Origin of the sequence: Streptomyces sp. NBC_01198, from assembly GCF_036010485.1 — a bacterium.
GTDB lineage: Bacteria > Actinomycetota > Actinomycetes > Streptomycetales > Streptomycetaceae > Actinacidiphila.
The window spans coordinates 4,954,173-5,011,843 of the sequence record NZ_CP108568.1 but is presented as its reverse complement, the minus strand read 5'-3'; the positions used below and the strand labels follow the sequence as shown (position 1 = coordinate 5,011,843).

At 73.3% G+C, this 57,671-nt stretch carries 45 protein-coding genes; 23 read left to right on the top strand and 22 right to left on the bottom strand.

Translation table 11 applies throughout. From position 1 onward, the window contains the following. Nucleotides 1–183: 183 nt before the first annotated feature. A complete protein-coding gene (locus tag OG702_RS22400) occupies nt 184–939 on the bottom strand; it encodes a DUF4328 domain-containing protein (protein ID WP_327290703.1) in 756 nt (251 codons plus the stop codon). 287 nt (nt 940–1,226) lie between these two features. On the opposite strand from OG702_RS22400, the gene OG702_RS22395 reads away from it, so the two are divergent. Further along, on the top strand, nt 1,227–2,177 hold the full coding sequence (locus OG702_RS22395; RefSeq protein WP_327290702.1) for a pseudouridine synthase: 951 nt from the start codon (nt 1,227–1,229) through the stop codon (nt 2,175–2,177). 7 nt (nt 2,178–2,184) lie between these two features. On the opposite strand, the gene OG702_RS22390 is transcribed toward OG702_RS22395, so the two are convergent. Further along, nucleotides 2,185–2,994 carry a VOC family protein gene (locus OG702_RS22390; RefSeq protein WP_327290701.1) on the bottom strand — a complete coding sequence of 270 codons (810 nt, stop codon included), beginning with the start codon at nt 2,992–2,994 and terminating at the stop codon, nt 2,185–2,187. A gap of 238 nt (nt 2,995–3,232) precedes the next feature. On the opposite strand from OG702_RS22390, the gene OG702_RS22385 reads away from it, so the two are divergent. Continuing rightward, nucleotides 3,233–3,436 carry a hypothetical protein gene (locus OG702_RS22385; RefSeq protein ID WP_327290700.1) on the top strand — a complete coding sequence of 68 codons (204 nt, stop codon included), beginning with the start codon at nt 3,233–3,235 and terminating at the stop codon, nt 3,434–3,436. Between the two features lie 97 nt (nt 3,437–3,533). On the opposite strand, the gene panD is transcribed toward OG702_RS22385, so the two are convergent. Continuing rightward, nucleotides 3,534–3,962, bottom strand: a complete 429-nt coding sequence (gene panD / locus OG702_RS22380; RefSeq protein ID WP_327290699.1) for an aspartate 1-decarboxylase — start codon at nt 3,960–3,962, stop codon at nt 3,534–3,536. Nucleotides 3,963–4,148: 186 nt separating this feature from the next. Then, nucleotides 4,149–6,062 carry an FUSC family protein gene (locus OG702_RS22375; protein ID WP_327290698.1) on the bottom strand — a complete coding sequence of 638 codons (1,914 nt, stop codon included), beginning with the start codon at nt 6,060–6,062 and terminating at the stop codon, nt 4,149–4,151. 117 nt (nt 6,063–6,179) lie between these two features. On the opposite strand from OG702_RS22375, the gene OG702_RS22370 reads away from it, so the two are divergent. The 3 genes from OG702_RS22370 to OG702_RS22360 all read left to right on the top strand — a co-directional run bounded on the left by OG702_RS22370 (nt 6,180) and on the right by OG702_RS22360 (nt 9,290). Continuing rightward, on the top strand, nt 6,180–6,614 hold the full coding sequence (locus tag OG702_RS22370) for a MarR family winged helix-turn-helix transcriptional regulator (protein WP_327290697.1): 435 nt from the start codon (nt 6,180–6,182) through the stop codon (nt 6,612–6,614). 127 nt (nt 6,615–6,741) lie between these two features. After that, nucleotides 6,742–6,954, top strand: a complete 213-nt coding sequence (locus OG702_RS22365; protein WP_327290696.1) for a heavy-metal-associated domain-containing protein — start codon at nt 6,742–6,744, stop codon at nt 6,952–6,954. A gap of 44 nt (nt 6,955–6,998) precedes the next feature. After that, a complete protein-coding gene (locus OG702_RS22360) occupies nt 6,999–9,290 on the top strand; it encodes a heavy metal translocating P-type ATPase (RefSeq protein ID WP_327290695.1) in 2,292 nt (763 codons plus the stop codon). A 347-nt stretch (nt 9,291–9,637) separates the two neighbouring features. On the opposite strand, the gene OG702_RS22355 is transcribed toward OG702_RS22360, so the two are convergent. Further along, a complete protein-coding gene (locus OG702_RS22355; protein WP_327290694.1) occupies nt 9,638–11,563 on the bottom strand; it encodes a D-alanyl-D-alanine carboxypeptidase family protein in 1,926 nt (641 codons plus the stop codon). A 653-nt stretch (nt 11,564–12,216) separates the two neighbouring features. On the opposite strand from OG702_RS22355, the gene OG702_RS22350 reads away from it, so the two are divergent. The 5 genes from OG702_RS22350 (at nt 12,217) to OG702_RS22330 (ending at nt 18,085) form a co-directional block, all read left to right on the top strand. Further along, nucleotides 12,217–12,918 (top strand): GOLPH3/VPS74 family protein, encoded by a 702-nt coding sequence (locus OG702_RS22350; protein ID WP_327290693.1) that lies wholly within the window; start codon nt 12,217–12,219, stop codon nt 12,916–12,918. Nucleotides 12,919–13,404: 486 nt separating this feature from the next. Next, the gene (locus OG702_RS22345) at nt 13,405–14,259 is read left to right on the top strand and encodes a helix-turn-helix domain-containing protein (RefSeq protein WP_327290692.1); all 855 of its coding nucleotides are present in this window, start codon (nt 13,405–13,407) and stop codon (nt 14,257–14,259) included. A gap of 252 nt (nt 14,260–14,511) precedes the next feature. After that, entirely contained in the window at nt 14,512–14,721 is a 210-nt protein-coding gene (locus OG702_RS22340; protein WP_327290691.1) for a DUF397 domain-containing protein, read from the top strand. Nucleotides 14,722–14,942: 221 nt separating this feature from the next. Beyond that, nucleotides 14,943–16,139 (top strand): aminotransferase-like domain-containing protein, encoded by a 1,197-nt coding sequence (locus OG702_RS22335; RefSeq protein WP_327290690.1) that lies wholly within the window; start codon nt 14,943–14,945, stop codon nt 16,137–16,139. 371 nt (nt 16,140–16,510) lie between these two features. After that, nucleotides 16,511–18,085, top strand: a complete 1,575-nt coding sequence (locus OG702_RS22330; RefSeq protein ID WP_327290689.1) for a sodium:solute symporter family protein — start codon at nt 16,511–16,513, stop codon at nt 18,083–18,085. A 109-nt stretch (nt 18,086–18,194) separates the two neighbouring features. Here the strand turns inward: OG702_RS22330 and OG702_RS22325 are convergent, their stop codons facing one another. From OG702_RS22325 to OG702_RS22315, 3 genes are all read right to left on the bottom strand, one after another. Beyond that, nucleotides 18,195–19,298 (bottom strand): ADP-ribosylglycohydrolase family protein, encoded by a 1,104-nt coding sequence (locus OG702_RS22325; RefSeq protein WP_327290687.1) that lies wholly within the window; start codon nt 19,296–19,298, stop codon nt 18,195–18,197. Nucleotides 19,299–19,471: 173 nt separating this feature from the next. Beyond that, nucleotides 19,472–20,707: a phosphodiester glycosidase family protein gene (locus OG702_RS22320; RefSeq protein ID WP_327290686.1), complete on the bottom strand. Its 1,236-nt coding sequence runs from the start codon at nt 20,705–20,707 to the stop codon at nt 19,472–19,474. Nucleotides 20,708–20,989: 282 nt separating this feature from the next. Beyond that, nucleotides 20,990–23,566 (bottom strand): bifunctional FO biosynthesis protein CofGH, encoded by a 2,577-nt coding sequence (locus OG702_RS22315; protein ID WP_327290685.1) that lies wholly within the window; start codon nt 23,564–23,566, stop codon nt 20,990–20,992. Nucleotides 23,567–24,068: 502 nt separating this feature from the next. Here OG702_RS22315 and OG702_RS22310 point away from each other — a divergent pair. Continuing rightward, nucleotides 24,069–25,613, top strand: coding sequence for a CehA/McbA family metallohydrolase (locus OG702_RS22310; protein ID WP_327290684.1), 1,545 nt, complete (start codon nt 24,069–24,071; stop codon nt 25,611–25,613). 62 nt (nt 25,614–25,675) lie between these two features. Here the strand turns inward: OG702_RS22310 and OG702_RS22305 are convergent, their stop codons facing one another. Beyond that, nucleotides 25,676–26,218 carry a GNAT family N-acetyltransferase gene (locus tag OG702_RS22305; protein WP_327290683.1) on the bottom strand — a complete coding sequence of 181 codons (543 nt, stop codon included), beginning with the start codon at nt 26,216–26,218 and terminating at the stop codon, nt 25,676–25,678. Nucleotides 26,219–26,349: 131 nt separating this feature from the next. Next, on the bottom strand, nt 26,350–27,129 hold the full coding sequence (locus OG702_RS22300) for an AMP-binding protein (RefSeq protein ID WP_327290682.1): 780 nt from the start codon (nt 27,127–27,129) through the stop codon (nt 26,350–26,352). A 646-nt stretch (nt 27,130–27,775) separates the two neighbouring features. On the opposite strand from OG702_RS22300, the gene OG702_RS22295 reads away from it, so the two are divergent. Both OG702_RS22295 and OG702_RS22290 read left to right on the top strand, forming a co-directional pair. After that, complete coding sequence (locus OG702_RS22295; protein ID WP_327290681.1) at nt 27,776–30,724, top strand: AfsR/SARP family transcriptional regulator; 2,949 nt, start codon at nt 27,776–27,778, stop codon at nt 30,722–30,724. 165 nt (nt 30,725–30,889) lie between these two features. Then, a complete protein-coding gene (locus OG702_RS22290; RefSeq protein ID WP_327290680.1) occupies nt 30,890–31,051 on the top strand; it encodes a hypothetical protein in 162 nt (53 codons plus the stop codon). A gap of 615 nt (nt 31,052–31,666) precedes the next feature. Here the strand turns inward: OG702_RS22290 and OG702_RS22285 are convergent. Next, complete coding sequence (locus OG702_RS22285) at nt 31,667–34,045, bottom strand: serine/threonine-protein kinase (RefSeq protein WP_327293323.1); 2,379 nt, start codon at nt 34,043–34,045, stop codon at nt 31,667–31,669. Nucleotides 34,046–34,302: 257 nt separating this feature from the next. Continuing rightward, complete coding sequence (locus OG702_RS22280) at nt 34,303–35,079, bottom strand: VOC family protein (protein ID WP_327290679.1); 777 nt, start codon at nt 35,077–35,079, stop codon at nt 34,303–34,305. Nucleotides 35,080–35,385: 306 nt separating this feature from the next. Between OG702_RS22280 and OG702_RS22275 the strand changes: the two genes are divergently transcribed. Together OG702_RS22275 and OG702_RS22270 are read left to right on the top strand one after the other, a co-directional pair. Further along, nucleotides 35,386–36,033: a TetR/AcrR family transcriptional regulator gene (locus OG702_RS22275; RefSeq protein ID WP_327290678.1), complete on the top strand. Its 648-nt coding sequence runs from the start codon at nt 35,386–35,388 to the stop codon at nt 36,031–36,033. 709 nt (nt 36,034–36,742) lie between these two features. Then, entirely contained in the window at nt 36,743–37,912 is a 1,170-nt protein-coding gene (locus OG702_RS22270; protein ID WP_327290677.1) for a flavin-containing monooxygenase, read from the top strand. A gap of 78 nt (nt 37,913–37,990) precedes the next feature. Here OG702_RS22270 and OG702_RS22265 read toward each other — a convergent pair whose 3' ends face one another. After that, nucleotides 37,991–39,316, bottom strand: a complete 1,326-nt coding sequence (locus OG702_RS22265) for an MFS transporter (protein WP_442814503.1) — start codon at nt 39,314–39,316, stop codon at nt 37,991–37,993. A gap of 70 nt (nt 39,317–39,386) precedes the next feature. Between OG702_RS22265 and OG702_RS22260 the strand changes: the two genes are divergently transcribed. After that, nucleotides 39,387–40,502 (top strand): GlxA family transcriptional regulator, encoded by a 1,116-nt coding sequence (locus OG702_RS22260; RefSeq protein WP_327290675.1) that lies wholly within the window; start codon nt 39,387–39,389, stop codon nt 40,500–40,502. A 50-nt stretch (nt 40,503–40,552) separates the two neighbouring features. Here OG702_RS22260 and OG702_RS22255 read toward each other — a convergent pair whose 3' ends face one another. Both OG702_RS22255 and OG702_RS22250 read right to left on the bottom strand, forming a co-directional pair. Then, nucleotides 40,553–40,960, bottom strand: a complete 408-nt coding sequence (locus tag OG702_RS22255) for an ATP-binding protein (protein ID WP_327290674.1) — start codon at nt 40,958–40,960, stop codon at nt 40,553–40,555. Nucleotides 40,961–41,325: 365 nt separating this feature from the next. Continuing rightward, a complete protein-coding gene (locus OG702_RS22250) occupies nt 41,326–41,700 on the bottom strand; it encodes an STAS domain-containing protein (protein ID WP_442814502.1) in 375 nt (124 codons plus the stop codon). Between the two features lie 235 nt (nt 41,701–41,935). Between OG702_RS22250 and OG702_RS22245 the strand changes: the two genes are divergently transcribed. Both OG702_RS22245 and OG702_RS22240 read left to right on the top strand, forming a co-directional pair. Continuing rightward, complete coding sequence (locus OG702_RS22245; RefSeq protein WP_327290673.1) at nt 41,936–42,538, top strand: sigma factor; 603 nt, start codon at nt 41,936–41,938, stop codon at nt 42,536–42,538. Further along, nucleotides 42,535–43,842 (top strand): maleylpyruvate isomerase N-terminal domain-containing protein, encoded by a 1,308-nt coding sequence (locus OG702_RS22240; protein ID WP_442814501.1) that lies wholly within the window; start codon nt 42,535–42,537, stop codon nt 43,840–43,842. Before OG702_RS22245 ends, OG702_RS22240 begins: the two co-directional genes overlap by 4 nt. Before the next feature lie 12 nt (nt 43,843–43,854). Here the strand turns inward: OG702_RS22240 and purU are convergent, their stop codons facing one another. Together purU and OG702_RS22230 are read right to left on the bottom strand one after the other, a co-directional pair. Further along, the gene (purU, locus tag OG702_RS22235; RefSeq protein WP_327290672.1) at nt 43,855–44,733 is read right to left on the bottom strand and encodes a formyltetrahydrofolate deformylase; all 879 of its coding nucleotides are present in this window, start codon (nt 44,731–44,733) and stop codon (nt 43,855–43,857) included. 45 nt (nt 44,734–44,778) lie between these two features. Further along, on the bottom strand, nt 44,779–45,225 hold the full coding sequence (locus OG702_RS22230) for an SCO4402 family protein (RefSeq protein ID WP_327290671.1): 447 nt from the start codon (nt 45,223–45,225) through the stop codon (nt 44,779–44,781). A gap of 160 nt (nt 45,226–45,385) precedes the next feature. Here OG702_RS22230 and OG702_RS22225 point away from each other — a divergent pair, with 160 nt between their 5' ends. After that, nucleotides 45,386–46,645 carry an ABC transporter substrate-binding protein gene (locus OG702_RS22225; RefSeq protein WP_442814500.1) on the top strand — a complete coding sequence of 420 codons (1,260 nt, stop codon included), beginning with the start codon at nt 45,386–45,388 and terminating at the stop codon, nt 46,643–46,645. A gap of 151 nt (nt 46,646–46,796) precedes the next feature. Here OG702_RS22225 and OG702_RS22220 read toward each other — a convergent pair whose 3' ends face one another. After that, complete coding sequence (locus OG702_RS22220) at nt 46,797–48,257, bottom strand: hypothetical protein (RefSeq protein WP_327290669.1); 1,461 nt, start codon at nt 48,255–48,257, stop codon at nt 46,797–46,799. Nucleotides 48,258–48,484: 227 nt separating this feature from the next. Then, nucleotides 48,485–49,864, bottom strand: a complete 1,380-nt coding sequence (locus OG702_RS22215) for a transcriptional regulator (protein ID WP_327290668.1) — start codon at nt 49,862–49,864, stop codon at nt 48,485–48,487. Between the two features lie 360 nt (nt 49,865–50,224). Here OG702_RS22215 and OG702_RS22210 point away from each other — a divergent pair, with 360 nt between their 5' ends. The 3 genes from OG702_RS22210 (at nt 50,225) to OG702_RS22200 (ending at nt 53,506) form a co-directional block, all read left to right on the top strand. Further along, complete coding sequence (locus OG702_RS22210) at nt 50,225–50,881, top strand: bifunctional DNA primase/polymerase (RefSeq protein WP_327290667.1); 657 nt, start codon at nt 50,225–50,227, stop codon at nt 50,879–50,881. Between the two features lie 139 nt (nt 50,882–51,020). Beyond that, nucleotides 51,021–51,884, top strand: coding sequence for an ABC transporter ATP-binding protein (locus OG702_RS22205; protein WP_327290666.1), 864 nt, complete (start codon nt 51,021–51,023; stop codon nt 51,882–51,884). Beyond that, nucleotides 51,881–53,506: a transporter gene (locus OG702_RS22200; protein ID WP_327290665.1), complete on the top strand. Its 1,626-nt coding sequence runs from the start codon at nt 51,881–51,883 to the stop codon at nt 53,504–53,506. The genes OG702_RS22205 and OG702_RS22200 overlap by 4 nt, the downstream gene beginning before the upstream one ends. 115 nt (nt 53,507–53,621) lie before the next feature. Here OG702_RS22200 and OG702_RS22195 read toward each other — a convergent pair whose 3' ends face one another. Next, nucleotides 53,622–54,890 carry an MFS transporter gene (locus OG702_RS22195; RefSeq protein ID WP_327290664.1) on the bottom strand — a complete coding sequence of 423 codons (1,269 nt, stop codon included), beginning with the start codon at nt 54,888–54,890 and terminating at the stop codon, nt 53,622–53,624. Nucleotides 54,891–54,986: 96 nt separating this feature from the next. Between OG702_RS22195 and OG702_RS22190 the strand changes: the two genes are divergently transcribed. Further along, a complete protein-coding gene (locus tag OG702_RS22190) occupies nt 54,987–55,574 on the top strand; it encodes a CGNR zinc finger domain-containing protein (RefSeq protein WP_327290663.1) in 588 nt (195 codons plus the stop codon). 194 nt (nt 55,575–55,768) lie between these two features. Here the strand turns inward: OG702_RS22190 and OG702_RS22185 are convergent, their stop codons facing one another. Both OG702_RS22185 and OG702_RS22180 read right to left on the bottom strand, forming a co-directional pair. Further along, nucleotides 55,769–56,263, bottom strand: a complete 495-nt coding sequence (locus tag OG702_RS22185) for a hypothetical protein (protein ID WP_327290662.1) — start codon at nt 56,261–56,263, stop codon at nt 55,769–55,771. Between the two features lie 234 nt (nt 56,264–56,497). Continuing rightward, the gene (locus OG702_RS22180; RefSeq protein WP_327290661.1) at nt 56,498–57,514 is read right to left on the bottom strand and encodes an alpha/beta fold hydrolase; all 1,017 of its coding nucleotides are present in this window, start codon (nt 57,512–57,514) and stop codon (nt 56,498–56,500) included. Nucleotides 57,515–57,671: the final 157 nt, after the last annotated feature.

Below are 57,671 nucleotides of genomic sequence, written 5' to 3'. Positions count from 1 at the left end.
ACCAGCGGTTTCGTTGAGCGGTAGTGCGTAATGCGGCCCCGGACTCCTCGTCCGGGGCCTTCTGCGTGAGCGGTGCGTGAGCAGACGGGCTGCCGTCATGGGCCACACCGCGGAGCGCGGCACGAGCCGGGCCGCCGCCTCCGCGACGGCCAGGTCGGATTCCGGCAGCAGGCTCCGCTCGCGTCAAGCGCCGGCGATGTCCTGCCCGGGCGCCGGGAAGACGTGCGCCACCTGCGGCGATACGAGACCGCCCGCCGCTGCCCTCGCCCGCTGCTGCACGGTGACGGCGTGGACGACGAGGACTGCCGCGATGGCAGCGAGCAGGCCGAACACGCCGCTGACCACATCCGCGACCGCGTACGCGTGAGCGGAAACCGCTGCGACGTCAGTGTCGTAGTCCGCACGGTCCAGGAGGACGCCGTCGAGGATCGTTGGGAGTACGGCCACGCCCAGCGAGTTGCCCAGCCACAGCGCCCACCAGGAGTTCACCAGGACGGCCGTGACCAGGTTCCGGCTGTCGGGCAGGGCGCTGCCGCGGCGGATGTCGTGCGCGACCCGCAGGGGCATCCAGAGGGCAGCGACGGGTACGACCCAGCCGCCCACCGCCCACCCCTCGGCGACCTTCATCGCGCCTGGCGCGAAGGACTCGGCATTGAGCCGGCTGCGGCGGAACAACGCCACGAACGGGACGGCCACGGCCGCCAGCTGTGCGGGGGTCAACCAGGGCAGGACGTCGTGCCGGAGCCGGTCCACCCCGCGGATCTCCGCGGAGGTCACCGTCGAAGGACGGTGGATCATCGCGTCGGTCACCGACGCGATGTGCAGATTCATGACGACATTCGCGATGTCGCAGGCGAACGCGAGGCACAGCAGGGCCACGGTGACGGTGGCGAGCAGTCGGGCGTCGCGGTACGGCTTGGCAGGCAGGGTCGTTGACAAGGGATTCCTCGTCGGGCGTCACGGCGCCCGGTGCGGCCGTCGCAGCAACTTAGGGCCACGGCGGGCGCGCTGTCCAGGAGCCGGCTGTGAGCGACGCGTGAGCGGACGGACCGGCGGTGCCCGGCGCGCCGTACCCTGCATCCTGTCGCTCCGCTGAAGCCGGTGTCGCAGGTCGAAGCCTGCCTGGGGCACCCAACCTTCTTGTGTACGCCCGCCGGGCGGCGCCGAGCGCGCGCCGGCTGCGGCTCGCGGGGCGACCGTCGGACAGTGGAAGAGGTGTGGGACGCGTGGCTCGCAGGGCAGGCCGCCGGCCGCCGCCGTCACCGCTGCCGCAGCGCGCGGGGGTGGACGCCGTACGGCTGCGGCTGCCCGGGGACGGGGCGGCGCGCTGGGCGACGGTGCGGGAGCACCTGCTCGGGCGCTACGGTCCCGCTGTCGGTGCCGACCGGGTGGAGGCGATGCTCGCCGAGGGCAGGTTCGTGACGGCACACGGGCCGGTCGGGGCGGCGACGCCGTACGAGCCCGGCGGCTGGGTCTGGTTCCACCGCGACCGTGAGCCCGAGACCGAGGTGCCCTACGAGGTCCGCGTCGTGTACCGCGACGAGCGGATCGTCGTCGCCGACAAGCCGCACTTCCTCGCCACCACCCCCCGCGGCCGGCACATCGCGCAGACCGCGCTGACCCGGCTGCGGCAGGAGCTGGACCTGCCGCTGCTCTCCCCCGCCCATCGGCTGGACCGGCTCACCGCGGGCCTGGTCCTCTTCGTCGTACGCCCCGAGGACCGCGGCGCCTACCAGTCTCTCTTCCGCGACCGGCAGGTCCGCAAGGAGTACGAAGGCGTGGCCCGTCACGATCCGGCGGTGCGGCTGCCGCGGACCGTACGCAGCCGGATCGTCAAGGAGCGCGGGCGGATGGCGGCCGAGGAGCGGACCGACGGGCCGCCGAACGCCGAGAGCCGCGTCGAACTCCTCGGCCACCGCGACGGCCTCGGCCGCTACCTGCTGCTGCCCGCGACCGGGCGCACCCACCAGCTGCGGCTGCACATGAGCGGGCTGGGCCTGCCGCTGCTGCACGATCCGCTCTATCCGCGGCTGCTGCCGGAGGCCGCCGCGGAGGACTGGTCCCGGCCGCTGCAACTGCTGGCCCGGGCTCTGGAGTTCACCGACCCGCTGACCGGACGGGCGGTGCGCTTCGAGAGCCGCAGGCAGCTGGCCGAGTGGCCCGGCGGCGGCACCTGAGCCGCCGTCAGGCGGTCGGTGACACCGGATTGTCCGGCCGTGCCGCGTTCAGCACCGCGAAGAACGCACCTTCCGGGTCCCTGAGCAGCGCCAGCCTGCCGACGCCTGCCATGTCCGTGCCCGGCATCAGCACCGCACCGCCGCGCGCTGAGGCCTTGGCCACCGTCCCGTCCACGTCGGCCACCGCGAAGTACGGCTGCCAGTAGCTGGTGCCCTCGGGCAGCATGTCCGTGCCGAGCTGCATCAGCCCGGCGTGCGAGCCCTCCTGGCCGCCGCCGGCCCGGGAGGCCACCACATACGAGCCCGCGTCGCCGGGCAGCGGCATGTCCTCGTAGTCCCAGGCGAAGACGCTGCCGTAGAACTGCTTGGCCTTCGCCGAATCCGTCGTATAGAGCTCCACCCAGCACAGGGCGCCGGGGCCGACCCTGTCCAGCCCGCCGTTCGTCCCCGGCTCCCAGACCGCGAACTCGGCGCCGGCCGGGTCGGTGTAGCCGGCGAGGCGGCCCTGGTCGGCGACGGCCATCGGCGCGAAGCGGACGCTGCCGCCGGCCTGCTCGACGGCCTTGGTCGTCGTGTCGGCGTCGGGCGTGTGGAAGTAGACGGTCCAGGCGGGCTGGGCGTGCTCGTCCTGGAGCGGGCCGAGGGCGGCGACGGTCTCACCGTCCCGCTGGAACATCCCGTAGCCGCCCATCTCCGGTCCCGCCGACTGGAACTGCCAGCCGAACAGGTCGGCGTAGAAGGCGGCAGCAGCCGCGACGTCGCGGCTGCCCAGATCCACCCAGTTGGGCACGCCGGGCACATAGTCGTTGGTGAGCATGCTGGAACCTCCGTGGACCGAGTGATCGTGGGGTGATCGATCTGCCGGATTTGGACGCTGTGTCCTCCCTCACACTCAGCATGGCAGCAGGCACCGACAATCGGTGTTCCCACGCTCGGCCGGGGCGCGTTGGGCTGGTCAGAGGGGTGCACGGAGGCTGGCTGACCGTGGCGGGGCGGGTACGCGCGGTGGCCGGCCGATTCGGGGATTGTCAGTGCCCCCGTCTAGGGTGGTTCACATGTACGGGGGAAGTATCGATCAGGCGAACGCCGCTCTGCGCGCATATGTGCAGGAGCACGGCGACCGGCCGTGGACGGCCGAAGAGCTCGCGGAGCTGGCGCGGTTGCGTGCCCGCTGGACCGCTGCCGCTCGCGGCACCCGTGTCGGGATACGCCCGGTGTCCGGGCCGGTCATGGGTGCCGCGGTGGTGACGGCGGCGTAGCCTTCCGCGCGGCTGGCGCGGCCGGGTTCCGGCTGCCTTCCGGACTGCGTTCCCGCGCTGCGTTCTGGCGGTCCGTCAGCGGTCCGTCAGCGGTGTGTCAGACGGTCGCGCGGGCGGCCGCGTGCGGGGGGCGTACGGCGTCGCTGCCGGGGGCCGGTTCCGCGGTGTCGTCGCCCAGGGCGATGATCCGGTTCGCGGCGTCGACATGGACCACGGACGGCCGCAGGGCGCGGGCCTCCTTGTCATCGACCTGGGCGTAGCTGATCAGGATCACCAGATCGCCCGGGTGCACGAGGTGGGCCGCGGCGCCGTTGATCCCGATGACGCCGGAGCCGCGCTCGCCCTCGATGACGTAGGTCTCCAGGCGCGCGCCGTTGGTGATGTCGACGATGTGGACGAGCTCGCCCGGCAGCAGGTCGGCGGCGTCCATCAGGTCGGCGTCGATCGTGACGGACCCGACGTAGTGCAGATCCGCCTGGGTCACGGTGGCGCGGTGGATCTTCGACTTGAACATGGTGCGCAGCACGGTGCCGCCTCCTGGTGAATAGGTCGCGTCCCGCAGGGGGTACGCGCCGACCCGACCAGGGTAGAGGCCCGGATCCCGGTGCGGTGAGGGGTGGTGGGTGTAGTGCGCAATCTCTCAGGGCTCGCCCCCAGTGCGGGCGGTCCCGGGGATGGGCGTCGCGCGGTCCCGCTCAGCGGGGAGACGGTGTCAGGTGCGGGCCGGGAGCTGGTGGTAGAGGTCGGTCAGGGCCGCGTTCAGGCGGTGCAGGTGGGGTGGTGGTGCCGTGGTGGGCAGGCGGGGAGGCTCGGCGTCCGGGCGGTGGCCCAGACGGCGGCGGACCTGGCCGAGGTTGCCGGCGGTCAGGACGAGGTGGGCGCGGGCCGCCGCCAGGTCCGGCGGGGGTGTGGCGGCCAGCGCGCGGGCCTCGCGGACGCACTCCGCCAGCGTGTCCGCCCAGTCGGCGGCGTGCGGCGCCGCGCCCTCGGCGGCCCGGCGGCCGAGCAGGGCGCGGTGGGCCCGGGCGGAGGCCGCCGCGTCGCTGAGGTCGCGGGCCGCGCGGTCCAGGGCGCGGGCGAGCTTGCGCAGTGCGGCGGGTTCCGGGTGGGGCTGGCGCACCGCGGTGAGCAGGTCCTGCAGGATCTGCAGGGCGCGGGCCGCCCGGCCGCGCATGACCGTCTCCGTACGGAGTGGCAGCACGAAGTACGCGGCCAGGATCCCGCACGCCGAGCCGGCCAGGATGCCCTCGGGGCGTTGCAGGAGCAGGGCCGAGCCTTGCTCGCCGTTCAGCGAGTAGAGCACGGCCAGCAGGCTGGTCACGCAGAACGCCCACACCGCGTAGCTCACGTCGCGCAGCCATACGCCGACGAAGAGGTAGCAGAAGATCACCGCCACGGCCGCGGGCGGCACGCCCGCCACCAGATGGGCGAGCACCGTGCCGGTCACGGCGCCGCTGAAGGCGCCGGCCACCCGCAGTCCGCTGCGGTGGACGACGTCGCCGCGGGCGCGGGCGGCGCTGCACACGACGAAGGCCGTGATCACGGTCCACGTCCAGTGGTGGGGGAAGAGGAGGTGGCCGACGGCGAAAGCCGCGCCCATTGCGGCGGTCAACTGCACGCTGAGGCGGGTGTGCGGCTGCAGCCCCTTGCGAGCCGGGGGCCTGGCCGGTTCCGGCGCCGGGTGCTCCCGCGCTGGGACGGCCCGTACGGCGGCGGCCGCGGCCTCGACCTCGGCCAGGGCCCGGGTGAGGGCGCCGTCCGGCAGAACGGCGCCGGCAACGGGAGCGAAAGCGGGACCGGGACCAGCCCCAGGCCCCGGACCGGACGGGACGGCGTCACCCGCGGGCACGGGCCGTTGCTGCGGCACGGCGGCCGGCGTATGGGCCAGGACTTCCGCGTGGAGGACGGCCGCCGCCAGGTCCGCCAGGGCAGCGGAGGCGGCGACGGGGACGGCGGCGGCGTCGAGGCGGTCCTCGGCGGTCAGGGCCGCGCGGTGCAGGGCGAGGGCGGCGCGGGCGTGGCCCGGCGTGCCCGGCGCGAGGGCGCGCAGACGGCGGGCGGCCGGGATCAGGTCGCGGGCGGCCGCGGCGGCCTCGCGGGTGGGGCGGGCGGGCAGCACGGCCTGGGAGAGCAGGACGCAGACCACCGCGGTCGCCCCGGCCACGGCGCCCCACACCGGCCCGGTGGCCTTGGCGGCGCTCGGCGGTACGGGGACGACCATGACCGCGATGAGCGGGGTGAGGGCGAGCCGCCCCAGGCGTCGTACATGGCCGCCGAACCGCAGCAGATAGCGTGACGCGCCGACCGCGGCGACGTACATTGCCGCGCCCCACCAGGCGTGGTGCAGCATGAAACGCCCCACGTATCCGGCCAGCAGGCCGATCGCGGGGACGTACAGCAGAGCGGAGAGGCGATGCGCGAGGCTGGTCGCGTGCAGAGTGCGCGAGACCATGACGGCGACGACGGTCGCGATCACCACGATCCCGCCGGGCAGGTCCGCGGCCCTGCACATGGCCAGGGCGGCCAGCAGTGCGGCGAGCGCCGCCAGGATGGTGCGTGCGGCGGTCCGCAGCCGGACCCGCCCGGGGTCGAGCAGGCGCAGCCGGTCCGCCAAGGCCCGTCCCATCCGGTCACCATCCCCTACGCCTGGCGTACGACTGGACCGCCGGTCAGCCCGTCCCCAAGCCCGATCAGCAAGCCCCTCTGCCGAAGATAGTACGCCGAGCTTACGAAAATGGCCGCCATGTTTCCTCCCCCGCCACAAGACCCCGCAGCCGTGCTGCGCCGCGCGGTGAACCGGCTCAGCCGCCGGATGCGTGCCGAGCGGCAGCAGGACGGGCTGCCCAGCGGGCGGCTCGGCGTGCTCGCGCACCTCTACCGGTCGGGTCCGACCACGCCTGGCGCCATTGCCGCGGCCCTGCACGTGCAGCCGCAGTCGCTGACCAGGACGCTGGCCGCGCTGGCCGGGGACGGGATGGTGGGCAGGACCAGGGACGCGGCGGACGGGCGGCAGTACGTCGTCGAGCTGACCGAGCGCGGCTTCGCCGCCATGGCCCGCGACGTGCGCCACGGCGACGCCTGGCTGCGGGCGCGGATGGACGCCGAGCTGAACGAGACCGAGCGCGAGGTGCTGCGACTGGCCGCGGCCCTGCTGGACCGGCTGGCGGAGGACGAGTGACGGGTGGCGGGTCGTGAGCCGCGCCATACCCGCGGGGGGCGTTCGGGAAAATACCCCTAGGGGGTATAAGCTGAAGAGCGGAGCGACGGAACGAGCCGTCCTCGACCACCCGACGAGGAGCATGACCATGAGCGATGTCGTCTACTCGGTGTCCGGAATGAGCTGCGGCCACTGCGAGTCCGCGATCACCCGGGAGGTCACCGCGATCCCCGGCGTCACCTCGGTCAAGGCCGTCGCCTCGACCGGTCTGCTGACCATCGGCTCCGAACTGCCGGTGGACGAAGAGACGGTCAAGGCCGCGGTCGACGAGGCGGGCTACGCGCTCGTCGGGCGGGCCTGAGCGCACACGGCGAGGGGGGAGCGGCGAGGGGAGCGGAACCGGCGATGCACAGCGTGGACGTACGGCACGAGGACGGCGGCCTGCGGGCCGGCCAGTGGGTCGAACTGGAGATCGGCGGCATGACGTGCGCGTCCTGCGCTGCCAGGATCGAGAAGAAGCTCAACCGGATGGACGGCGTCACCGCCACCGTCAACTACGCGACCGAGAAGGCGAAGGTCGGCTATGACGACGGCGTCGTCGTCGGCGACCTGATCGCGACGGTCGAGGCCACCGGCTACACCGCCGCGCTCCCCCCGCCACCGATCGCCGACCGCACGTCCGGCCCTTCGGCCGTGCCCACCGCCGCCGACGCCGAACTGACGACGTTGCGGCAGCGGTTGACCACCGCGGTGGTACTGGCGGTCCCGGTGATCCTGCTGGCGATGGTGCCCGCCCTGCAGTTCGACAACTGGCAGTGGCTGTCGCTGACCCTCGCCGCGCCGGTCGTCGTCTACGCCGGCTGGCCCTTCCACCGCGCCGCCTGGACGAACCTGCGGCACGGCGCCGCGACCATGGACACCCTGGTCTCGGTGGGCACGCTGGCCGCCTTCGGCTGGTCGCTGTGGGCGCTGTTCTTCGGCGACGCCGGGACGACGGGCATGACCGACGCCTTCCGGCTGACCGTGTCCCGTGCGCAGGGCGGCAGCGAGATCTACCTGGAGGCGGCCGCCGGCGTCACCGCCTTCATCCTGGCCGGCCGCTACGTGGAGGCGCGCGCCAAGCGCCGGGCCGGCGCCGCGCTGCGGGCGCTGCTCGAACTCGGCGCCAAGGACGTGGCGGTGCTGCGGACCGGCGGTGAAGTGCGGATCCCGGTCGGCGATCTGGCGGTCGGTGACCGCTTCGTCGTCCGGCCGGGCGAGAAGGTCGCCACCGACGGGCTGGTGGTCGACGGCACGTCGGCCGTCGACGCGTCGATGCTCACCGGCGAGTCCGTACCGGTCGAGGTCGCTCCCGGCGACCGGGTCACCGGCGCCACCGTGAACGCCGGCGGGCGGCTGGTGGTGGAGGCCACCAGGGTCGGCGCCGACACCCAGCTGGCCCGCATCGCGCGGCTGGTGGCGGACGCGCAGAACGGCAAGGCGGCCGCCCAGCGGCTCGCCGACCGTATCTCCGGGGTCTTCGTGCCCGCCGTCCTCGTGCTCGCGCTGGGCACGCTGGCCGCCTGGCTGGCCCTCGGCGAGGGCGCGGAGGCGGCGTTCACCGCGGCCGTCGCCGTGCTGATCATCGCCTGCCCGTGCGCGCTCGGGCTCGCGACGCCCACCGCGCTCATGGTGGGCACCGGGCGCGGCGCCCAACTCGGCATCCTCATCAAGGGCCCCGAGGTCCTTGAATCGACCCGGGACGTCGACACCGTGGTGCTCGACAAGACCGGCACGGTCACCACCGGCGCGATGACGCTGACCTCGGTGCTGCTCGCGGACGGCGTCGAGGAGCGGGACGCGCTGCGGTTCGCGGGCGCCCTGGAGCACGCCTCGGAGCACCCGGTCGCACGGGCGGTCGCCGCCGGCGCCGCGGAACGCGTCGGGGCGCTGCCGGCCGCCGCCGACTTCACCAGCCTGCCGGGCCTCGGCGTCCAGGGTGTGGTGGACGGCCACGCGGTGCTCGTCGGGCGCGAGCGGTTGCTGCGCGAGCGCTCGCAGCCGCTGCCGCCGGAGCTGGTAGGCGCCAAGGCCGCCGCGGAGGCGGCCGGGTCCACGGTGGTGGCGGTCGGCTGGGACGGCAGCGCCAAGGCGTTGCTGGTCGTCGCCGACGCCGTCAAGCCGGACAGCGCCGAGGCCGTACGGCGGCTGCGCGCGCTCGGGTTGCGGCCGGTGCTGCTCACCGGGGACAACGCGGCCGTCGCCGCGGCGGTGGGCGCGGCGGTGGGCATCGCCGCGGAGGACGTCCACGCCGACGTCCTTCCCGAGGAGAAGGTCGCCGTCATCCGGCGGCTGCAGGCCGAGGGCCGCACGGTCGCGATGGTCGGCGACGGCGTCAACGACGCAGCCGCGCTGGCGCAGGCCGACCTCGGGCTCGCGATGGGCACGGGGACCGACGCGGCGATCGAGGCGGGTGATCTCACGCTCGTACGCGGGGATCTGCGCGTCGCGGCCGACGCGATCAGGCTGGCCAGGCGGACGCTCACGACGATCAGGTCGAATCTGTTCTGGGCCTTCGCCTACAACGTCCTGGCGCTGCCCCTGGCCGCGGCCGGGCTGCTCAATCCGATGATCGCGGGTGCCGCGATGGCTCTCTCGTCGGTCTTCGTCGTCGGCAACAGCCTGCGGCTGCGCGGGTTCGCGCCGCTCGCGGGCTGACCGGACCCCTTCCTGGACCAGCGGCCAGTTCCGCTGGGCGAACGCCGAGCCGCTGCCGGAGGTGCCCGCGGGGCCCGCGCGGGCCCCGCTCGCGGTCATCGGCGGCTGGGCCCAGCGCGCGGACGGCGCGGTGATCTGGGGGCTCCTCTCGGACCGCGGCGGAGGCGACTGGGGGTTCCCGGGGCCCCGTGCCCCTTCGAGCCGAGGCCGACCCGGGACCTTCTCCCGGTGGGTGGCTTGTCGCGCCGTTCCCCGCGCCCCTGGGGCCACTTGGCCTGGGCCCGGCACTTCGGGCTGAGCGTGCGGGGGCTGGTTGGGGGGCTCCCCGGGAGGGAGCCCCCAGGGGGTCAGAAGTGGGTGAGCTTGGAGGTGAAGGACGGGGATGCCAGGTCGGTGCTGAGGACCGCTGGGACGGAGACGCGGGCGGTGCCGCTGCCGATGGTGAGGGTGCCCACCACGGTGCCCGCCTTGGCGCTGTGGGGCAGGCCGCCGGCCCGCGGGGTGAGGGTGACGGTGGAGTGCAGGCCCGGCCAGCCCGCCGCGGTGAGGTCGGCGCCGGCGACGACCGGCGTCGAACCGCCGAGCCCGTCGTGCACCTCGCCCACGACCGCGCCCTTCGTGACGACCGTCGCGGACGTCAGTCCGCCCTGCACGGACGCGATGAGCTTCTGGCTGCGGTCGAGGGCCGTCTGCAGGCTGTCGTTGACGGTGGTGCCGCCGTGCTGCTGGAGGACGACGCCGAGGATCAACTGCTCCTTGCCGCCGGCCTTCTTGTTCGCCGCCCACATCAGGGCGCCGCCGGCCGGCGTGCTCGATCCGGTCTTGATGCCGACGACGCCGGGGTTCACCAGGTCGTTGTTGTTGTTGTAGATCTTGCCGACGCCGGGGACGGCGACGTTGGGGAGCGCGACGACCGAGCGGAAGACCTCGTTCTTCATCACCTCGCGGGCCAGCTTGAGCTGGTCGACGGCGGTGCTGACGGTGGTCTCCTCGAAGCCGCTGGCGCCGGTGTACGTGGTGTGGGTCATGCCCAGCGAGCCGGCCGCCGACGTCATCTTGGTGACGAATGCCTCCTGCGTGCCGGCGTCCCAGCGGGCGAGCAGCCGGGCGATGTTGTTGCCCGAAGGGACCAGCAGCAGTTGCAGCATCTGGCGCTCGGTGAACTTCTGGCCGGTCGTCACATGCGCGGTGGACTCCTCGGTGGACGAGGACTCGTTCGCCGCCTGCTTGTCGACGGTGATCTGCGGGCCGTTCTGCTTGCCGGTGAGCGGGTGGTCGCGCAGGACCACGTAGGCGGTCATCACCTTGGTGAGGCTGGCGATCGGCACCGGGTTCTGGGCGCCGTGCACGCCGAGCGAGCCGAGGCCCTCGACCTCGGCGACCGACTGCCCCTCGCCCGGCCACGGCATCACGCCGGGCAGCGGGGCGCCGGCGAAGGCGTACGAGGACGTGGTGGTCAGCTGGAGGCTGGTGGCGGGCAGCGGGCGTACGGCCTGGACGACGACGAAGATCACCGCGAGCAGGACGACCAGCGGGGTCCAGATCTTGAACCGCCGCGCCACGGTGCGCAGCGCGGTCTGCTTGGGGGGCGGGGTGTTGGTGAGCTGGGCGAGCAGCTTGAGCGGGGTGGCCCCGGTGCTGCCGGAGCCGGCCGGGAGCACCTGCGGCACCGGCATGGCCCGCGTGCCGTCGGGGCCGACGGCCTCGCCCCGTTCCGCGTCGGGTCCTGCGTCGGTGCCGGCCGGCGTCCCGGAGGCCGTGGAAGCCGCCCAGGCGGGCGTGGCGCCGGCCGCCGGGCGTCCGGTGCGTCCGACGGGCCGTTCGGCCGGGAGATCGGAGATCAGGGGCCGCAGCAGCGACTTGCGTACCGCCGCCCGGTGCACCCCGGTGTCCTCAAGTCCTGCGTCCGGCGCCTCCTGGGGGGTGTCCTCGGGGGCCTTCCCGGGCGCCTTCCCGGACCCGGCGGCGGATTCCGCTTCCGCTGCGGCCTCCGTAGCGGCCGGAGCCTGGGCGGGTGCGGCCTCCGTAGCGGCCGGAGCGTCCCCGGGTGCGTCCGCCGGAGCGGCCGGCGCCGCGTTCCCGGGCTCCTGCCCGGCCCCGGACGCCGGAGCGGAGACTTCACCCGCCCGGTCGCCCGCCGTACGGGCGCCCGCTTCGGCCACCGGAGTACGCCCCGGGGCGTCCTCGGGCGCGTCGGCGGCGGGGCCCTCCGGGGTGTCGTCCGGCGCGGATTCCTCCTCGGCGTCCGCCTCCTGAGTTGAGAGTTCACTCACCTCAGTCGCACCATCAGCCCCATCCACACCCTCGGCCCCAGCCACCGGATCACGATTCGGTTCCGTTTTCCGGGGCTCCGCCGCCGGGTCACCCGGGGTCGGCGGGGCGGCCGGCGTCGCCGCACCGGGGGTCCCGTCCACGACCGCGACGTCACCCGGCGTATCCTCGGCGGTACTTTCGGTGGATGCGACGGCGGTGCGCGAACGGGCGCCGGAGCCCGGCAGATCGACCGGTTCCGGGTCGTCCGGCCGGACGCCGCCCACAGGCGGGCCCTCGTGCCGGACGGGCGAGGCGTCCACCACAGCCGCCTCACGTGCCTCAACAGACGTCCGGAACACCACCAGTCTCGGATCCGCGGCCGGTGTGTCGGCCACCTCCCCCGACGTCCTGTGCTGCTGCTCCCTGCCGGGGGACTCGCCCGCCACGCAGACCTCCTCCACACATCGTTCGGGGCGCCCGATGACGCCCCTGCCCGTCCTGACCCTCATTCGCCATAGTCCCGCGACAGGACCGCAGCCCGTCAGCGACACCACCGCCGCCCCCGTAGACGAGAACGACATACCAGTCGGTTCCCGCCGATATGGAGAAGGCGCTCTCGACAGGCCGGTGTGAGAGGCGTCACCCTGTCATTCATCCACGCGGGGAGGCATGGATGGGCAAGAGCCGCAGAACAATTCCGGAAGAGCTGTTGCTGCTCGCCCTGGACCCGACGACCGGGACCACGGCGCAGCCGCAATCACTCGACCTCGGCCTCGCCGGAGCACAGCTCGTCGAGCTGGCTCTGGCCGGACGGATAGCCCCTGACGGGGATCGTATCGCCGTGGTGCATCCACGGCCGACCGGAGATCCGACTCTGGACTCCGCGCTGGAACTGCTGCGCCGTCGCGGCAGCCCGGTGCGGGCGGTCCACTGGATCGGCGGGCCCCGGCTGGGGCTGCGCCAGACGTATCTCGCGCACCTGGAGCGGTGCGGCATGGTGCATGCCGTCCCGGGTCAGATGTGCGGGGTGCTGCCGACCACTCGGTATCAGGCGACCGACAGCGCGGTCAGCCGGGAGATCAGGTCCCGGCTGGACAGTGCGATCCGCACCGGCGTACCGCCGGACCCGCGGACCGCGGCGCTCGCCGCACTCGCCCACTCCGTGGGGCTCGGCAAGCATCTGTACCCGGGCAACGAGGGCCGGTCGTCCCGATCGCGCCTGCGGGACCTGATCAGGTACGACCCGATGGGCGGGCTCGTCGCGCACGCCGTGATGGACGTGCAGAACGGCGTGGCCGCGCAGCCGAAGCGCCCACCCGCCCAGGCTCAGCGAGCGGTGGCACACGGCACGATGGTCAGGGCCGGCGCCCGCTGAGGTCCAGCGCGTCCGAGTACGTCCAGTACGTCGAGCACACGGCAGTATCCGAACAGCTGAACATCAGAACAGCATGATGCGAGCAGCACCCCCGTACGAACCGTGCCGGCGGTACCGGCACCAACGAGCAACGCGCACCACGTAACGCAACCCGCAACGACGCAGGGCGGGCTGCGGTGCCCGTCGGCAGGGACAGGGCATCGCGGAGTCAGGTCCGTCCGCAGTGAGATCCCCTCCGGGAGCCGCTGTGCCGCGCGGGGTGACGGGCGCCGGACCGATGTCCGGGGCCCGGCGCCCCGCGCGGCACGTTTTTCCGCCCCGGGCTCCGTTGCGCCGCAAACGGAGTCCCCAGCGGCGGCTCACGCGCCCCGTGCGCCCCGGCGTACGCACCGGGCAAGTTTGTTACGACCATTCGCCAGCGCGGTGATGACCGCTAGTGGCAGGCTGCTGACCATCAGTACGGATCATCGTGGAGGTGCAGTTCCTGTGGTCGCCAACGTCAACCCCACCGTCAGGCGCCGCCGTCTGGGGTCGGAGCTGCGCAAGCTCCGTGAGGAGAAGGGGATGACGGCCGAGGAGGTCGCGGCCCGGCTCCTGGTGTCCCAGTCGAAGATCAGCCGCCTGGAGAACGGGCGGCGCAGCATCAGCCAGCGCGATGTCCGTGACCTGTGCGGGGTGTACGGCGTCGAGGACGTCCGCATCGTCGAATCCCTGATGCAGATGGCCAAGGAGTCCCGCCAGCAGGGCTGGTGGCACGCCTTCGGCGACATCCCCTACAGCGTCTACATCGGTCTTGAGACCGAGGCGGCGAGCCTGCGGGTCTTCGAACCCCAGGTGGTGCCTGGCCTGTTGCAGACCCCGGGGTACGCGTCGGCGATGATCGCGGGCAATCTGCCGGAGGCGACGGCCGAGCAGGTCGACAAGCGGGTCAACGTGCGGATGCGCCGCCAGGAGCGGATCACCGATCCCGACGGGCCGCTGCGGATGTGGGCGGTGGTGGACGAGGCGGCGCTGTGCCGCAAGGTCGGCGACGCGCAGATCATGCGTGAACAGCTGGAGCACCTGGTGGAGTTGAGCCACCTGCCGCATGTCACCGTCCAGGTGCTGCCGTTCGAGGCGGGCGCGCACCCGGGCCTGAGCGGGCAGTTCGCGGTGCTGGAGTTCACCGACGCCACCGACGCGACGGTGGTCTACCTGGAGGGCGTCACCAGCGACCTGTATCTGGAGAAGGACACCGATGTGCAGGCGTACAGCGTGATGTACGAGCATCTGAGGGCGCAGGCGCTGAGCGCGGAGGCGACCCGGCAGTTCATCGGCGAGGCCGTCCAGCGCTTCGCCTGAGCCGGCCGCACCGGTTCCGGCGGGGCGGCAGACGGGGACGCCTCGGGTGAAGGCGGTCAAAATACTCTACCGCCCGGCCAACTGGCAAGCGTTGCAAGGAATATGCCACCTGGTGGGTGAAGGCCCCACCCGGTAGGTGATGTTGGCGAGTAGCGTCGAGCGCAGTCAGGCAGTGGTGTACACCACATCTCCATGCTCGATGCAATTGCGGAGTACACCCCGCCGCCGTCACCAGCACAGACCGGAGCAGAGATGGCAATCAAGCTGGGCAGCACCCCCGCGTGGCGGAAGTCCTCGCGGTCCACCGGAAACGGTGCCTGTGTAGAAGTGAAGTCCCCGGCCGTCGCAGCCGTGGTGGTCCGTGACTCCAAGGACCCGCAGGGTCCGGTCCTCACCTTTTCCCCCCAGGCGTGGTCGGCCTTCGTCACCGACGTCGACCACGGTACGTACGACCTGCGCTGATCCTCCGGCACCCGCCGGTACCGACCGCAGTACCAGCAGCACAACCGCACAGCACGACCGCAAAGGCCCTCTCGACCGGCCGCCGTCCTGGCCGAGGGGGCTCGCTGCTGTCCAGGGCCGGGGCACGTGCCCGCCCCCGTGCCCCGGCCCCGGGGCACGATCGTCGGCCGGATGCTGAAAAGTGTCTGGACAGTACATCGAATGTTCGTAGGCTGCCGCACATGACGACGACCGCCGCAGCCACGGCTCTGCCCGCACTCGCCGCCCGCGCGCGGGAGACCGGCGCCTCGCCGGTACGGGAGATCCTGGCGCTGACCGCCCGGCCCGAGGTGATCTCGTTCGCCGGCGGGCTGCCGGCCCCCGAACTCTTCGACGCCGACGGCATCGGGGCGGCGTACGACCGGGTGCTCGCCGAGCGGGCCGGCACGGTGCTGCAGTACTCGACCACCGAGGGCGATCCGGCACTGCGGGCCGCGGTGGCCGCCCGGCTGACCCGGCGGGGGCTGGCCACCGGCGCGGACGGCCTGCTGGTGACGGGCGGTTCGCAGCAGGGCCTGGCGCTGCTGGCGACCGTCCTGCTGGAGCCGGGCGATGTGGTGCTGGTGGAGAATCCGACGTATCTGGCCGCGCTTCAGTGCTTCGGCTTCGCGGGCGCCCGGGTGGTGCCGGTGCCGACCGACGACGACGGGGTGCTGCCGGACGCGCTGGAGGAACTGGTGCTGCGCGAGCGGCCGAAGCTGCTCTACCTGATCCCGGACTTCCAGAACCCGACCGGCCGCACGCTGCCCGCCGAGCGCCGCCGCGCGGTCGCCCGGGTGGCCGGGCGGCACGGGCTGTGGATCGCCGAGGACGACCCGTACGGCGAACTGCGCTTCGAGGGCGGCCAGCAGCCGTGGATCACCTCCTACGAGGACGCCGCCGACCGTACGGTGCTGCTGGGCAGTTTCTCCAAGGTGATGGCGCCCGGGATGCGGCTCGGCTGGCTGCGGGCGCCCGACGCGCTGCTGCGGCCCTGCGTGATCGCCAAGCAGGCGGCGGATCTGCACACCTCGACGGTGGATCAGGCCGCTGCCGCCCGCTACCTGGCGGACAACGACCTGGACGCGCATCTGGGCCGGGTGCGTACGGCCTATCGGGCCCGCCGCGACGCGCTGCTCGCGGGGCTGCCCACGGCGCTGCCGGCCGGCAGTACCTGGAACCGTCCGGAGGGCGGGATGTTCGTCTGGGTGCGGCTGCCGGCGGGCCAGGACGCCACCGCGCTGCTGCGTAACGCGATCGCGCATGATGTCGCCTACGTACCTGGCGCTCCCTTCTATGCCGCCGCGCCTGACCTGGCGTCGCTCCGGATGTCGTTCACGACGCACACGCCCGAGGAGATCACCGAGGGGCTGCGCCGCCTGGCACTGGCCTTCGGCTGACGGTCCGCCAGCGCCTTCTCCCGACCCCTTTCCGTGCCGTACGGGACCCGCTCCCGTACGGCGCTGCGTCGTGCCCGCCTGCGGGCAGGCGTCCTTGCGGGCAGGCGTCGTACGGTGCCGCGCCCAGCGAAGTGCCCGCTCATCGTGGGTTCGCGGTCCGGGTCATGACAATGCCAAAGGAAGTAAAGAGCGAGCAAAATCGTTCGGCTTTCTGATCTGAATTCAGACTCTTGAACGCCAGAACCCTTGACCGGCCTCCGAGCCGGCGGTTCAATCCCGGAAGTCCCCACTCCCGCACGGGGGCGACCCGCCCGGACGAACGCCACAGCGAAGTGCGTCCCGTTCACAAGGCGGATCCCCTGGAGGGGACAATGAACAGTCTCGACTGGACCGTGCTCATCGCCTACTTCGGCGTTATGGTCGCGATCGGCGTGTGGTCGCACAGACGCGTCGACACCGTCAGCGACTACTTCACCGCGGGTGGCAGGATGCCGTGGTGGCTGTCCGGCATCTCGCACCACATGTCGGGCTACAGCGCGGTGATGTTCACCGGTTACGCCGGCATCTCCTACCAGTACGGCATCACCTCGTACGTCACCTGGGCGCTGCCCATCGCCATCGGGATCGCCATCGGCGCCAAGCTCTTCGCGCCGCGGCTGAACCGGGTCCGCTCCCGGCTGCATGTCTCCTCGCCGCTCGAATACCTCAAGAACCGCTACAACCTGACCACCCAGCAGGCGCTGGCCTGGTCCGGCGTGCTGCTGAAGATCGTCGACGTCGGGGCCAAGTGGGCGGCCATCGCCACCCTGCTGTCGGTCTTCACCGGGGTGACCATCACCCAGGGCATCGTCATCACCGGCGCGATCACCGCGGTCTACTGCACGGTCGGCGGGCTGTGGGCCGACGCGCTCACCGAGTTGGGCCAGTTCGCCATCCAGCTGGTGGCCGGTCTGGCGATGCTGGTCGCCGCGCTGAACAAGATCGGCGGCGTCAGCGGCATCTGGAAGGTCTGGGACGAACCGGCCCTCCGGCACCACGGCCACCCCACCGCAGGCCCGTACACCACCGTCTTCCTGCTCGCCTACCTCTTCATCAAGACCTTCGAGTACAACGGCGGCATGTGGAACCAGGCCCAGCGGTACATGGCCACGGGTTCCGCCAAGGAGGCCACCCGCAGCGCCATGCTCTCCTCGGCGCTGTGGTTCGTCTGGCCGGTCCTGCTGTTCTTCCCGATGTGGATCTCCCCGCTGCTGGTGCACGCCAAGAAGCCCGACGGCTCGGACTCCTACGCGCTGCTCACCGAACAGCTGCTGCCGCACGGGCTGCTCGGCCTGGTCGTGGTCGGCTTCTTCTCCCACACCATGGCCATGTGCTCCTCCGACGCCAACGCCATCTCGGCCGTCGTCACCCGTGACATCGCGCCCGCCTTCTCGCGGCAGGCCCGCGAGTGGACCACCCGCGTCGGGCTCGTCGCGGCCCGCGTCACCACGCTGGCCTTCCTCGGCCTGTCCATGGCGGTGGCCACGCAGGTCAACTCGGCGACGTTCAAGGACATCATCACGGTGGTGATCAAGTGGGTCGCCGGGCTCATGGGCCCGATCGCGATCCCCTTCATGCTGGGCCTGCTGCCCCGCTTCCGCCGCTCGGGACCCACCGCGGCGCTCACCAGCTGGGCGCTGGGCCTCTTCGCCTTCTACCTGCTCAACTACCCGATCAACGACGCCGTGTCCGGCGGGGTCAACCTCGAGTACCAGATCTCGCTGCCGCTCGCGGTCTCGCTGGTGCTCTACGTCGTCGTCGGGTGGATCAAGCCGGAGGACACCCCGGAGCGGGACGCGCTGCTCGCGAAGATCAACTCCGACGACGGAGGGGCGGCGGCAGTGGCACTGCCCGAACCCTCGGAGGCCGGGGACGACGTCCTGCGGCCGACCGCGGCCACCGAGTAGTCCGGCCGGCGGGCGGCCGCCCCTGCCTGCGCGCCGTCCGCCCCGCTCGCCCAGCCCCCGCCGGGACCTTCCCCGGACCGCCCGCCGGCGGGGGCTGGGGCAACCGGGGTCACGCCGCCGGGTAGCGGTCGAGCCAGGCCGGGCTGGCGCCTGAGGGGCCGTGCAGCGCGGGCGCCTGCGTCATCTCCATGGCGAAGTCGTCCGCGAGCTGGAGAATCGTGGCCCGGCCTTCGAGCTCCGCGATCCAGGCCGGCGGCAGCGCCGTCTCCCCGTGCTGGACGCCCAGCAGATTCCCGCAGATCGACCCGGTGGAGTCGCTGTCGCCGGAGTGGTTCACGGCGAGCAGCAGCCCGTGCCGGACGTCCTCGGCGACCAGGGCGCAGTAGACGCCGATCGCCAGCGACTCCTCCGCCGTCCAGCCCTCCCCCAGCGCCTCGACGCGCTGCGGCGACGGCATCCCCTGCCGCACGGCGCCCAGCGCGCTCTGCAGCGCGTCGGTGGTCTCCTGGTGGCCGGGACGCGCGCCGAGCAGGGCCAGGGCGTGCTGGACGGAGCCGTCGAGCGCCTCGCCGCGGGCGAGCCCGTGGATGATGACGGCGAACGCGCCCGCGGCCAGCTGCCCGGTGGGGTGGCCGTGGGTCTGCGCCGCGCACTCCACCGCGAGCTGGAAGACCAGTTGCGGCTCCCAGCCGACCAGCAGACCGAACGGCGCGGAGCGCATCACCGTGCCGCACCCTTTGGAACCGGGGTTCTTCGGCTCCTCCAGCGTGCCCATCCGGTCGTCGGACAGCCCGCTCAGACAGGCGTTGCCCGGCGCCCTGCGCGCGTAGAGCCACTCCTCGCGGGCGAGCCAGCCGGCGTCCTTGCGCCGCTCGTCGGGCCCCCACTCGCTCTGGGTGGCCGCCCAGCGGCGATACGCGCGATGTATGTCGGTGGGCGGGTGCCAGGCGCCGGTGTCCCGGCGCACCTGCGCGCGTATCAGGCCCTCGACGGTGAACAGCGTCATCTGCGTGTCGTCGGTGACCGCGCCGCGCCGCCCGTAGGCGGTGACGAAGTCGGTGACCCCGTCGGGTCCGTGGTTGCCCTGGATGGCTTCGAAGGACTCGAATTCGATCCCCGCGCCGAGCGCGTCGCCGATCGCCCCGCCGAGCAGACAGCCACGGACGCGGCTGCGGAAGTCCTGCTGCTGCGCGCGTCCCCAGACAGCGGTCAAAGCGGTCCCCTTCGATCTTCCCCCGATCCGAACCCGTTCTGCGCCTGCACGATAGCCGACGTGGCCAGGAGCGGAAGGGGTGCACGGGGTAGGTGAGGGTTGTCCCGGAAGGAGCACGTCCGGGGAGATGGCGGGATATCTCCCCGGCGCGCGCTCCGGCGCTCAGCGCCGCCTCAGCGGGTGGCGAGAACGCCGATCCCGTTGGCGACCGGCCGCTCGACGCCGGCCGCCGGGTGGCTGCGCACGGTCACCGCGGCGGCGCCCGGGTCGCGGGCGACCAGCGTCGTGGAGCCGCCGCCGTCCAGGTTGACGGCGTTGTCGCAGCCCAGCTCCCGCATCACGGTGGCCAGTTCGGCGATGGTCAGGCCGGCGTTGGACTCGGCGCTGCCGTCCAGGGCCAGCAGCCGCAGCGTCCGGCCGTGGTCGCCGAAGCCGGCCGCGGTCCTGGTCGCGGCGACCTTGTCGTCGAGGCCCGCGAGCGGGGCGCCGGCCCGCAGCACAGGGAAGCCGCCGATCGCGAAGGCGTAGGGGACGCGGGTCGCCGAGGGCGCCAGGTGCTCGTCGACCCGTACGCGGTCGCCCGGCCGCAGCGTACGCAGGGTGTCGGCGCCGGCGTCCCGGCCGAGCAGGACGGTGGTGCCGCGCGGGACGTCGCCGGCACCGGGGGTGTCCGCCACCGAGACGACGCGGCCGGCACGGACGGCGACCTCGTAGGTGTCGGTGCTGCAGCCGGCCGCGCGCGAGGTGTCGCTGCCGCAGACGGCCCGGCCGCGCGAGGTCGCGCCCCAGTCCGCGGTGTACGCGCCGATGCCGCCGACCGGCAGCGCGTACTGGTTGAAGCCGCCCAGCGGGTACGTGCCCTGTGCCGTCCGCACCTGGCCGTGCAGGGTCAGCGTGTCCAGCCGCGCCCTGCGGTCGACGCCGACGCCCAGCACGTCCTGGGTCGTCTCGCCGGACGGCAGTCCGGGACCGAACCGCTGGGCGTTCGGCACGGCCGCCTTCAGCTGGCGGCCCGAGCCGATCTCCGGGCCGACGGAGGAGCCGGTGGGGGTGACGCCGGGGTGCTGGGTCTCGTCGATGTTGAAGAAGTCGCCGTTCACGGCGGCGACCGCGTGCCGGGTGTCGGCCAGTTGCGAGACCGCCGCACGGGCGGCCACCGCGCCCGGCGTCAACAGGTCGACTCGCACGTGCCGGTCACTCAGGTCCATGGTCAGCAGGTGGCCGTGGACGGTGCCTTGCACCGCCTGCACGGTGAAGTCCTGGTAGTCCACGCCGTGCGCCAGCCGCTCTTCCTGACCGTACGTCACCGGTCCCGCGGCCGCCTGCGCGCTGCCGGCGCCGCCGACCGTCCCGGCCACCACCGCCGCGAGCAGCGCTGCCGCGCACATGCCTGCCTGACGTCGCCTCATGTCCCCTCCGCCTCTCGGGTATTCATACGACCCGACTACATCACTCCCCCGGCGCCCGGACGCGAACACGGAACGACGCGGCCGTGAAGACTCGCCTGCGGCGCGCATTCATACGACCGCGCCGGCCGCTGGGCCGCGGAGACGGTGCGGGCCCCTCTTCTGGCGGCTGCCACCCGCAGTGGGCGCTTTGCTGCCGCGGTGATGCGGCTGGGCGCGCACTTCCCGCGCGCCCGTGCCCCGGGGCGCAGTTCCGCGTGGCCCGGGGTGCTCCCCGCAGAGGGGTTATTCGCCCAGCAGGGGGAGCAGTTCGGGGAGGTGGCCGTCGGAGCACAGGCCGGCGGCGACGCGCTCGGCGGGGACCTCGCCGTAGAGGGTGGTGCGCTGCCGGGAGGGGCGGCCCGCGGCATCGGCGATGGCGACCAGGTCGCGGATCGACCGGTAGGAGCCGTAGCTGGAGCCCGCCATACGGGAGATGGTCTCCTCCATCAGCGTGCCGCCGAGGTCGTTCGCCCCCGAGCGGAGCATGTCCGCCGCGCCGTCCGCGCCCAACTTCACCCAGCTGGTCTGGATGTTGGTGATGTGCGGGTGCAGCAGCAGCCGGGCCATCGCGGTCACGGCGCGGTTGTCGCGGGCGGTCGGGCCGGGGCGGGCGATGCCCGCGAGGTAGACGGGCGCGTTGGTGTGGATGAAGGGCAGCGTCACGAACTCGGTGAAACCGCCGGTGCGCTGCTGGATCTCGGCGAGCAGCCGCAGGTGGCCGAGCCAGTGGTGGGGCTGGTCCACATGGCCGTACATCATGGTGGACGAGGAGCGGATGCCCAGCTCGTGAGCGGTGCTGACCACCTCGACCCAGGTGGCGGTGGGCAGCTTGCCCTTGGTCAGGACCCAGCGCACCTCGTCGTCGAGGATCTCCGCCGCGGTGCCGGGGATCGAGTCCAGGCCCGCCTCCTTGGCGGCGATCAGCCAGTCGCGGATCGACATCCCGGTGCGGGTGGCGCCGTTGACGACCTCCATCGGCGAGAAGGCGTGCATGTGCATGCCGGGGACACGGGCCTTGACCGCCCGCGCGATGTCGAAGTACGCCGTGCCCGGCAGGTCCGGGTGGATACCCCCCTGCATGCACACCTCGGTCGCACCGACCTCCCACGCCTGCTCGACCCGGTCGGCGACCTGGTCCAGGGAGAGCGTGTACGCGTCGGCGTCGGTGCGGCGCTGCGCGAAGGCGCAGAAACGGCAGCCGGTGTAGCAGACGTTGGTGAAGTTGATGTTCCGCGTCACGATGTACGTGACCTCGTCGCCGACGACATCGCGCCGCAGGTCGTCCGCGATGCGGCACAGCGCGTCCAGCGCCGGGCCGTCGGCGTGCAGCAGCGCCAGCGCCTCGGCGTCGGTGAGCCTCGTCGGGTCGTCCGCCGCGGTGGACAGCGCCTTGCGGACGTCGGCGTCCACCCGGTCGGGCACCATGCCGGGCGCCGCCTGCTCGCGCAGCTCCTCCCAGTCGCCGTAGACGTCGTCGAAGTCGTCCCTGCGGTCGGACGTACGGCCCTCGGTGTCGATCGTGCGGTGCAGGTCCGTACGCCCGCCGGCCGCCGGGAAGGCCTCGTCGGGCTCCTGCCACGGCCGGCCCGTCACCACGGCGTCCTCGCGGGCGAGGCCCGTCTCGGGGTCGGCCAGCGCCCGGACGTGCGGGACCAGGCGCGGGTCGAGCCAGGGCTCGCCGCGCAGCACGAACTCCGGGTAGATGGTCAGCCGTTCCCGCAGCGCGAAGCCCGCGTCGGCGGTGCGGGCCGCCAGGTCGTCGATCTGCGGCCACGGGCGCTCGGGGTTGACGTGGTCCGGCGTCAGCGGCGAGACACCGCCCCAGTCGTCGATCCCGGCCTCGATGAAGCGGGCGTACTCGCCGTCCACCAGATTCGGCGGCGCCTGGATACGGGCCGAGGGGCCGAGCACCACCCTGGCCACCGCGATGGCCGCGGCCAACTCCTCCAGCTCCGCGTCGGGCATGCCGCGCATCGCGGTGTCCGGCTTGGCGCGGAAGTTCTGGACGATCACTTCCTGGACGCCGTGGTAGCGGCGGGCGGTGCGGCGGATCGCGAACAGCGCGTCGGCTCGCTCCTCGTAGGTCTCCCCGATGCCGATCAGGACGCCGGTGGTGAACGGCACGTTGGAGCGGCCGGCGTCCTCCAGGACCCGCAGCCGTACCGCGGGCTCCTTGTCCGGCGAACCGAAGTGCGGGCCGCCGCGCTCCGACCACAGCCGGGTCGCCGTCGTCTCCAGCATCATGCCCATGGACGGCGCCACCGGCTTGAGCCGCTGCAGATCCGTCCACGACAGCACCCCGGGGTTGAGGTGCGGCAGCAGCCCGGTCTCCTCCAGCACCCGGATCGACATCGCGCGCACATACGCGAGGGTGTCGTCGTAGCCGTGCGCGTCCAGCCACTCCCGCGCCTCGGGCCAGCGGTCCTCCGGGCGGTCCCCGAGCGTGAACAGCGCTTCTTTGCAGCCCATTTCGGCGCCGCGCCGGGCGATGTCCAGCACCTCGTCCGGCGAGAGGTACATGCCGTGGCCTTCCCGGCGCAATTTGCCGGGCACGGTCACGAAGGTGCAGTAGTGGCAGGTGTCCCTGCACAGCCGCGTCAGCGGTATGAAGACCTTCCGCGAATACGTGATGACGCCGGGCCGGCCGGCCGCCTCCAGCCCGGCGTCCCGCACCCGGGCCGCCGTCGCGGCCAGCCGCTCCAGGTCGCCGCCGCGCGCCTGCAACAGCACGGCGGCCTCCCCCGTGTCGAGGGCGACACCTTCCGCTGCGCGGTGCAGGGCGCGGCGCATGGCGTTCTCGGTGGGCAGCGGCGAGGTCATCCCCCGAGCATAGGTCGCCCCTGCGACATTCCACTGCCCGCGCCGCCCCGCGCCCCCTGTCACCAATCTCTCCCACCCGCGGGGAATACCCCCCGCTGCCCGTGGCCTTGCCCTTCCGACCCCACCGGCCGTCGCGCGACGACGGACCGCCACCGCCCCAGGGGCGCCCCCTGCCGCAGAGGGCAACCCACCACCGGCGCGGGGAACCGCGCGCGCAACCCACCACCGGCTGGTGGTCCGGGTTCGGCAGCAACTGCCCCTTTGGGGCGGTGACGACCCGCGCCACGGTGGTGGGCTGGTCGCGCAGTTCCCCGCGCCGGTGGTGGGCACCCCTGCGTAAGGGAGACCGACCGGGCACCGCGCCCGGCGGAAGGGCGCCCCCCGCGGAAGGGGCACCGTGAAGCCACCGCGGCCAGCGGGGTGGCTGGGGTTCGGGTGACGGTTCACCGTCGCACAGGGTGTGGTCACCCGCGCGTCACCCGCCGACGCGACCGTACGCCTTATGGACCGACGCGACGTACTCAAACTGTCCGCACTGGCAAGTGCCACCACCGTGCTTACGCTGGCCCCCGTGGACTTCGCCTCAGCCTCCGGCTCCTCGGCCGCCGGCGGCACCGGCGGCACCGGCTCCTCGTCAGGCCAGGACCTGACGAGGACTGTCACCGGCCATCTCCCCACCGGCGTCGCCGACTTCGTCTACCTGCCGGTCGAGGTGCCGCGCGGGATGCGGCAGATCGCCGTGTCGTACACCTACGACCGGCCGGCCGTGCCGGCCGGGACGCTGGGCAACGCGTGCGACATCGGCGTCTTCGACCAGCACGGCACCGGTCTCGGCGGGCGCGGCTTCCGCGGCTGGTCGGGCGGGGCGCGTACCGAGTTCGCGATCAGCGCGGAGGAGGCCACGCCGGGCTACCTGGCCGGGCCGGTCGACGCGGGCACCTGGTACGTCGTCCTCGGGCCGTACACGGTGGCGCCGCAGGGCCTGGACTACTCGGTGACGGTGACCCTCACGCCCGGCGAGCGGGGCCGCACCCCGAAGCCGGACTACCCGCCGGAGCAGATCGCCGGCCGCGGCCGCGGCTGGTACCGCGGTGACTGCCACCTGCACACCGTGCACTCCGACGGCAAGCGCACGCTGGAGCAGCTGGCCGCGCTGGCCCGGGCGGCGAAGCTGGACTTCATCAACTCCAGCGACCACAACACCAGCTCCGCGCACCCCTTCCTCGGCCCGCTGGCGGGCGACGACCTGCTGATCCTCACCGGCGAGGAGGTGACCACCCGCAACGGTCACTACCTGGCGATCGGCCTGGACGGCGGCGAGTTCGTGGACTGGCGCTACCGGGCGCGTGACGACGCCTTCGACTCCTTCGCCCGGCAGATCCGCCGGGCGGGCGGCATCGTGGTGCCGGCTCACCCGTACGGCACGAGCCTGGCCAGCCAGTGGAAGTTCGGCTACGACAACGTCGACGCCATCGAGGTCTGGAACGGTCCCTGGACCAGCGACGACGAGGCGTCCCTGCTGACCTGGGACAACCTGCTGACCGGCGCGGTCCGCCGCGGCGACGACCACTGGATCCCGGCGATGGGCAACTCCGACGCCCACCGGGACCCCGATGTCGTGGGCCTGCCGCAGACCGTCGTGCTCGCCGACGGCCTCAACCGCCGCGCCCTCCAGGCGGGTATCCGGGCCGGCCACTCCTGGATCGCCGAGAACGCCGGCGTCCAGCTCGCCTTCACCGCCTCGGGTCCGCGCGGCGAGCACGCGGGGATCGGCGACCGGCTGTCCGTCGCGTCCGACGCCGAGGTGACGGTGCGCCTGACCGTCTCCGGCGTCGCCGCCGACTCACTGCTGCGGCTGGTCTCCGACGAGGGCCAGGTCTTCGCGGCGCCGCTGCCCGCGTCGGGCACGGTCGACTGGCAGACCACGGCCTCGCTCGCCGCCTACGTCCGCGCCGAGGTCCGCCACCCGGCGCCCGCGGGCACCCCGGCCGGCGTCCCGGGCCCGGCCGCGGCGATCACCAACCCGATCTGGCTGGGCCGCAAGTAGCACCGGACGCCCGCGCCCCCCGACGGGGCGCGGGCGGCCACCGGCCTGCCATCGAAGGGCCGTCAGCCGAGACGCCCGGCGTCGGGCCAGGCCATACGGAACTTGGCCGGGGCGCCGTGCAGCCGTGCCGGGTCGCCGCCCGGGGCGCCGACGAGGGCGGTCTCCACATGGGCGGCGCCCATTGCCTGGTAGAAGGCCCGGGCGGCCGCGTTCTGTTCGAGCACCCACAGGTAAAGGGCGGGCGACGCCGCCCGGGCGGTGACCTGCTGGGCGGCGAGGGCGAGCAGCGCCCGGCCCACTCCCGTACGCTGCCGGGCCGCCGTGACGTGCAGGTTGTCCACCAGGCTGCCCCACTTCGCGTCGTCGTCCAGGACGACGTGGACGAAGCCGACCGCGCCGCCGTCGGCCTCCTCGGCGAGCAGCGTGGACGTGCCGGCGGGTGCGCCGAGGCGGCCCGACCAGACGGCCAGGCGGTCGGCGAGGACGTCGCCGTCGAGATAGGCGTCGGCGTACGCCCCGCGGTAGTGGCGCCGCCAGCTGTCCGCGTGCAGCCCGGCCACCGCCTCCGCGTCGCCGGGTCCCGCGGTACGGAACTGCGCTGTCATGCCGCTCCCTTGTGCTGTCTGTCCGACCCCGGACCGCAGTCAACAGCACTCCCGAAGCACTCGGCGAACGGATTACGCCCCTGACCGGCCACGGGTGGATAACCGAGGGGCGGAAGCCGCGGCCTGCGCCGTCAGCCCGTCACGCGCACCGGGAGCAGGATCCGCCAGACGGCCTCCGCCAGGCCGTGCACCGCCGCGATCCAGCCGACGTTCTCCTCGTCCGTGCCGAGCCTGACCGCCTGGGCGAGCTCGGTCAGGACCTCGGCGAGGTCGCCGTGGCACATCGCGGCTTCGAGCCGTCCGCCCGCCGGGCCGTCGTCGTGGTAGCAGTGGTACGCCGGGGCGCCGCGCAGGACGCCGACCGGGCGCCACTGCGTGGCCAGCCGCCACACCGGCTCGCCGCCGACACGGACGCCGTCCGCCTCGACGACCTGCGTCCGGTTGCGGTCGACGTCGAGCGCGTGCCAGCCGTCGGTGCCGGTGAGGATGAGGTCGGGGGCGCAGCGCTGCACCGCACGCGGCACGGGGTGGGTGGCGCCGGGCCCGGCCAGCACGAGCGGGACCGCGGCCATGCCGGCGTAGAGGCAGCCGAAGAAGGCGCCTGCCAGGTCGGGTCCCTCGGGGTAGACGAGCAGGACGCGGCTGCCGGGGCTCAGCAGCGTGCCGAGCCGGGCGGCGATCGCCCGGGCGCGGCGGTCCAGTTCGGCGAAGCTGCATCCGGCGGTGCCGGTTCCGGCGCCGGCCCGGCCCTCGAAGGGCAGCTCGGGCACCACGGTCGGGTGCCGTTCCGCCCGCCGGCGCAGCAGCGGTCCCGGCAGCCTGCCGCCGTCTCCCGCGACGGGCCGGGCGCCACCGCCACCACCGCCGCCCGGCCGCGATCTGCGCGGCTTGCTGTGTTTTCCGCCGCTCATGGCAGCGGTCTCCCGCGGCGCAGGGTGGTGCGCCGAATAAGCGGGACTCGGCGGCTGGGCGGCATGGAGCGGCCGTACGGACTCCCGCTGGGGCCGTCCCCACCAGCCGGACTGCCCGCCCAGGGCGCCGGTCCCGTCGAGCGCGCCGGTGCCGTCCAAGGTGTTTCGGGGGCGGGTACGGGGCTCGTACGCCCCTGCCGCATAGCCGCCGGTTCCGTCGCCGCCGGCCTCGTGGGCGCCCGGCGCACCGGGCTCATCGGGCGTACGGGGACCCCGTACCACCGTCGGATACGAACCTCCCACGCGATCCGCACATTTCGCACACATCGCGGCTCAGCTACCCGTCCTGTCGCGCAAAGCCCCACGGCACGATCCATCGCCAGACACCACAACCTCCGCGCACGCACTGACGGAACATCGAATTCGGCCCAACTTCCGCCGTTGGGCCGGTTAGGGACCCGCATGGGGTGACCCGGGGCCGCCCGACACGGCAAACTGACACGGACGGGGCCGAACCAACGGTTCCGCCGACGGGTGCCATGCGGACAACTGTTCCGTCCGGCGATGAATGATTGATATACGCGCGGAGAGCCGACCCGGCACTTGTCATGACCGGTGCGGCTTCGGTGCGGTTCAGGGGGCAGGAATGGGAAGCGGGACGGAACCGGGCGGCGGCCTGCGGTTCGCGGTCCTCGGGCCGGTGCGCGCATGGCGCGGCGACCAGCCGATCGCCACCGGCGCGCCGCAGCAGCGCGCCCTGCTGGCCGTACTGCTGCTGCGCGGCGGCCGGACGGCCACCGCGTCGGAGCTGCTGGACGCCCTGTGGGGTGAGACACCGCCCAACACCGCGCTGGCCGCCCTGCGGTCGTATGCCTTCCGGCTGCGCAAGGCGCTCGGCTCGGAAACCCTGGTCACCGACTCGGGCGGCTACGCGATCGCCATCCCCGTCGAGGCGCTGGACGCCACCCTGGTCGAGCAGCTGGCCGCCGAGGCGGAGAAGGTGCGCCAGGCCGATCCTGCGCAGGCCCGCGGACTCATGGTCAGCGCGCTGGACATGTGGAACGGCGAGCCGCTGGCCGGGCTGCCGGGGCCGTTCGCCGAGACCCAGCGGGGCCGGCTCGCCGAATGGCACCTCGGCCTGATCGAGGTGCGCCTCGAACTCGACCTGGAGATGGGCGCCCACGCCGAGGCCGTCTCCGAGCTGACCGCGATCACCGCCGAGCACCCGCTGCGCGAGCGGCTGCGCGGCCTGCTGATGCTCGCCCTCTACCGCAGCGGCCGGCAGGCCGAGGCCCTCGGCGTCTACGCCGACACCCGGCGGCTGCTGGCCGACGAGCTGGGCATCGACCCCTCCGCCGAGCTCAGCGACCTGCACCAGCGCATCCTGGAGGCGGACACCGCCCTCGCCCCTCCGCAGGGGGCCGCCGCGCCCGGCGCGCCGGAGATCCTGCGCCCCGCGCAACTGCCGGCCACCGTCTCCGACTTCACCGGCCGCACCGCCTTCGTCCGCGAGCTCGGCGAGCAGCTGGCCTACGCCTCTGAGGGCAGCGGCGTGATGGCGGTCTCCGCGGTCGCGGGCATCGGCGGCGTCGGCAAGACCACGCTCGCCGTGCAGGTCGCGCACGAGGCCCGCGAGGCCTTCCCCGACGGGCAGCTCTACGTCGACCTGCAGGGCACCGGGCCGCGGCCGGCCGAACCCGAGGCGGTCCTCGGCTCGTTCCTGCGCGCCCTGGGCCTGCCCGACGCCGCGATCCCCGAATCGCTGGCCGACCGCGCCGCGCTCTACCGCTCCACCCTCGACGGGCGCCGGGTCCTCGCACTGCTCGACAACGCCTACGACGCCGCCCAGATCCGGCAGTTGCTGCCCGGCACACCGGGCTGCGCCGCCCTGGTCACCAGCCGGGTGCGGATGGTGGACCTGGCGGGCGCGCACCTGGTGGACCTCGACGTGATGTCGCCCGAGGAGTCGCTGCTGCTCTTCACCCGGATCGTCGGCGAGGAGCGGGTCAACAGCGAACGGCAGGCCGCCCTGGACGTGGTCGCCGCCTGCGGCTTCCTGCCGCTCGCGATCCGTATCGCCGCCGCCCGCCTCGCCGCCCGCCGCACCTGGACGGTGTCGGTGCTGGCCAACAAGCTCGCCGACCACCGGCGGCGGCTGGACGAGCTGCGGGCCGGCGACCTCGCCGTCAAGGCCACGTTCGCCCTGGGCTACGGCCACCTGTCGCCGGCCCAGGCCCGCGCCTTCCGGCTGCTGTCGCTGCCCGAGGGCCCGGACATCTCGCTGGACGCCGCGGCCGCCGTGCTGGACCTGGACCGCTACCAGACCGAGGACCTGCTCGAAGCGCTGGTCGACATCAGCCTCATCGAGTCCGCCGCCCCGGCCCGCTACCGCTTCCACGACCTGCTGCGGCTCTACGCCCGCGAGCGCGCCGAGGCCGACGAGACCCCCGAGGACCGCTGCGCGGCGCTCTCCCGGCTGCTGGACTTCTCGCTGGCCTCCGCGGTGTCCGCGTACGCGCTGGAGAATCCCGGCGACCGCATCATGGACCACCTCGCGCCGACCAGCCATCCCGGGCTGTCCTTCGGCACCAGGGAGGAGTCCCTGAACTGGCTGTTCTCCGAGGCCCAGGGGCTGCTCGCGACCGTGCAGCAAGCCGCGGACAACGGCTGCGCGAGCTTCCTGCGGCGCGCGGTCGACGTGCTGCTCGCCGCCCAGGACCTGATGGAGTCCGGTGTCTACGCGCGGCAATACGAGCAGGCCACCCGCGCCCTGGTCGGCACCGCCAGGGCCTGCGGCGACACCCTGGTCGAGGGCCGCGGCCGGGTGTGGCTGGGGGAACTGCTGCGGCTCTCCGGCCGGTTCCAGGCGGCGGAGGAGGAGACCAAGCGCGCGCTGCTGCTCGGGCTGGCCGCCGGGGATCCGATGGCCTGCAGCTACGCGCCGAACCTGCGCGGCATCCTGGCCCTGCGGGACCTCCGCTTCGCCGAGGGCGCGGAGTGCCTGACCAGCGCCCTGGACGCCTTCAGGGCGGACGGCAACAAGCACGGCGAGGCCGCGGCACTGAGCAACCTGGCACGCGCGCAACTGGATCTGGGCGACGGCGACGCCGCCATCGCCGCCGCTGAGCGTGTGGTGGCCATCTACCGCGAGCTCGGCGCCGGGGTGCGGCTGGGCAACGGCCTCTACTCGATGGGCATCACCCTCACCGCCACCGGCTCCCACGACGACGCGCTGGGCTGCCTCACCGAGGCGCTGGAGATCTTCCGAGCCGCCCGCCAGCAGTTCTGGGAGGGCCTGACCCTCTACCGGCTGGCCCAGCTCCACCTCGCCGCCGGCCGTTACCGGCAGTCGGCCGCGCACGTCGAGCAGGCACTGGTGATCATGCGCGAGATCGGCGGCGACTGGCGCACGGCGAACGCGCTGACCGTACTGGGCCGCGCCCTCGACGCGATGGGGCAGGAAGTGCGCGCGCACGCCTGCTGGCACGACGCCCTGGCCGCCTACTCGGCGCTGGGCTCACCGGAGGCCGCTGAGGTGCGCCGACTCCTCGGCGACGCGTCCCCGTCGGCGCCTGACGCGTCCGCCGCGGTCTGACGGACGACCGACATTGACCCAACTGAGGCCGTTTATCAGTTGATTATCGGTGAGTGCCACGATTCCATCACTGCACGAGCTGCCCGCTCGGCGGTGCACGGGGGTCGCTGCCGGGCGGGCGTCACGACAGCGTCCCCAAGCCGGACACGCACACAGGAGAGCACCATGAGCGCACAGCAGCCGAAGGTCCCGAACGCCGGCGACGGCACCGTCGACCCGGACAACTTCCACGCCGAGGGCACGCCCGAGTCGCCCGTGGACGCGCCGGCCACCAAGCCCGGCACGGTGCAGCCGGACAACTTCCACGCCGAGGGCACCAAGCAGTAGGACGCCCGCGGTCTAGGTCCCACGGGGGGAACCGGGGGGACGGGGATCGGGGGAAACGGGGGGTGCCGCCCGGGAGGGGGGAGCGTCCGCGGATCAGGGGATCGCGGACGATCGCCCCGGGCGCACGCAGGAGACCGGCCGCAGCTGGGAGGGGACGCTGCGGCCGGTTTCCTGCGTTTCCTGCGTTTCCGGCTGCCCGCGGCGTCGCGCTTCGGCCGGGTCAGCGGCGGCGCGGGCACCGCCCGCGTGGCGGTTGCCGCGCTGCGGGCGTAGCCTCGGGGCCGAGGGGGCTGAGTACGCGAAAGAGGCGGCGCCGCCCGATGCTCCGCAACATCGCCGGCTCGCTGCTCGCGCTCATCGGAGCAGTGCTCGCCGACCGGAAGCCCTTCCGTGTCCGGTACGGCGGGCGCCACGGGCCCGGCCTCCGGCTGGACGACCTCGTCACCGAGGCCGGCGCCACGCCGGGAACCGCGGCCCTGCTCGGCTCCCTCGCCTCCACCCGCACCCGCCGTATCCACCCGCTTGCGACGACGGCTCCCGCTGCCGGGCTCGCGGCGGCCCTCCCGGCGGGCTTCGTTCCCCGACGGCCTTACGTGTGCCGGTCGGCCCGGGGGCTCATGCGCGGCGGGAGGAGGCTCCGGTGCCCTTCGTCGCGTCCAGCGCGTACACGCAGCGGTCCTTCGAGCACGCGTAGATGACGCCGTCCGCGCTGACCGGTGAGCCGGTGATCTCGCCGCCGGTCTCCAGCCGCCAGCGCAACTGCCCGCCCTGCGCGTCGACGGTGTAGAGGCAGTGGTCCTTCGACCCGAAGTGCACCCGGCCGTCGGCGACCGCGGGGGACCCGACGATCTCGCCCTGTGCCGCGAACCGCCACCGCGGGGTGCCGCTGACCGCGTCCAGCGTGTAGAGCGCACTGCCCGCGCCCAGATGGACCGCGCCGGCCGCCACCACGACCGGCTCCACGGACTGCCGCGGCTCGGTGGCGACCCGCCACCGCTCGCGTCCGCCGGCCGGGTCCAGGGCGTAGACCGTGCCGAGGTGGTCGGCGACGTAGATGCCGCCGCCGGAGGATCCGGGGCCCTGGACGTGCGCGGGCGGTGCGAACATCACCGCCGGGGCGTCGAAATGCCAGCGCTCGGCGCCGCTGCGGGCGTCGAGCGCGAGCACCCGGGTGCCCGCGGTCAGGTGGACGACGCCGTCCGCGACCACCGGCCTGGTGGGCACCGAACCGGCCGCGCCGGGCTCACCGACCGGATACGACCACATCTCGGACCCGGTCAGCGCGTCCACCGCGTGCAGCCGGCCGCCGCCCTGGTAGTAGACGGCCCGGCCGACGACGGTCGGGCCCGAGTCCGGCGACTCGAACTCCGTCTGTGCCCCGCCCCGCTCCCAGCGCAGCATCCCGCGGCCGGCGTCCCACGACTGGACCCCGCCGCCGCGGGTGCCGGTGACGACGGTGCCCGCGTCCGTCCGCACCGTGTAGACCCAGCCGTCTATCTGCGTACGCCACCGGTCGGCGCCGTCCGAGGCGTCCAGCGCGAACAGGCTCGGGCCGTCCGAGGCGTGGATGCGCCCGCCGGCCACCGCCATCGTCCAGGCGACGTCCCTGGTCTTGAACTCCCGCCGCCCGCTGGCCACATCCAGCGCGTGCACCTCGAAGGAGGTGACGTACAGCAGGCCGCCGGCCACCACCGGGGTGCCCCACACGTCGTTCGACATCCGGAACCGCCACGGCCGCCACTCCCCCGGCGGCACCGCGGCTCCTGCGCCCTGCGCGGGCACCGGGGCGGGGGCCGGGTCGCCCGCCCGGTGCGCGCCGGCTCTGCGACGGACCCATTCGGTGCCGGGCGCCGGACCGTTCGCCGCCTTGTGCCCGGCGGCGTCCGCGACGCGCAGCCCGGGGCCGATCGGCGCGGACCCGGCGAGCTGCACCGCCTCGCCCGCGCCGCGCCTGCCGTGGTTGTCGTCGCCGCCCGGCGCGTGCGCCGGAATCGGCGGCGGCTGCGCGGGGCGGGGTGGCAGCACCCGGTCTGCCTGCGGCGACCGCGGCGGCCGGCCCGCGGCGTGCGCACCGCGTCCGCCGTCCGCGGCGGCCGGCAGCCGGCCGCTGCGGCGCTGCTCTATCAGCGCCACCGCCCCGGGCGGCAGCCAGGCCGACGCCGTCCCGGTGTCGTCGCTGCCGGTCGAGAACAGATGCGGGGCCAGCTGGGCCTGCAGGTCGGCCGGGGTGGGCCGGCTCTCCGCCTCCATCCGCATGCAGGACTCGATCAGCGGGCGCAGCTCGTCGGGCAGCCCGTTGAGGTCCGGGCCCTCGCGCAGCAGCATGAACACGGTCTCCACCGGGTTCGCACCGTGGAAGGGCGAATGCCCGGTCGCGGCGAAGACCAGCGTCGAGCCGAGCGAGAAGATGTCGCTCGCGCCGCGCACGCTGCGGGAGTCGCGTGCCTGCTCGGGCGACATGTAGGCGGGGGTGCCGACGGCGACGTTGGTCATCGTCAGCCGGGTGTTGGACACCCCGGAGGCGATGCCGAAGTCGATGACCCGCGGACCGTCCTCCACCACCAGCACGTTGGACGGTTTCATGTCGCGGTGCACCAGGCCGGCGGCGTGGATCGACTGCAGCGCCTCGGCGATACCCGCGGCGAGCCAGCGCACCGCCTGCGCGGGCATCGGCCCCGCCTCGTTGACGATCTCCTCCAGCGACGGCGCGGGGACGTAGGCGGTGGCCAGCCAGGGCACGGCGGCCCGCGGATCGGCGTCCACCACGGCCGCGGTGTAGAAGCCGGAGACGGCGCGGGCGGCCTCCACCTCACGCGTGAAGCGGACCCGGAAGAGCTGGTCCTCGGCGAGCTCCGCGCGTACGGTCTTGATCGCCACCCGGCGGCCGGATGCCGAGCGGGCGAGATAGACCAGCCCCATGCCGCCGGCGCCGAGCCGTCCCAGCACCTCGAAAGGGCCGATCCGTCTCGGGTCGTGCTGCGTCAGCTGCTCCACCACTGCCCTGCCACCTCCCCGTACCCGCGTTGTTGCGGCCGTGCTCCGCGTCCGTACGCGCTGCCCTCCGCGGTCCGTTCCCCGCGCCCACGCCAGAGTACGGACCTGATTGTTCCTGGGATGGGCGTCGGTTGCGAACCCGGGGCCGTCTCGACACGCCCAGGGAGCGAACTCGTTATCATCCGCCATCCGTCGTGCGGGCAGGGACACAACGCGCCGGAAAGAGTCCAGCCTCCGTCAACTTCCGTCCAGGCGACTCACCTTGTGCGGCCCGGGTCGATGACCGTGAAGGCGGCGCCCTGATCGTCGGTGACGGCGGCGAGCCGGCCGAAGGGCGAGTCGGTGGGCTCGGCGGTCACCCGGCCGCCGAGCCTGCGCACCGTCGCCGCGGCCGAGTCGCAGTCGTCCACCCCGAAGTAGATGCGGAAGGCCGGGGGCTGCGCGTCCGGCCCGCCGGCGCCCAGCTTCATCCGCCCGGCGACCTGCCGCTCCGGGTCGGCGGCCGGCGCCCACACCTTGTAGTCGAAGTGCTCGCCGTCGCCTATCTGCTCGGCACGGTAGCCGAACACCGACTCGTAGAAGGGGTCGACGGCCGCCGTGTCCCTGGTGTGATTCTCCGTCCAGCAGAAGGCGCCCGACTGCTCGATGATCTCGAAACCCAGGTGCTCGCCCGCCTGCCACACGCCGAACATGGAGCCGCCGGGATCGACCGCGCCGACCATCACCCCGGCCTCCCCCGCCTTGTCGGGGCCGAAGACGACCTGCCCGCCCGCCGCACCGATCCGCGCTGCGGCCCCGGTCGCGTCGGACGAGGCGAAATAGATGCTCCACGCGGTGGGCATCGCCGGATCGGGCGTGGCCATCAGGGCCGCGGCCGCCTTCCCGTCGCGGAAGGCCAGCGTGTAGTGGCCGAACTCCTCGCCCTGATCCTCGAAGGTCCAGCCGAACAGCTCCCCGTAGAACCGCCGGCCGGCCGCAAGGTCGGGCAGAGCCGCGTCGGCCCAGCAGGGCACTCCCTCACTGAATGCGGACATGGTCCGGTCCCCCTTCTCGCGCGTGGCCGCTGCCTGATCGACAGCCGTTACGCCACCGTCACCAGTGATCTTCCCCACAGCCCCGGGGCCTAATTCGAACGTATGGTCAATTCTTGCGCGACCCGGTCCCCGCACACCACGAAAGTACGCAAAAGGTGCATATCAACCAGCATGGCAGCTGGAAAACAGGTTCCGGTTAGCCCCGGAAAACCCCCATTGACCTGCGACTTCCGTACCACCAGACTCCCCCTCCCCATTTGCACGCGGCCAAATCGCGCGGGGATCACCCGCCGGTAAACTGACGGCATGACAGGACAAGTTCGCACCGTCGACGGACGTGTCGCGGGTCGCCGAGGGCAGGCGACGCGGCAGAAGCTGCTCGACTGCCTGAGCGAGATGCTCAGCACGTCGCCGTACCGGGACGTCAAGGTGATCGACGTCGCACGGATGGCCGGCACCTCGCCCGCCACCTTCTACCAGTACTTCCCCGACGTCGAGGGCGCCGTCCTGGAGCTCGCCGACGAGATGGCGAAGGAGGGGGCGAGCCTGACCGGACTGGTCGCGGGCCGCTCCTGGGTCGGCAAGTCCGGCGCGCAGGCGGCCGACGAACTCGTCGACGGCTTCCTCTCCTTCTGGCGGAAGAACGACGCGATCCTTCGCGTCATCGATCTTGGCGCCTCGGAGGGGGATAAACGTTTCTCCAGAATCCGCACCAAGATCCTCACCCCCGTGACGGGCTCGCTCACCGAGTCCATCAAGGAGCTGCAGGGCAAGGGCCGCGTCGACAAGGACGTCAGCGCACCCGCCGTCGCCGGCTCTCTGGTGACGATGCTGTCCGGCGTCGCCGCCCACCAGAAGGGCTTCACCGGCACGGGCGTCAAGCAGGCCGACCTCAAGCCGAATCTGGCCCTGCTCGTGCACCTCGGCGTGACCGGCAAGAAGCCGCCGAAGTAAGCGGGGCCGCGCGCCCCGCGGTGCCCGGGTGCGGCGGCGCACCACTGCGTGGAGCCGGCGTGAGTCGGCTCAGCGCGTGCGGCGGCGAGCGGCGCGGCGGCGCGGCCAAGCGTGCCCCGCGTGCTCCACGGCAGCCCCGCCTGTGGCGCCGGGCCCCGTCGCTGAGGTTCTGCGGGCGACGACGGCCGCGCGTACGGCTCTATGACCGGCGCGGTCTGCCGCCGTCAGCCCGCGCGCGCCGTGCGGTCTGCCTGCGTCGAGCCGCGCGGCCGCCTCACACCCGCGCCAAGGGCATCCCGTCCACGGCACCCTCCCGGCAGCCGCGCGGGACGCGGGCCGCCGGCGCGGTTCGCGACGTCCCGCGCCGGACGGCGACACCCTCCCCGGCTTAGGCTTCGGCTTCGCGCGGGCAGCGCATCGAGGACGGCTCGGGCTCCCCCGTCCACCGTCCCGCCAACGAGCCCCCCGGCGACTGCGGTTGCCCGACCGCGGCATCCCCGCCCGTCGCGGTGCGGTGACCGGCCTGGCCGGCGACCTCACCGGCGACGGCTCCCCCGAGCGCGTCTGCCCTTCTTCCCCGAAGGCGATCCGCGTTCTCGCGCCTCGCCCCGCGTACCTGACGTGCCCTCCCCATCCTGGCGGCGGCCTCAGCTCCAGCGGCTACGCTCTCGACCGCACCCACTACGCCGCCACACCACGGGAGTTCCGCATGTCCGACGCCACCTCACTTCCCGCGGCAGCGGGCCCGGCCGCGACGCCGGACGCGATCGTGATCGGGGCGGGCCCGGGCGGCCTGGCCGCGGCGGCGGCGCTGCGGCAGCACGGCGTGCGCCCGCTGGTCCTGGAGCGCGCTGAACAGCTCGGCGCGTCCTGGCGCGGCCACTACGACCGGTTGCACCTGCACACCACCCGCAGGCTCTCCGCCCTGCCGGGGCTGCGGATACCCCGCGCGTACGGCCGCTGGGTCGGGCGGGACGACGTCGTGCGCTACCTGGAGCAGTACGCCGAACACCACAGCCTCGACATCACCACAGGCATCACCGTGGACCGGGTCGAGCGCGGCGACGCGGGCTGGGAACTGCCCGCCACCGGCGGCCGGGTGCTCGGCTCGCCTGTCGTCGTCGTGGCCACCGGGCACAACCATGCGCCGCACATCCCCGACTGGCCGGGCCGTGACACCTTCCCCGGCGAGCTGCTGCACGCGTCCGCCTACCGCAATGCCGCCCCTTACGCGGGCCGGGACGTGCTGGTCGTCGGAGCCGGCAACACGGGCGCCGAGATCGCCGTCGACCTGGTCGAGGGCGGTGCGGGCCGGGTACGGCTCGCGGTGCGCACCCCGCCGCACATCATGCGCCGGTCGACGGCGGGCTGGCCCGCGCAGGCGAGCGGCATCCTGGTACGCCGGCTGCCGCCGCGGATGGTGGACCGGATGGCGCCGTACATCGAGCGGATGAGCGTGCCCGACCTGTCCGCGTACGGCCTGCCCCGCCCGGAGAGCGGTCTGTACGCGCGGGTGCTCGACGGGGCGATCCCGGTGCAGGACGTCGGGCTGATCGACGCGGTGCGCTCCCGGCGCGTCGAACCCGTCGCGGCCGTCGAGCGGTTCGAGGACGGTCAGGTGCATCTGGCGGACGGCTCGCAGATCGGCCCCGAGGTCGTGATCGCCGCGACCGGCTACCGGCGCGGCCTGGAGGGTCTGGTCGGCCATCTCGGAGTGCTTGACGGCCGGGGGCGGCCCGTGGGGCACGGGCCGCGCACGCCGCCCGGCGCGCCGGGGCTGTTCTTCACCGGGTTCACCAACCCGATCAGCGGGATGTTCAGGGAGATGGCGATCGACGCCGGCCGGATCGCCAGGGCGGCAGCCCGTATCCACCGCTGACCTGCGGCGACACCCGGCTCGATCACTCGTGCGAGTGATCGTCGGCGAATGCGGAACCGGGGGCGGCCGGGGTTGCGTTCACACCATGACGGCCATCGCGGGAGGCGCGGCGACCGGCCGCCGGCGGATCACCAGGGACATCAGCGCGGCGACCGCGCACAAGGCACCGGAGGTGTACCAGACGACGTCGTACGAACCGAAGGCATCACGGGCCACACCGCCGAGAAAGGCGACGAGCGCGGCACCGATCTGGTGGGCTGCCAGCACCCACCCGAAGACGATCGCGCTGTCCTCGCCGTAGTGCTCGCGGCACAGGGTCACTGTCGGCGGCACCGTGGCCACCCAGTCGAGTCCGTAGAAGACGATGAACAGCACCATCGGCGGGTGGACGCTGTCGGCAAGCAGCATGGGGAGGAACATGAGGGAGAGTCCGCGCAGGCCGTAGTAGACGGCCAGCAGCCGGCGCGGCGACATGCGGTCGGTGAACCAACCGGAGGCCACCGTGCCCGCGATGTCGAAGACGCCGATGACGGCGAGCAGTGAGGCGGCGGCCGTCACGGGCATGCCGTGGTCGTGGGCAGCGGGCACGAAGTGCGTTTTGACGAGGCCGTTGGTGGAGGCCCCGCAGATCGCGAAGGAGCCCGCGAGCAGCCAGAAGGTTCCGGTGCGCGACGCTTCGCGGAGCGCCCGCAGCGCTCGGGTCGCGGCGCCGCGGGCGGGCGGCGGCTTGGGGACGAACTCCGTGGCGCCGTAGGGGGCCACGCCCACGTCGGCGGGGTGGTCGCGCAGCAGGAACCAGACGAAGGGGACCACGGCGACCGCGGCGGCGGCCACGATCGCGGCGGCCGGACGCCAGCCGTGGTTCTCGGTGATCCAGGACAGCAGCGGCAGGAACACCAACTGCCCTGCCGCGCCCGCCGCGGTGAGGACGCCGGTGACCAGGCCGCGGCGGGCGACGAACCACCGGTTGGTGACGGTGGCGGCGAAGGCGAGGGCCATGGACCCGCTGCCGAGGCCGACCAGGACGCCCCAGCACAGGATGAGTTGCCACACCTGCGTCATGGAGACGGTCAGCGCCGCGCCGAGCGCGATCGTCAACAGGGCGCAGAGGACCACCCGTCGGATGCCGAAGCGGTCCATCAGCGCTGCGGCGAAGGGGGCGGTGATCCCGTACAGCGCGAGGTTGATCGACACGGCCAGGCCGATCATGCCGCGCGACCAGCCGAATTCGGAGTGCAGCGGGTCGATCAGCAGACCAGGGAGGGAGGCGAATGCAGCAGAGCCGATCAGCGTCACGAAGGTGACGGCGGCGACGACCCAGGCGCGGTGCAGGCGCGGTCGGCGGCCGGGCGTCGCGGGAACACCGCCGATGGCGGGCGCGGGAACGTGAGATGTCTGCGTCACCCGATCAGTGTCCGGTGGCCGGTTGCGGGCGGCGAGTGGCCCGATGGCCATGATATGCAAGAATCGGGCCATGGCCCTCCCGCCGCTGCCACTGCCCCCGTTGTCACCGCCGCCGGCCGCGCCGCCCTCGCCCGTGCCAGGGCCCTCGCCGCGCTCGCGGCCGCCCGGGCCGGAGCCCGCACAGCCGTCGGCCGGGGTCTTCCTGCACCCCGAGCGGCACCACGTCGCGGTCTTCGCGCTGGACGGGGTGATCCCGTTCGAACTGGGGATCCCGCTGCGGATCTTCGGTTCCGCCCGGGCCACCGAGGACGGTGCGCCGCTGTACGAGATCGCGACGTGCAGCATCGAGCCGGGGATGGTGCGCACGGACGCCGACTTCCCGATCGTGGTGCGGCACGGCCTGGAGGCGCTGGCGCAGGCCGACACCGTCGTCGTGCCCGCCTCCCATGAGCTCGGGTCGGTCCACAGCGAGGGGGTGCTCACCGCACCGCTCAAGGCTGCCTTCGCGGCGATCCGGCCCGGGACGCGGGTGGTGTCGATCTGCACCGGCTCGTATCTGCTGGCCGCCGCGGGGCTGCTTGACGGCCGCCCGGCGACCACGCACTGGACCAGCGCCGATCACTTCCAGCGGCTCTTCCCGAAGGTGCGGGTCGACCCGGATGTGCTCTACGTGGACGACGGGGACCTGCTGACCTCGGCCGGGGTGGCCGCGGGCATCGACCTGTGCCTGCACATCGTGCGCCGGGACTGCGGTACGGCGGTGGCGAACTCGGTCTCCCGCCGGACCCTGGTGCCGCCGCACCGCGAGGGCGGGCAGGCGCAGTACATCCGCCGGCCGCTGCCCGAGCCGCAGCTGGCCAGCACGGAGCGGGCCCGGGCGTGGGCGCTGGACCGGCTCGACCAGCCGCTCACGCTGCGGCAGCTGGCCGAGCGGGAGTCGATGAGCGTGCGCACCTTCACCCGGCGTTTCCGGGAGGAGGTGGGGATGAGCGCGGGCCGCTGGCTGACCCAGCAGCGGGTCGAACTGGCCAGGCAGCTGCTGGAGTCGACCGATCTGAGCGTGGACCTGATCGCCAGGAGGGCCGGTTTCGGCACCGGTGCCTCGATGCGCCAGCACCTCCAGGTCACCCTCGGGGTGTCACCGACCGCCTACCGGCGCACCTTCCAGCTGTCCGGACCGGCCTGAGCGCGGTCCCGTGCGATCCGATCCGATCAGGACCGCACGGGACAGGTCGGTCAGCTCAGCGCGGCCGCGCGGTCGACCTCGCACCAGATCTGCTTGCCGGCGCCCTCGGGCTGCCAGCCCCAGCGGTCGGCGAGCCCGTCGACCAGTTCGAGTCCGCGTCCGCCGGTGTCGTCGCGGCGGGCGTGCCGGGGCGCGGGCGGGGTCTCGCTGGTGTCGGCGACCTCGACGCGTACCGGGGCGGCCGGGGCGGCGGGGAAGAGCATCCGCAGCACCGCGGGGCAGCCGGTGTGCACCACCGCGTTGGTGACCAGTTCCGAGATGAGCAGGATCAGCGTCTCGGCGACCGGCTCGTCGGCCCCTATCCCGGATCCGACCAGCCGGGACCTGGCCCAGCGGCGCGCACGTCCCACTTCCGCGGGATCCACGCCGACCTCCAGTTGCACCTGCAGCATCTGCACTGCTCACACCATCCGAACCGGCGGACACGAGGCCTCACGCCTGCCCGGGATCACCGTGCGTGATCCCGACCTCACACAGCATGATTGACCGACAGTCACCCCGACAAGCGCTTCCGTCATATTCCAGCGCAATGGACCACGGGTGCTGCATACTGTGCGGCGCATCAGGCGCGGTGCGAAACGCCCAGGCCTGCACACCCCCCGGGTGAACCGGGCGGTACTTCCTAGCGACCTTGAACGTACGCGCACCCGATGGAGCGTACCCGAGGCAGGCCCCGACTCCACCGCGTAACAAGTCACGCATCGGACACAACACCGTGCGGACGCTCCGTAATCGGACCGCGCCGGCAGGTCGCCGCAGCCGGTCAGGCGCTCAACGGCTGGGCGGCGTCGTCGGTGGCCGCGGCAAGGTCGGGGAAGACCTCGAACAGCCGGCGTACTCCGAGCGCGGCGAGCACCCGGTTGACGTGCGCGCCTTCGACGCCCGTCGCCCCCTCCTCGGGCAGCACGATCCGCAGCCGTCCGGCGCAGGACCGCATCAGCCGCCGGGCACCGATCAGCACGCCCACCCCGCTGGAGTCGCAGAAGCGCACATCGGCCAGGTCGAGCACCACGCTGCGCCGCCCCTCGGCGACCGCGTCGTGGACCTTCTGCCGTACCGCGGGCGACGAGATGAGGTCCATCTCGCCCGCGACCGTCACCACCGCCCAGCCGTCTTGCTCGGCCCGGGTCACCAGCACGGGACCGCACCTCGCCTCGCTGTCGGGTTCAGCTTCGTCATCACCTCGACCCTATGCCCGTTCACAGCCGTAACTCTGCAATCTTCCGGTCACACCCGGATAACAGACCGCCAGAACCGCTCACATGAGGGGCCAGGTTGGTGCAAAGGGACGCATGCCGTGGCGGACGACGGGTACGGTCGGATGCAGCGGCCAGCTGGCCGGTGAGGCGGCCGACGACGCGAGGAGGCGGCAGATGGCGACACCCGCACCGCCGCGCTGGGACCGCAAGATGCAGCAGCGGCTGGCTCGCGGCGAGGAGGCCGCGCTCGGCGAGCTGTACGACCGCTACGCCTCACTCGTGCACAATCTGGCCCACCGGGTGCTCGACGACGACGAGGCGGCCGACCTGATCACCCGCGAGGTCTTCGGCTACATCTGGGAGAATCCGGACGACTACGACCCCAAGCACTGCTCCCTGCGCTCCTGGATCGCCGCCCTCACCCAGAGCCAGGCGGTGCACCGGCTGCGGCAGTACGAGAGCCGCGGCTGCTCGACGCCGACCGAGGTCGAGGCCAGGGTCCGCGAGGCCAACACCGCCGCCCGTGCCGACTTCATCGTCACCTCGATGCCCGCGCCGCTGCGCGACGCGCTCGAACTCGCCTACCACGAGCGCCTCGACTACCGCGCCGCCGCCACCGGCCTCGGGGTGAGCGCGGACGAGTCGCGGCGCCGGCTGCGGCTCGGCCTGCAACTGCTGTCCACGGCGATGGAGCCGGCGGACGGCCAGGACCTGCACCCGCTGGAGCGGCGCGAGCCGTACGACGCGCGCAGCCAGAGCCCCCGGGGCCGGCCGTGAGCGGCCCGGCGTACAGCAACGGGAACGGCTCGCCCGGCGACGGCGAGGGCTTCGCGCGGGTGCCGAGCCAGCGTGACCAGCCTGGCAGTCCGCGCCCCGCCCCCGAACCGGGCCCACGGCCTGGTCCTGCCGTGCCGCCGCCGCCCGTGTCGGAGGCACCGGTGCCCGAGCCGGATCCCGGCTACCGGCTGCCGCTGTACGACCACGGCACGTTGAAGTCGCTGCTCGGCGCCTGGGCGCTGGCGGTCTGCTCGCGCGACGAGGCGCTGGCCGTCGAGGTCCACCTCACCGACTGCGCCGCCTGCGCCGACGAGGCGCTGCGGCTGCGCGACGCGGTGCGGCTGCTGCACCGGGAGGACAGCCTCGACCTCGATCCGCTGCTGCGGGCCCGGGTGCTCGAAGGGTGCCTTGGCCGCCGCCCGGCGCGCATCCCGGTGCCGGAGTGGGCCGGGCCGTACGACGCCGAGGCCGCCCGGCTCGACGCGCTGCTGCGCGACCTCGGCGACAGCTACTGGCAGGAACCGGTCGAACTGCGCTGGTACGACGGCGCCCCGGTGACGCGGAAGGTCACCGTCGGCCAGGTCATCGCCCATCTCACCACGGTGGACGGCCTGGTGGGCGCGGCCCTCGACCTGCCGGACGCGGACCGCAGGGGAGGACCGGAGCTGCCGCTGGACCCCGGAGGGCGCACCGAGGCGCTGTGGACGGCGCAGCACGCGGACCCCGCCAAGGGCGCCGAACTGCGCGAGGCCTGGCGCGGGCAGAGCCACGCCCTGCTGCGTACGGTCTCCTTCGCCGGTGGCGGCGCCGCCGGACTCGGCGTCGACTACGGGTCGTTCGCGCTGCCGCTGCGGGACGCCTTCGTGGACCGGGCGTTCGAGTGCTGGATCCACGCGTGGGACATCGCCGAGGCCGTGGCGTATCCCTACGACCCGCCGGCGCCGCGCAATCTGAACAAGATGATCGACCTGGCGGCCAGGATGCTGCCCGCCGCGCTCGCCGGCCGGCGCAGGGACGGGCTCGCGGACTCGGTCGGCCGGCTCGCCGACGCGGGGGCGCCGGGGCGCTCGCTGCTGCTGGAGATCGAGGGCGCGGGCGGCGGCAAGTGGTATCTGCCGCTCGACTCGCCGGGCGCGGTCGCCTCGCAGGACCACACGGTCGCCCATGTGGCACTGGACGGTGTGGAGTTCTGCCAGCTCGCGGCGGGCCATCTGGAGCCGGAGCGGATCGCGGTCGGGCAGTACGGCGACCGTGACGTCATCCGGGACGTGCTCTACGCGACGGCGTCGCTGTCCCGGCTCTGACCTGCCCGCGGCTCAGGCGAAGACGACCGTACGGCGTCCGTTGAGCAGCACCCGGTGCTCGCTGTGCCACTTCACCGCGCGGGCCAGTGCCTGGCACTCCACGTCGCGCCCGATGGCCACCAGGTGCTCGGGGGTGACCTCGTGGCCGACCCGCTCGACCTCCTGCTCGATGATCGGGCCCTCGTCGAGGTCGGCCGTCACGTAGTGCGCGGTCGCCCCGATCAGCTTCACACCCCGGTCGTGCGCCTGGTGGTAGGGCTTGGCGCCCTTGAAGCTCGGCAGGAAGGAGTGGTGGATGTTGATGATCCGGCCGGAGAGCTCCCGGCACAGGGTGTCGGACAGCACCTGCATGTAGCGGGCGAGCACCACCAGGTCCACCCCCTCGGCGCGCACCAGGCCGAGCAGCCGCGCCTCGGCCTCGTCCTTGGTGTCGCGGGTGACCGGGATGTGGTGGAAGGGCACGCCGTAGGAGCCGACCAGTTCGCGGAAGTCGGTGTGGTTGGACACCACCGCGGCGATCTCCACCGGCAGCGCGCCGATGCTGGTGCGGAACAGCAGGTCGTTGAGGCAGTGGCCGAACTTGCTGACCATGAGGACGATGCGCATGCGCTCGGCGGACGGGTGGATCCGCCAGTCCATGTGGTAGGCGTCGGCGATCGCCGCGAAGCTGGCGCGCAGCTTGTCCACGTCGACCGGCGGCTCGGCGGCGAAGTGCACCCGCATGAAGAACAGCCCGGTGTCGCGGTCGCCGAACTGCTGGCTGTCCACGATGTTGCAGCCGGTCATGAAGAGGTAACTCGACACCGCGTGCACGATGCCCTGCTTGTCGGGGCAGGACAGGGTGAGGACGTACTGCGGCTCGACGGGCGGCTGCGAGGGCTGTTCGTTCACCCTGTCAGCCTCGCACACACGGCCGGGTCCGTGCCGGGCTGTCCGTCACGCGGAACGCGTGTAGATCGCCAGCACCTCGAGCGAGCGCGGCGGGCTGTCCGGGTCCTCGCCGTCCGCGCCGGCCATCAGGACGTGCGCCTCGCGCGCGGCGAGGACCGCGTCCGGCCAGCCGGGGTGTTCCAGATACGCGGAGGCGGGCGCGTCGGCCCCCACCTGGTGCAGGATCTTCAGCACCCGCAGCACCGCGACGTCGACCAGCGCCGCCTCCTGCGAGTCGCGGAATATGGTGCCGACGTACTTGTCGGCGGACCAGTTGTCGAGCCAGGTGTCCTCGACGAGGCGGTAGACGGCGTCGGTGACGTCCCCGTAGCCCGCGCGTCCGGTCTGCCAGACCTCGCGCTGGAAGACCGGGTCACTGATCATGTGCAGCGCGGAGCGCACATTGCTGCGCCAGCGCCACCACGGCATGTCGTTGAGGGGCATGCCTCCCATCGTGGGGGAGACACGGCCGCGACGGGAAGACTTCTCCGAACCTTGCACGACGGGCAATCGTACGCAGTCGAACGCCGGCACCCGTAATTCACCTGAAAGTGACCGTGCGTTCCGGTGGGGACACCCTCACGTTGGGCGCGGACCGGAATCTTCCGTATCTATGACTGAACGGCGCAGGTACAGGGCTCGCCAGGTTGCCGTCCCACTGCTGGCCGCAGGTGCGCTGCTCAGCGGGTGCGGTGTGGTCCCGGGGGGATCGGGGGGCTCCGCCGGTCCCATCGTGGTGATGACCTGGGCACCCGAGGACACCGGGTCGACCAACATGCCGGGAATGCTCGCCATGGCGCAGGCCTTCGAGCACTACGTCAACGACACCGGCGGGCTGAACGGCCGCAAGCTCAAGGTGCTGACCTGCAACGAGCGCAACGACTCCGTGGCGGTCTCGAAGTGCGCCCAGCAGGCCGCCGACGCGCACGCGGTGGCCGTCGTGGGCTCGTACAGCCAGCAGGGCCGCGCCTTCACCACCGCCCTCGAAGCGGACGACATCGCCTACGTCGGCGGCTACGGCATCACGCAGGACGAGTTCCAGAGCCCGCTGTCGTACCCGGTCAACGGCGGGCTGCCCGCGCTGCTCGCAGGCAGCGGCGAGCAGTTGTCGAGCGTGTGCAAGAAGGTGGCATTGGTGCGTCCCGACACCATCACCGGCGACCAGTTCCCGATCTTCCTCGACCAGGGCCTCAAGTCGGCCGGTCGCGGCGCGGCCCGCGACCTGCCCAGCCAGGACGACGCCACGGACTACACCGACGTGGCGCAGCGGGCGGTCGGCGACAACAAGACCAGCACCTGCGTGTCTGCGGTGCTCGGCGACCACACCAGCACCTTCTTCGACTCGCTGCGCCGGCTCGGCAACAAGCCGCCGAAGGTCAGGCTGTCCTCGGTGATCGGCAGCGTCCAGCAGTCCCTGGTGGACGCCACCGGAGGCCCGGACAGCCCGCTGGAGAACGCCGTCGTCACCGACTGGTACCCGCCGGCTTCCGACCCCAAGTGGAACGAGATGAAGTCGGTCATCACGAAGTACGCCTTCTCCGACGACCGTATCGACGTCGCCGACCCCGGGGTGCAGACCACCTGGATCGCCTACACGGTCTTCGCCAAGGTCATCAGGGCGATGGACCAGGGCACGGCGATCACCGCGGGCTCCGTGCAGAAGGCGCTCGACAACACCACGGGGCTGTCCACCGGCGGCCTCACTCCCGACCTCGGCTGGACCGACACCGAACTGCTCGACATCGCCGACCACAGCCGGCTGGTCGACTCCAAGGTCACCTACCAGGTGGTCAGGCAGGGCGAGCTGGTCGAGCAGCACCCGGGCTTCGTGGACGTGGCGGCGACGATGAAGAAGGCCGCGAGCCTCAGCTGACGCGCAGGGGCGACGGGTCGGGGCCCGAGGAGGGCCCCGACCCGCCGCATCGGCACCGCACGTCGCTTCGGGCGCGGACCCGGCGCACTGTCCGGCGGCCGGCGCCGTGACTGCCGGCCGCGGGAATGTACGCCGGAATCGGCGCGAAACCTCAGAGCTGGCTGTACTGCCGCTGGGTGAGGCCGTACTTGGTGGCGATGGAGTTCCACAGCTTCACCGCGGCCTTCTTCTGGGCCGTCGCCGTACCGCTCTCCCGGTTGGCCGCCTGCTCCTCCGAGGTGTTGTGGGCGTGGCCGCCCTTGCAGACCTTGCCGCCGCCCGCGGCCTGGTCGGCCCATGCCGCGTAGTGGCCGTCGGCGGCGGAGGACGCCTGCCAGGCCTTGGTGAGCGCCGTGGTCAGTGCCGCGTGGTTGGGCAGCTTGTCGACGGCGAGGCCGCTGAGCTGGGTGACCAGACCGGAGCGCTGCGTCGCGGCGGCGCGCAGGTCGGCGGCGGCGCCCGGCAGGTTCTTGCAGCTCTTGATCGACTCGACCGCGCCGACCACCGAACTGCGGCTGGCACCACTGGTCTTGAGCAGCCCGTCCAGCGCCTTGGCCTGTGACTCCGCACCGTCGCCCGCGGCGGCGTCGGAGCTGCCGGACGCGGATCCGGTGGGCTTGCCGGTGGAGCTCGGCGTCGAGGTCGCGTTCGAGTCGGACTTGCCGCCGCCGCTCATCAGACCGCCGACCACCAGGCCGGCCACCACGCAGCCGGCCACGACGATCCCGATCAGCACCTTGGGCGACATCCGGCGGCCGCCGTCGCCGTCGTCGTAGCCGTCCTCGGCGTATCCGGGCTGCCACGGCGGGCTGCCGTACGCCTGCTGCGGCGCGTGCTGTTGTGCCTGCTGCTGTGCCTGCTGCTGGGCGGAGGGCGGCTGGATGATGCGCTGGCGCAGCGGCTCGGGGCCGGGGACGTCGTTGCGGAAGAGGTGGTCATAGTCGCTGTCGTGCTGCGGTCCCTGCTGCTGGGGCTGGTCGTAGTCGTTCTGCGCGGCGAACTGCTGCTGGCCACCGTACGACTGCGGGTCCGCGTACTGCTGCTCGGCGGCGTAACCCTGCTGCTCCGGATACTGCTGCGGCGCGGCGTACTGCTGCTGGCCGGGGAACTCCTGCCCGGCGTAGCCCTGCGGTTGCTGCTGCTGGCCGTAGGCGTCGTAGGGCTGCTGCTGCTGCTCCTGGTCGTGGAAGAGCGACAGCGGCAGCGCCTGGGTGGCGTCGGCGGGAGCGGGCTCGGGCGGCGTGCTGCCCGGGTAGGGGGGCAGCATCTGTGTGGCGTCGGCCACCGGGACGGCGTGCTGCGGCGGGGCCGCGGGTATGGGGCCGGGTCCCGCACCCGGATACGGCGGCAGCATCTGGGTGGCGTCCGCGGGCTCGACGGCCTGCGGCGGATACGGCGGCGGTGCCTGCGGCGGGACCGGCGGTGCGCCGTCCGGCTGGACGGGCTCGCCCCAGGGGGTGCCGCCGGCCGGATGGACGTGGTCGCCGTAGGCCGCGGGCGGCTGCTGGCCGCCCGGGAGGACGACGCCCCGGTACGGTTCGGGCGTTTCCTCGCCGCGTCCGTTGCTGTGCATCGCCGTTGACTCCCGCCTTCACCCAGTGTCGGACGTCTGCACACGCTACCGGGTGAAGGGGGAGGGGGGCCACGAACCCGAACGTGTGACCGCCGGGACGCTGCGTTGACGTGCGGCCCGGGGCGCCGCGGAGAGCGGCGCCGCCGGGTTTCTCCAGCACTTTGCGGCGTTCCGGTCGGACAGTGTCGGTCCGGTAACGATTCGGTCCGTACTTGCCCGTTGGCCGTTTACGCGGCCTCCTGCGTCTCCAGCCGCGCGCCGAACTCCCGTACCGACGGCTCGGCGGAGAACGGGTCGAGGCGGCGGCGGAAGTCCTCCAGATACTCCGCGCCGCGGTCCGAGCGCAGCCCCGACAGCAGCGCGACGGCCTGCGTGCCGGTGTGGCAGGCCTGTTCGATCTCGCGCTGCTGCACCTGCGCGTCGGCGAGCAGCAGCATGTCGATCGCCCGCCGCCGGGTGCGGGTGACCGGGTGCGCGGCCAGCGCCTCCTCCGCGCGCCTGGCGGCCGGCACGGCCTGGCCCAGGTCGCGGTGACAGTGCGCCAGCTCGTCGGCGAGGTAGGCGTGGTCGAAGTGCGCGATCCAGGGCGGGTCCTGGTCGGGCTCGGAGCGCTCCATGGCGGCCACCGCGAGTCCGGCGACGGTGGCGAAGGTGCGGGCGTCGCCCAGCAGCGCGTGGCCGCGCGCCTCGGCCGCGTAGAACATCGCCTCCGCGGTGTGGCCGACCTGGCCCCTGGCGCCTTCCTGCGCGGCACGGGCGAGTTGGGCGATCTCCCGCGGATTGCCCAGCGTGGCCGCCAGGTGGCTCATGCTCGCCGCCAGGATGTACCCGCCGTATCCGCGGTCGCCCGCGGCCTGCGCGAGCCGCAGCGCCTGGATGTAGTAGCGCTGCGCCAGGCCCGGCTGCCCGGTGTCCACCGCCATATACCCCGCCAGTTCGGTCAGCCTGGCCACCGCGGAGAACAACTCGCGTCCCACCGACTCGCGGTAACTGCCCGCCAGCAGGCCCGACACCACGCTGTTGAGGTAGTGCACGACGACCGGCCGGACATGGCCGCTGCCGAACCGGTGGTCCAGCTCGGTGAGTGCCTGCGTGGTGGCCTTGACCGCCTCGACGTCCGAGGCGCCCACCCTGGCACCGCCGTTGCGCGCCACCCCCTGGTCAGGGCGGGTGATCAGCCAGTCCCTGCTCGGCTCGACCAGGGCGGAGGCCGCGACCGTGGAACCGGTCAGGAAGTCCCGCCTGCCGACGTCGCTGCGCCACAGCTCGCAGACCTGCTCGATCGCGCCCAGCACGGTGGGCGCGAAGTGCAGGCCGATGCCGGTGGCCAGGTTCTTGCCGTCGGCCATGCCGATCTCGTCTATGGACACCGCGCGGCCGAGCTTGCGCCCGAGTGCCTCGGCGACGATGCCGGGCGCCCTGCCCCGCGGCTGCTGGCCGCGCAGCCAACGGGCCACCGAGGTCTTGTCGTAGCGCAGGTCGAGGCCGTGCTCCGCCCCGCACATGTTGACCCTGCGGGCGAGCCCCGCGTTGGAGCAGCCCGCCTCCTGGATCAGCGACTGGAGCCGCTCGTTCGGCTGCCGCGCCACAAGTGGCCGTGCGGCCATGGTGTCCCCCTCGTCCTCGTCAACCCCGTCCTGGTGACTGACGTCTGTACGGCCCCGGGTCCTGGCAGGCCCGCGGTCCGCGGCTCAACTTCGGTGTGTCCGGCGGCCCTACGCCACTGGGCGTCAGGGCCGTACGGCTGTCCGGCTGCGCGGCTCCCTGTGCGGATACTTCCCACCCTTCGGTCAGAAAATGCCCGCTTTGCCGGTGTGAGACCGGAGCCGCCCGGCGGGCCGCCCCCCACTGCCTACCCCCACCGGACGCCGGCTGCCCGTACGCGCCCCCGGCAGTGCATCCGTGCGCCCGCCATGACCCGCGACATCACCCCGTAACCAGTGATCACCCGTGCAGTTGTGCAGCCCGTGGAAGACAGCATCGGAGTCCCGCGCCAGTTCACGGGTCAACTCCTCGACGCGGCGGTCCGCTACGCGGAGGAACGGCACTGGGACGTGCTGCCGGGGTGCTGGCTGGAGACCGCTGCACCCGGTGCGCCCCGCTGCTCCTGCGGATCCGCCCGCTGCGCCGCGCCCGGCGCACACCCCGTGCGCCCCGACTGGACGGGCCGCGCCAGCGGGAGCGCCCCCGCGGTCCGCCGGATGTGGCAGAGGCAGCCGGAGTCGTCGATCCTGCTGCCGACCGGGCGCGCCTTCGACGCCGTCGACGTCTCCGAGGACGCGGGCTGTCTGGCGCTGGCCCGGATGGAGCGGATGAACCTGCCGCTCGGCCCGGTGCTCGCCACTCCCGGCCGCCGCCTGCTCTTCCTGGTCCTGCCCGGCGCGGGCGCGAAGATCCCGGACCTGCTGCGCAGGATGGGCTGGCCGCCGCAGTCGCTGGATCTGGCGGTGCTCGGCGAGGGCGGCTGGGTCGTCGCGCCACCGACCAGGACCGCGCCGGGCGGCTCCGCCCAGTGGGCCCGCCGGCCGACCCCGGTCAACCGATGGCTGCCGGAGGCGGAGGAACTGCTCGGTCCGCTGGCGTACGCGTGCGCCCGGGAGGCGGCCGAGGCCCGCACCCGCTGAGCACGCTCCCGGCCACCGACCGCACCGTCCGCCGCACTTCCGTCACTGTCAGTGGTCACCCTTAGGGTGGCAGGACGCGGGAGACGAACGCGGGCACGGACACGGGGAGGGGTGCGTCGACATGGCGGAGGAGCCGGAAATGACACCGGCACGGGCGGACCGGGGGGCGCCCCTGCCGTCCTACGGGGCGGCTGGTGGCACCGGGCAGGCGCAAGGGGGCGCTGAGCAGGAGGGCCCGGTCCCCGCGGTGCGGGTGCGCGGGCTGTGGAAGCGCTTCGGCGGGCAGACGGCCGTGGCGGGCATCGACCTGGAACTGCCCGCCGGCCGCTTCATCGGCCTGGTCGGGCCCAACGGCGCGGGCAAGACCACGACGCTGTCCATGGTCACCGGTCTGCTGCGGCCCGACGACGGTCTGGTGCAGATCAACGGCCGCGACGTGTGGTCCGACCCGGTCTCGGTGAAGTCCAGGATCGGGGTGCTCCCCGAGGGCCTGCGGCTGTTCGAACGGCTGACCGGGCGCGAACTGCTCGGCTACACCGGCCGGCTGCGCGGCCTGCCCGGCGCGGAGGTCGACAAGCGCGCCGCCCAACTGCTCGACGTGCTCGACCTGACGGCCGCCCAGCACAAGCTGGTGGTGGACTACTCGACCGGTATGCGCAAGAAGATCGGCCTGGCCGCCGCGCTGCTGCACAATCCCGAAGTGCTCTTCCTCGACGAGCCGTTCGAGGGTGTCGACCCGGTGTCCGCCCAGGTCATCCGCGGTGTGCTGGAGCGTTACACCGGCGGTGGCGGCACGGTGGTCTTCTCCTCGCATGTGATGGAGCTGGTGGAGAGCCTGTGCGACTGGGTCGCGGTGATGGCCGCCGGCCGGATCGTGGCGCGCGGCCCGCTCGCCGAGGTGCGCGGCGACGCGCCCTCCCTGCAGGACGCCTTCCTGTCCCTGGTGGGCGCCGACCGGCGCACCGGTGCGGACCTGGACTGGCTGAGCGGCGGTCCCCGATGACCGCCGCCGCCCCACCGGCGGCCCCGTCGCTGACCGGCGTCTTCATCCGGCTCAAGCTGTCGCTGATGCGCAACGGGCTGCGCCAGTCCCGCGGCCGCGCCGTCGGCTGGTGCGTCGGCGTCACCCTGGCCATGCTCTACGCGCTGGCGAACGGCGCGGGCCTGGTCGCGCTGCGCAACAACCACTACGCGCCCGCGGTCTCCGTCACCGTGGCGGTGGTGCTGAGCCTCGGCTGGGCGGTGGTGCCGCTGTTCTTCTTCGGCGGCGACGACACGCTCGACCCGACCCGCCTTGCCATGCTGCCGCTGCGCCCGCGCCCGCTGCTGACCGCACTGCTCACCTCGTCGCTGATCGGCGTCGGCCCGGTCTTCACGGTGCTGCTCGGGGCCGGCGCGGTGACCGCCGTCACGCACGGCCCGGCGGCGGTCGTCGTCGCGGTCCTCGCCGTCGCCCTGCTGCTGGCGCTGTGCGTCGCACTGTCCCGGGCCGTCGCCGCGGCCAACACCCGGCTGCTGACCAGCCGCAGAGGCCGCGACCTGGCAGTTTTCAGCGGTATCTTCATCGCCGTCGGCGCCCAACTGGTCAATCTCGCGCTCAACTCGCTGACCGGTACCGAAGGGCTGCACCGGGCCACCTCCGCGGCGTCGGTGCTCCGTTGGATCCCCCCGGCCACCGCCGTCGACGCGGTCCGCTCCACCGGCAGGGGCGCGTACGGCCTGGCGGCCGTGCAGCTGTTGCTGACCGTCGCCGCGCTCGCCCTGGTGGTGAGCTGGTGGCACCGCAGCCTGTTCCGGCTGATGGTCTCGCCCGACGCGTCCACGATCGTGGCGGCGCCCGAGGAGTCGAAGGCGCGCGGTCCGGCCGCCGGACGGCCCCGGCCGCGCCTGGGCCTGCGGCTGCCCGGCGGCCGCACCGGCACGGTGATGGAGCGGCAGTTCCGCTACATGGGGCGCGACCCGCGGGCCAAGGCCGCGCTCGCGACCGGGCTCGCGGTCGGCCTGCTGCTGCCGCTGGTCGCGGTCGTCCAGCACGGCACCGTCTACCAGTGCCTGTGGGCCGCCGGGCTGCTCGGCGTGCAGATGTACAACCAGTTCGGCATGGACGGCGCCGCCTTCTGGACCGTCATGGCCACGATCGCCGACCGGCGCGACGCCGAGCTCGAACTGCGCGGCCGCGCCCTGGCGATCGCCGTGATAGCCGTCCCGTACGTCACGGTGGTCACCACCGGCGCGGCCGTCCTCCTCGGCCGGCTCGACGCGCTCGCCGAGACGCTGGGCTTGTCCTTCGCCTTCGTCGGCGCGCTGCTCGCCACCGGAGGCTTCGCCAGCGTGCGGTATCCGTACGCGGTGCCGCGCGACAATCCCTTCGCCAACGCCGCACCCGGCCAGAGCGGACTGGTGCTGCTCAACGTCTTCGGCGGCACGCTCACCGGGGTGGCGCTGTGCCTCCCGGTGCTCGCCCCGGTCGTCGCCCTCCATCTCACCGGCCACCACGGGCTGTTGTGGCTCGTCCTCCCCGTCGGCGCGATATACGGCGCCGCCATCGCCGCGGCGTCCCTCCGGCTGGCCGCACCGCGCCTGCTGGACCGGCTGCCCGAAATCCTGGCCACCGTGCGGGGTTGACCCCGGCAGGGGCGGGGCCGGATCCGCGGGATGCGGCTACGCCGGACGGCGGTGTGGCCCCGCGCCACCGCGGCGGGGGCCTCTCAGCCGCGGCCGGGGAGGGCCCGGGGACCTTTCAGTCGCGGCGGGGGAAGGCCCACAGCAGGGCCAGCAGCGGAAGGGCCGCGCCCAGCACGGTCACGGCGGGCCAACCGCCGAGGCGGTAGGCGGCGGACCCCGCCTGGGACCCCACCGCGCCGCCGACGAAGAAGGTGGCCATGAAAGCGCTGTTGAGCCGCGCCCTGGCCCCCCCGTCGAGCTGGTAGACCACGTGCTGCCCGAGGATCAGCGTGGTCTGGACGGCCATGTCCAGCAGCACGGCGGCCGCGCCGAGCGCCAGCACGCTGTGCCGTCCCACTCCGGCCACGCCGAAGGCCACCGCGGCGGCGACGAAGGCGGCCGCCGTCATCGGCCGGACCAGGCCGCGGTCCGCCCACCGCCCGGCCAGCGGAGCGATCAGCGCGCCGCCCGCGCCTGCGAGGGCGAACAGCCCCACCTGCCACTGTCGGTAGTGGAAGGGCGCCGCGGTGAGCACGAAGGAGATGGTCGTCCAGAAGACGCTGAAGGCCCCGAACATCGCCGCCTGGTAGAGCGCCCTTTGGCGCAGCGCCGGATGGACCCTGAGCAGCCGGACGGTGGACCGCAGCAGCGCCCCGTACGGCAGGGCGGCGGCCGGCTGCCGCGGCGGCAGGGCCGAGCGGAGCACCAGGGTGAGGACCGTCATCAGCGCGGCGGAGCCGAGGTAGACCACCCGCCAGCTCGTCGCGCCTGCGACCACGCTGCCGACGGTGCGGGACAGCAGGATGCCGGTGAGCAGCCCGCTCATCACCTGCCCGACGACCCGCCCCCGGCTCGAGTCCGGTGCGAGGTCGGCGGCGAAGGGCACGAGTATCTGCGCGACGGTGAGCGTGCAGCCGACGACCAGCGAGGCGGCCAGCAGCACGGCGAAGTCCGGTGCCGCCCCGGCCAGCACGAGGGCGCCGACAGTGAGGGTGAGCAGCACCGTGGCGAGCCGCCGCTTCTCGATGACGTCCCCGAGCGGCACGAGCAGCAGCAGACCGAGGGCGTAACCGAGTTGGGTGGCCGTCACCAGGCTGCCCGCGACGACCGAGCCGATGTGGAAGGACTGCCGCAGCTCGCTGAGCAGCGGCTGGGCGTAGTAGAGGTTCGCGACGGTCAGGCCGCAGGAGACGGCGAGCAGGATCACCAGCCGCCGCGGCGGCCCGGCCTGCTCCGGCCGCCCAGGCGCCGGCTCCGGCCGCGGTCCCAGGTCCGGCGGTACGACCGCACCGGCCGTTCCTGGGGCGGAATCGGCAAGGTCGGCAGGGCCGTTGGGCTGGGACATCGACACCTCACTGCGCGGTCGGGCGCGGACGGGAACCTGTTAAACCGGTGCTGTGACCGTACCAGTCAAACCGGTTCCGACAGTAGGCTGGCCGCTATGAGGGAGACCACTGCTCCGTCGCGTTTCCGGCAGGGCTCGGGACGGCTCTGCCTGGATTTCCTGCGGACCCTGCGCTACCGCGGAACTCCCGGCGTCACCGAGGAGTTGGCCGATCCGGCCGCGCTCGTGGCGTGGGTGCGGCAGTGCGGACCGCCGGTCGACGGGCCGCGCTCGGCAGCGCCGCCCACACCGGCCGACGTGGTCGCCGCGCGGGCGCTGCGTGAGGCCGCGTACGCGCTGATCACCGCGGTGGCCGCGGCCGGCGGCCCGGCTGCGGTGGCCGGTACCGCCAGGACCCGGCTCAACCGGGCGGCCGCCGACGCGGTGCCCGTGCCGTATCTCACCGCCGGTGGTGAATTCCGGCGCCGGGCGGACGAGCCGGTGCGAGCGGTGCTCGCGCTCGTCGCCCGTGACGCCCTCGAACTGTCCGCCTCGCCCGGGCTCCTCCCCCGCCTGCACACCTGCGCCTCGCCCGACTGCGGCGCCCTCTTCCTGGACAGCTCCCGCCCCGGGACGCGGCGGTGGTGCTCGATGGATGTCTGCGGCAACCGGGCCAAGAAGTCCGCGCTGCGCGCGCGGATGTGACGGCGGGGTTTGAGCGCGGACCCGGCTCAGGCGGCCGTCCAGCGACGGTCTCCGGCTTTGCACCAGCCGGACGTGCGTGACGCCGAACCGCACCACGGCGGGGGGCCGTGCTGCTTCTTCGTGAAGCCGTCGGTTTCTGCGCGCAGTTGCCGGGGAGCGGGGGTCACTCGCGGGATACGGCGCCCGAGGGGCGGTCAGCTGCTGGGCAGCCCGGTGCGAGAGAAGACATCGGTCGTCCCGCCGACCCACTCCACCGTCAGCGTCTTCCCGTCGGACGCCAGCACGCCGTGGCCGCTGGTGCGTTCGGTGTCGCCGTCCATGCAGGTCAGCGTCAGACCGATACCGTCGTGGTCGGAGTATCCGCCGCCGCACAGGTGCGTGCTCGTCAGGGCCGCCTTGCCCTTGCCGAGGACGAGTTGCACCTTCGTCGTGCCCTCGGTCGCCAGCCAGACGCCTTCGACGGTCTGCGTCGCGGCGTCCCCGGTCGAGGCCGACTCCACCGGCGCCGTGGCGGTGGCCTTGGCTGTCGGCTGGGTCGACGGAGACGGCGACACCGGCCGGCCGGTCGCGGTCGTACTCGTCGTCGGCTGCTGCTTCCCCTCGTCGTCGCCGCCGCTACAACTGCTCAGCGCCAGCACGGCGGCGACCGCCACCGCGGCGATTGCCGCCTTCGTGAACGTAAGACGCACTGTGCTCCCCCATGACGCGATACGAATCCGGCGACGGCAAGCTACCAGCAGGCCACGACAGCGTGTGTGCGCCGGCCGTGCCGACCTGCGGGGCACCCGCGAGTGACGCCCACGCAGTCCCCAGGCCCCCGACGCTCCCGGCCACTCCTCCGCACACCGCTGCCGCATCCCCCGCCCGGGCCGCGATGTGTCACCGAGTTCTCACAGCATTCTCACGCCGATTCCGCATCCCCGTCACGCCGGCGTCACGCGCTCCGGCTCCCGCACCGCCTCGCGCATGAACTGCTCGACGGTGTCGCACCACGCGTCGGGCTGGTCCCACGGGACGAGATGGCCGGCGTCGGCGATCTCGGCGTAGTGGCCGCGGGGCAGCATCCGGACCATCTCCTGCGCTTCGGCCCTCCCCAGCTCCCCGTCGAGGCCGCGCACCACGAGCGCGGGGCAGCCGACACCGGCCAGCTCGTCCCAGTGCGCGTCACGTATCCAGGGGTCGCGGGAGCGCAGGAGATGGCGCGGGGCGTACTGCGGGCGCCACCCGTCGTCGTCCTCGGCCATCACTTCGGCGAAGAAGTCGCCGCGCACCGGATTCGGCGCGCCAGCCCAGGGGTCCTGCTCGCCGAACCAGCGGCGGACGTCCCCGAGCGTGGCGAAGGGCAGCGGCCATGACCGCGTCCAGTCCTCCCATTCGCGCTGGCCCGCTTCACCCAGGGCGGCCGCCCGCATGTCGCAGATGACGACCGCGGCCACGAGGTCGGGGCGGTGGGCGGCGAGCTGCCAGGCGGTGAGCGCGCCCATGGAGTGGCCGATCACGGTGACCGGGGCCAGGCCGAGCTGCTCGACCGCGGCGACGGCGTCGGCGAGATACGCCTCCGTCGAATACGGCCCCTCCGGCCGCTCGCTGCGGCCGTGCCCCCGCTGGTCCAGGGCGATCGCCCGATAGCGCGGCGCGAGCCGGCGCGCGGTCGGCGCCCAGTGCGAGGCGCGGCCGAGCAGTCCGTGCAGCAGCAGGACCCCCGGGCGGGCGTCGTGCGCGGGGCCGGGCCGGGCATCGACGCCGGGAGCCGGCCGGGCGTCGGCCCCGGGGCCGGGCCGGGCGTGGCCCCCCGGATCGGGCCGCGGGTCTCCCCCCGCTTCCACCGCGCCGCCCGCGATGGCGGCCGCCGCGGCATAGTCCCAGGCCGCGAGGCGGATGCCGCCCGCTCCGGTGACCTCGAAGCGCCGGGTCGTGTGCCGGTCCACGTACTGCTTCATGTGCCGCACCCCCTTCCTTCCGCTCGTCGTCCGTCCTGCTTGTTCTCTCCTCGCGTCTTCGCGATCCACGCTATCGAACTTTTATTCGAACACAGGCCTCACGCGCCCAACACCGCTCGTTCGAGTGACAACGCTCAAGGATTGACGGCCCTGGCCG

Coding starts and splice junctions, on each gene's coding strand:
- OG702_RS22260 (WP_327290675.1), top strand. CDS start 39,387: ATGGCCCTCCCGCCGCTGCCACTGCCCCCGTTGTCACCGCCGCCGGCC.
- OG702_RS22300 (WP_327290682.1), bottom strand. CDS start 27,129: ATGAGCGGCGGAAAACACAGCAAGCCGCGCAGATCGCGGCCGGGCGGC.
- OG702_RS22320 (WP_327290686.1), bottom strand. CDS start 20,707: ATGAGGCGACGTCAGGCAGGCATGTGCGCGGCAGCGCTGCTCGCGGCG.
- OG702_RS22365 (WP_327290696.1), top strand. CDS start 6,742: ATGAGCGATGTCGTCTACTCGGTGTCCGGAATGAGCTGCGGCCACTGC.
- OG702_RS22315 (WP_327290685.1), bottom strand. CDS start 23,566: ATGACCTCGCCGCTGCCCACCGAGAACGCCATGCGCCGCGCCCTGCAC.
- OG702_RS22360 (WP_327290695.1), top strand. CDS start 6,999: ATGCACAGCGTGGACGTACGGCACGAGGACGGCGGCCTGCGGGCCGGC.
- OG702_RS22390 (WP_327290701.1), bottom strand. CDS start 2,994: ATGCTCACCAACGACTATGTGCCCGGCGTGCCCAACTGGGTGGATCTG.
- OG702_RS22310 (WP_327290684.1), top strand. CDS start 24,069: ATGGACCGACGCGACGTACTCAAACTGTCCGCACTGGCAAGTGCCACC.
- OG702_RS22290 (WP_327290680.1), top strand. CDS start 30,890: ATGAGCGCACAGCAGCCGAAGGTCCCGAACGCCGGCGACGGCACCGTC.
- OG702_RS22225 (WP_442814500.1), top strand. CDS start 45,386: ATGACTGAACGGCGCAGGTACAGGGCTCGCCAGGTTGCCGTCCCACTG.
- OG702_RS22270 (WP_327290677.1), top strand. CDS start 36,743: ATGTCCGACGCCACCTCACTTCCCGCGGCAGCGGGCCCGGCCGCGACG.
- OG702_RS22195 (WP_327290664.1), bottom strand. CDS start 54,890: ATGTCCCAGCCCAACGGCCCTGCCGACCTTGCCGATTCCGCCCCAGGA.
- OG702_RS22350 (WP_327290693.1), top strand. CDS start 12,217: ATGGGCAAGAGCCGCAGAACAATTCCGGAAGAGCTGTTGCTGCTCGCC.
- OG702_RS22305 (WP_327290683.1), bottom strand. CDS start 26,218: ATGACAGCGCAGTTCCGTACCGCGGGACCCGGCGACGCGGAGGCGGTG.
- OG702_RS22230 (WP_327290671.1), bottom strand. CDS start 45,225: ATGGGAGGCATGCCCCTCAACGACATGCCGTGGTGGCGCTGGCGCAGC.
- OG702_RS22220 (WP_327290669.1), bottom strand. CDS start 48,257: ATGCACAGCAACGGACGCGGCGAGGAAACGCCCGAACCGTACCGGGGC.
- OG702_RS22330 (WP_327290689.1), top strand. CDS start 16,511: ATGAACAGTCTCGACTGGACCGTGCTCATCGCCTACTTCGGCGTTATG.
- OG702_RS22205 (WP_327290666.1), top strand. CDS start 51,021: ATGACACCGGCACGGGCGGACCGGGGGGCGCCCCTGCCGTCCTACGGG.
- OG702_RS22275 (WP_327290678.1), top strand. CDS start 35,386: ATGACAGGACAAGTTCGCACCGTCGACGGACGTGTCGCGGGTCGCCGA.
- OG702_RS22385 (WP_327290700.1), top strand. CDS start 3,233: ATGTACGGGGGAAGTATCGATCAGGCGAACGCCGCTCTGCGCGCATAT.
- OG702_RS22340 (WP_327290691.1), top strand. CDS start 14,512: ATGGCAATCAAGCTGGGCAGCACCCCCGCGTGGCGGAAGTCCTCGCGG.
- OG702_RS22215 (WP_327290668.1), bottom strand. CDS start 49,864: ATGGCCGCACGGCCACTTGTGGCGCGGCAGCCGAACGAGCGGCTCCAG.
- OG702_RS22295 (WP_327290681.1), top strand. CDS start 27,776: ATGGGAAGCGGGACGGAACCGGGCGGCGGCCTGCGGTTCGCGGTCCTC.
- OG702_RS22280 (WP_327290679.1), bottom strand. CDS start 35,079: ATGTCCGCATTCAGTGAGGGAGTGCCCTGCTGGGCCGACGCGGCTCTG.
- OG702_RS22375 (WP_327290698.1), bottom strand. CDS start 6,062: ATGGGACGGGCCTTGGCGGACCGGCTGCGCCTGCTCGACCCCGGGCGG.
- OG702_RS22245 (WP_327290673.1), top strand. CDS start 41,936: ATGGCGACACCCGCACCGCCGCGCTGGGACCGCAAGATGCAGCAGCGG.
- OG702_RS22190 (WP_327290663.1), top strand. CDS start 54,987: ATGAGGGAGACCACTGCTCCGTCGCGTTTCCGGCAGGGCTCGGGACGG.
- OG702_RS22335 (WP_327290690.1), top strand. CDS start 14,943: ATGACGACGACCGCCGCAGCCACGGCTCTGCCCGCACTCGCCGCCCGC.
- OG702_RS22180 (WP_327290661.1), bottom strand. CDS start 57,514: ATGAAGCAGTACGTGGACCGGCACACGACCCGGCGCTTCGAGGTCACC.
- OG702_RS22370 (WP_327290697.1), top strand. CDS start 6,180: ATGTTTCCTCCCCCGCCACAAGACCCCGCAGCCGTGCTGCGCCGCGCG.
- OG702_RS22200 (WP_327290665.1), top strand. CDS start 51,881: ATGACCGCCGCCGCCCCACCGGCGGCCCCGTCGCTGACCGGCGTCTTC.